Here is a 55,379-nt window from a genome sequence, read left to right as displayed (position 1 = left end):
TCACACCCGTATTTGAAATAGTCAAATTTGCATCTTCAATACCTTGTACAATCGCCGATTCTCCATAATAAGTGCCTGCAATTGTCGCTAGATTGGACGCCGTGTTGTTTAAATCCGTTTCGTATACAGTATCGAATGTAACCTGATTTGAAGGCGAATATGTGATTGTGCCTTTCAGGCTCTTCTTGGAATCAACTGTTCCACTAATAGAGGTGCTGTAAACGGTAGAACCACCAAAATAAAAGTCTTTTCCGCTATTGGCTTTTATCGTATTACCAGAAACAGTGAAGTTTCCAGTCATGAATCCTGTAACACCAGCAGAATAAGGTGGTGAATATAAGAACCAGAATTTATTATTTTTATCCACCAATCCAACTACATTCTGTTCTTGATTGGTCTTTCCAGTATAAATACCTGTGACTTCAGCCTTTGATACTGGTGGGTTGTTACCATCATTATTGGAAGATGAAGAATCACCCCCACCACCTCCACCACAAGCAGCCAAAGTGAAAGCTAAAAAACTCACCCCTAATACTTTTTTCATGCTTATACCCGATTTTTATAAAGTTCAGCCAAACTTTAACCAACTCAAGTATATAAATCAATCAGGGTAGCCTTAGCCACCCTGAGGGAAGTTTTGCAGATCCGCAAACAGATCATCTTCATCATCGCTTTGCGTATCATCTGAACCAGTACTGTCTTCAATCCCCATAAATGCCTCAAGGATCCGACACAGACGCTGAATGCCAACATGGCTGGGAGGACACTGCTTGTGATACGCATTCAATGCTTTGACTCTTGGAAAATCCAATTCATTACGCACATAGTCGTAATCCTTGCCCAATGTAACCACCAAATGCGTGTACAGCTCCTCCCAGTCTATTCCCCCGAATCAGTGGCCTGCTCGTCTTCACCTGTATAAACCAGACCAGAAGCCCCCATGACCGTCTCAAATACGGCGTTCACGTGACCAACATCGAGCAGTTCATCAGCAACAAATTCACGTGTAATGTCAGGATAGTTACGCTTTAAAGAGCCATGTGCAACATCTACCACTAAAGCAAAGTCACTTGGATCAAAGGTTTTAAGCTTTGGCATCAGCTTTTCAGCAGCACCTAATGACAACGGCGCAAAAATCCAAATCTGGCCATTAATTTTAAGCGGATTACCACGCGGGTTTTCGACCTGGTTAAATTGCATTTGGCATTACTCCGAAGTAGTCCATTTGAATACACGGCCTAAATCATCGGCCATTGGCTGGAATTCAAACTCAGGTAGATCGTAATCATCCTGTTTTGAACTGAACGCAAGCTTATTGCTGACACAGCGGAAGAATTCCATACCAAAGAATTTACCTTTGTAGTCACGGAACAGATCAACACTGAATTCAGGCGTATAACCCATATCCAAATTGCTTACGACACCTGACTTGGCACCTGCCACCGTCGCTGTGTATTTAAAGCTGATAAATACCGTTTTACCTACATCAGCAGTTGCGAAGGTATAAACACCTGTCGCTTCATCCACACTGTATTGACCTGCAACCGGTGCACTCGCCACACGCTTTAAAGGAACTGCTTTGGCATCAGTTACGCCTAAATCTTTCACGAATGTACCGCTGTTCGGAACGACTGGTGTTACTGACGCTGCAACGACTTCACCATTGATGGTTTGAGCGACTGCAGTAATACCACCTTCAGTGACCACGCCACCAAAGAAAATGGAATTCAACAATGCGCCGTTGATACGACCCATGGTTGCTTTACACTTAATTGAACCTTTACCGCGTGCGGCGTCTACGGCGAACTGACCACGGCCATAGAGTTCTTTTAAGTCATAGCTGATATCAACTGATGTTGACTGCACTACGCCCACTTCCACTGGTGTGCCATTGGTGATTGGATTACCGTGCACATCCTGTAATGGTGTGGCAAAGATTTTACCGGCACCAAATAAATATTGAGCCATATCGACCTCTTAAAAATGAGAAAACCGCCGTATTGGCGGTCATGTTATTTATGAATTGCTTTAGGTAGTGGTAAGGATCCGTATCGGAATAATGGCAATCCCTTGGTCATCGAGCATGTTTTCAACTGCTTCAAAAACTTCGATCGTGCCCTCGATCCAGCAATGCTCGACCAATCCCCCTAAGGTTTGGTATTCGCACATATCAGGATGATCAGGTGCAAGCTTGGCACGTACTTGATCAATCATCTGATTCAACTGGACCGACGGCGGTATAGATGGATCTGATTCATGAATGTAGACGTACACTTCCGCTTCAAGTTCAACCTTGGCATCCAAGCCTTTCACTGGTGCTTCGGTTTGATTGCCTTGCGTCACGAATAAGGCAGGACGGTCATCAGGTGCAACGTGATTGAAATGCTTTAAACGGCGACTGGTGGTTTTAATCCCCTCGATGCCTGACAAGCGATTAAACAATGCCTGGTAAATGGCTTCACTATTCACTGCTCAATCCCCTTTCAATTGCAGCATCAATATTCTTCGGCACGATCTTCGCCACTTCATCCAATGAATCACGCATAAAACGGCGCTCTTTCATATCGACTTTACGAGAATGGGCTTTGATCATGATTTGACGAGGTGTAATCGGCTGACCAAAGACTTTCTTGATTGTACGCAAATGCGCCTTAATGGCCATCGCACCTTTAAGCCCAAATTCATGAGCAAAGGCATACGGTACCAAGGCACCACCCGCACCGACTGTACCCTCGATCCAATCCTTATCCTCTTCCACCTTAGATGAAACAGATCCCCTTAAACGCCCAGACTGCACATTCAAGCGCTGACCTGTCAGCATGTCTTCTTGAATGGTGCGCTGAAGTTTAAGTGTGAGTGCATTTACCGTGCGCCGTATTTCAGCACGTACACGCTCATTGACCTCGTTAAAATCAACATCAGCATCAACACGGTAATCACTCATACATCACCTACTTTGCAGCAGCAGTTTCCTTTTTCGGTTCTGCTTTGGCTTCAGCAACCGCACGTTTAAAACCATGTGGTGCCAAGATGTGTGCAATGTCGGTATCCGACTCGATCACACCTTTTTCAACCTTGTATGTGATGCCTGCAATTTCAAGCGAAGTCGCTTTGAAATGATCAGGCGCTTGATACTTAAATGACATGCCTTGCTCCTAAACAACGAAAGCTCCAACGCCCAAACGATTGGGATTGGTACCCTCATTGCCAATTGGAATTGAATTTTTTAATGCCAGGTAACGCTGGCCATAAATGCTTTGGTTATAAAATGCATCGGTACCAGAACGTGAAAAGCTCACACTCTGACCTGCAATGGTCATACTCGAAGCATCTGAAAAGCTGTTACCTGACTTTGATTTGAGTGCAACCTTGAGAATATGTGCTGCATATAGACCCACAGCACGTTCTTTCAGATCACCAAATTCAAGTGACTTCACAACGAGATCCGCTTCCTCTAACGCATCTGCAATTTCTGCATCCGGTAGATTCATCAGCGCCGTGTCGTACTTAAACTTCAACTTAAAAGCTTGTGGGTCCATAGGTCACCTTATTCAGTGGCTTGAGCAAGTTTTTCTTGCAGTTGCTCAAGGGTTTCATCTTCAGTAAAGGTGATTTCAAGATCCGTCAGCGCTTTACGCACCTCATCAATCGTGAGCTCACCACCTTTGGATTTATCGCCCTTGCCTTTGCCATCATCAGGCTTGCCAGCTTGAGCACCTTTACCACGACCTGAAGCAGGTTTTGAATCACCAACTTCTGCAATTTCTTCAATGCTTAGCTCACCAGCATCAATCAAATGCTTAGCGAACTTGTTCTTTTGAAGTGCTTTGTGCTGATCGGCTTCCAGCAATACGGCGATACCTGTGGGCAAAGTCGCAATACCCGCAAAAACAAAAGCGGCATTAGAGCCGCTGTATGTGTATGAATATTTAGCCATGTGGTTTTAATCCTTATGCATGGTCAAGGTAACGAAGCGAATCAACACGCTTCAGCCAAACGCCCTGGTATTTGTAGTGACCAGGTACCAGTACATCTAAGCCTTTCGGTTGCGCCGTCAAGAACTCAACGCTGTTACCTTTGAACTGGATGCATGATGGATCACGGCGATAGATGATCGAACGGTCAGCACTTGCTGTACCTTTGCCATTACCACGACCTGAACCACGAATGGTTAAAGTTTTGCCCTGAGTAGTGAAGATGTTGTTTTCTTCAATGTACTTCAGGAATGTTTTACCACCTGAATCTGGCACGACACGTGTCGATAAGTGAGTGTACTGAGCTGATGCCATTAAGTAAGTGTCAGGCTCAATTGAAGAGTCACCATCAAACAAATCTGACGAATCAGCCAATGAGTTATTGAAGTCGGATAAAACCTCTTCAATGGTCGCCGTAGCCCAATCATGCTGACCTGTCACGATGGTCACGCCTGTTTGGTTTAAGAAGCCATTCACTTTTTCAAGCTGTCCACTGGCATTCGCTTTGGTGTAACCGTACCAGGCCACATTTGACATGTGTTTTTCAGCAGCCAAGTTTGCAGCCTGAACTTTGTCCGCTTCAAGCGTGAGGTTCATTTGCTGTGCAGTCGCTAATTCAACTACTGAATATTGGTAGCCAATCACACCTACTTTCACGGGTAGGCTTACAGTATCGTATTCAACTTCTGCAAGCGGAATATCATCACCAGTACCAGCATAGTCTTCGCCGATACCCACGCCTTTTTTACGAGACAGGATTTCACCACCACCATAAACCGCATTTACATTGGTCACTGGGATGAACTTGGCGTAGTCAAGGACCTGTGCAAGCTGTGGTGTAATTTCGTTTTGTTCTTCGATCTTGACGAAGAGCTGTGCCAATGCATCCATGTTGAACGCATCGCCAACCTGTGCCTGAATGGCATGTGAAATCGGCGTTAAACGCGCTTTCATTTTTGCTAATTTGCTCATGTTTAATTAAGCTCCACGAAGATTAAGAAGTGCTAAACCATCTGCGCCTGTCACGGTTTCCCATGCTGCACCTGGTAATTCGGTACCATCTATTGAAGATGAGGAAAGAGAACCTAACGGCGCTATAGTCGTACCGTTTGCAGTTTTCATGTAAACGGTTGCGGTAATGTCAGTGATTGGCGCTGTAGGCTTGACCCAGATCGCGCCTTCAAACATCACAGGGACCATATCAGCGGCTTTATAGGCTTCTTTGCCGGCAGTGGTTTTACCGGACTTACCTACGCCGTGGCGCACCACAACACCGAAACGTGTAGGTGTAGCACCTGCCACAGCCGTTACAGATTTGCCATCAGTCGTGCGGACAACTACATCACCGTCATTGACTAAAGTCAGACCTGAAAGCGGTAATGACAGTACAACTTCTTTGGCAGTTAAACGGCCACGCTGACCGACTACCGCATTTAATTGCTGAACCATGATTCAAGTTCTCCTTAAATTGTTTTGTATGCAGCAGACTTGTCATAACCCTTATTTTCTTTAGGGTCCTGATTATTGTTTTGCTGTTGTTGCTGTTGATGTAATACATCACCGACTGCATTGCCTGGTGTGGTCGACTTCACTGCTGACAGTGCACGGAATACCGTGTCGATCTGTTCAGGTTTAGCATCACCGACGGCGACACCACCGAGTACAGCGGTCACCAACGTGTCACCAGCCTTGGCAGCAATCACGTCACGTTTGATTTGTTCACATGAACAGCCTTCAGTTTTAATACCTGGCACCAATGCAACGGCGTCCGCAATGACAGAGGCGCGTTCTGCAACGACCTGATCAAGTTTTTCAGGTGTCATCTGGTTTTGCTCCAGATCACCAACTTTCTGCTTAAGCTGTGCATTTTCAGTCTGCAAGGTATCAACCACTGCTTGTACAGCTGGCAATTCATCACCGATGGCAAATTGTTTGTCACCGACTTTGAGTTTTGCTGCTTTCAAGTTTTCAAGCTGGTCTTCTTGTTGCTTTACAGCATCAGCTAGCGCTTGGTTGTCACCAATCTCAAAGCGAATACCGTTTACTTTAATTTCCATCTTTTTCCCCTTTGGGTTTGGTTTATGGTCACCGACGCGACAATCACCGCCACAGCGACCGTATTTCACCAGCGCCACGTGATTGCCTTTAAAATTAATAAACCGGGCTTGATACGGCGTACCGTCTGGTGCTGTACCTTGTTCAAGCACAAGATCAGCTCCATAGCCCAATGAAATTTCGACACGCTCATTGTTTTGAATGGCATTGATACTGTTCTGATCTTTGATGATCAGATCACCCAGCATGAATTCCCCCTCTTGGCGCACATTCTCACAATCGCCAATGTGGTAGTCCTTCCAGTTGGAAGCATTGATTTCATTTTTAGGTGGGTGATAGTCCGTCGCATCTACGCCGTCGAAGCTCTTGATCACTTCCGGTTTAAATAGATCCTCAGCTGCCACATAGACATTGATGACCTGATCCGCTGAATAGCCTTCCAAATTTGGAAATTCATAAGCGTAGTACTGACGGACTTGCGGTGCTTTGGCCAAGCGAACGTTGACGCATTTCAGATACCCTTCTTGAGTAAATGAGCGTGTACTTTCGCTTGGTGCAAAGTCACCAATTTTGAGTTGGTAAATGAGTTTCATAAATTGAGCTCAATAAAAAACCACCCTACGGTGGTCTGCTATGGTTTCTTTGGTGGATAAATGACAATTGGCGGTGTCTCTATATCAGGTGGAATTGGTCTTGGTTTAGGTTGATAGCCAGAACCTTTTATACAAGAGCAGATACAGCAGTTTTTACAGCACATAAATCAACTTTCTGTGGGCAATAAAAAACCCACCGAAGTGGGCTTACTTTATGAAATTGAAGCTTCAAAAATAGAATACGGCTCTCGTCTCAATTGGTATTGCTTATCTCCGATATAGGCTAATACCTCCCCCTCGGAATTCACGTATAACATATTGTTAATCGTCAGGTTAATACCATCTGTATTCTTAAATTCCTGTTTACGATATACAGACACTATATCCGTTTCATTGGTGTCTATATTTATTACAGATTGATCCTCAAGGTGTTCATAATCATTCATTTTTATTTTCCTTCCTAAATTTTGAACAATTATAAGACAAATCAATCAATCAAGATATCCTCATAATTCGGCAACGCCGTGCATCGGCATTTGATCTTCTGACCAGGATGCCCACCCTTAGGCGGTGTATCCCATCGAAAGGTTTTACCATGATGACTAGCACATAAAGGACGTACACGATCATCATTGGAATCTTGCCAATCGTATGTTTCCACACCCATGGATTCCTGACGCTTCTTGTTGATAGCGCCGTTGATCTTGCCCATCTGGTCGGCTGCAATCAGTCGCGCACGAAAGTCCGTACTATGACCGAGCTTTTTAATTTCCTGTGCCAAGTCCTCATTGGTCTGCCCAGTCTGCAAGGCATTTATCACCAAGGCTTCAAGCTTATCCGTGTACTGACTTGGAATAGATTTAATCAGTGAAACGTTTGCAGCAATCTGAGTATCAATCTCATCCTGAATATCAGCGCCACGGAAAAACGGCGTCAAATCCACACCAAGAATGGTCTTGGTATGACTAGCAATCTGCTTATCCACTTCCTTGCTGGTATCCATGACCACCTTAGTGGCCAAAGATACTGACACCTCCATGGTGTATTTGACCATCTTTTCACGTAACACCGTGAATAGATCTGTCACCCAGCTATCACCAATGTTTTGGCCAACGGTGGGTAAAACAAAATCCTTGGTTTGTTCCTGGCAATATTTGGATATTTCCAAAAGCTGACGTGTATAGAACAGTTCAACACGGCGATTGACCTTGACTGCCTTAGGCTTAGCCTTGCGACCTTTCTTGCGTTTTTTGATCTGCTGAAGCTGTGGTTTAAGGATCTGTATCATCGTTGTCATTTGGCTTCACCATCGTTTCCAATTCTTTGATGTGATTTTCATCAATGACTGAGTAAACACCGTCGATGACTAACTGACGTGCGATCTGAGGCTCAGTGATAATTGCCATGTTCAAATACTTCTCGTCGCGCTCTGCATTGGCTTTTTCGACCTCTGAACGGACTTTCGCATCCAATTGCCAGAGTGGATTGAACACCACATTCAGCTCAGGAAATTGACGCCCAAACGTAGACTGACAGATTACAGCGAGAAATTTCATCAAGATCGGCTTAAGGTTCCATTCCTGCTTAGTGGCAATTGAGTCGTAATAATTACGAGTGTCATGCTCACCAGTGGCATTCATTCCTGCAGGTGATTGACCAAACAGAATCGTATAAGGGATATCTGCCGCACCCGCCGTCTGTACCGAGAATTCACGCATCATGTCAGGCAAGCCGGCGAAGTTATACGTCTTAGAACTGTATTCTTCCTCAGCATCAAGAACCAGCATACCGTTCAGACTTTTCATTAAGCCTACGGACATAAAGCGCTCCATAACCCCTTTCATATCCTCTTTGATCTTATCGACCAAGTTAGGCGTTTGAATCACATCAATCTTCGATTCATGAATCAGGCTGGCAGATCCGCGCTTCACACTGGCATGGTCAAGCAGATCCTCATAGACTTCCTGCAGAATACTTTGGGGCTCTTCATTAACTACATCAGCATGGGCAATATGAATCAAGCGTGAATGGTGAATGCGCTTCTTAGCCTCATTCCCCATTTTCATGTCGTAAAATTCAGGCTGCTTCAATAGTCCACAGCATGCCGACGGTGGCAAATACGAGTTCTTATCTGGTGTGATGTATTTCTTTTTCACGACCGTGAAGAATTCCAAACGACCTTGGCCAAGCTTAGAAATATCTAAAGGTTGATCTAATGCAGCACCATCAGCCGTTCCAAGCAGGATATATACAACGCCGTAGAGGCGCGAAAGGATTAAGCCTGATAAAAGCACCTGATTTAAATGAAATGCCTTACACGCTTCTTCAAGGCGTTTTAAATCATCGCCTTGAATGCCTTCATAGAACCATCCAGCACGAAGCATGTCTGATGCAGGACGGTTGACAATACGGCGTGCGAGCCAGTTCTGGTAAACCGCTTCAAGCTGATCATCGTCAATATCTTTCCGTACAAATTTGCCACCAGCAGCCTTGTCACGTTCGGTACCAATATTCGATACCAAGTTTGTATATGCACCAGCATCACCAATGGCATTCATTGCCTGTTTTACTGCATCAGCTACAAGCGTTTTAATTTTACCGCCTGTATCCGACTTTTTATCTTTAGCCATAAATACCTCTAATCAAATACAGTCGGCTTTTTCGCAAGAGAATCATTAATCGCATCAATCGTTGGATCCCATTGGTCATCATGCTCATGGGTGAAATCAGCTTTTAAGCCCTCAATTTCTTCAATGTAGTTCAGCAACCATGGCGCACTTACAGGCAGAACAACACGACGATCCTCGACATAGAACACCACATCCATGGTCCGGGTCAGTTTGTCTGTATCACGTTGGATTGCCTTAATTGGTAATGTCGTTTCACGCGAAATGTTTTGGATCAACATCGTTCCAGATGCTTTGTCCTCAATGGCCATGTAACGAAGTTTGCCGATCTTGGTATTGCTTTCCTTGTGCTTATTGATGAAAGCCTTAGCTTCCTTAATCAGCTCAGGTGCTTCCCATTTGCCACGGCGCACATCAATGATGTAAAGCCGGTTGTCATACCCAAGGCCTGCACATAAGAAAACTGAGTAGTCGTTATGTTCTTTAATCTTCTGTGCTGTATCTGCCCAGATCGCACGCCATTTCAAAACTGGTAACTCAAGGTATCGATCAAACCATTCAGCCTTGACCAGATCTCCACCGAGCTTTTTCGGTGCCTGCTGATACTGACTGCTGAATGTATACCGAGATACCGTAGCGCCGTCTTTGTCTTGGCCACCTTTCTCCAGCTGCAGTAACGACAGTAAAGATTCTTTTAATGGCCAGTAGCTTTGACGGCCTTTTTCGTCACGTTCGACATCACGTGGTACCTTACGGCGTATATGCTCAGGCAATGTATTAATGTACTCATCATCAATCAGTGCCGGTATCGAGATCTGATGCCAATTGCCCGGGACGTTCCCAGTCATCACAAAGTTAGTCGGATCCTCAACATGTAAACGCTGCATGATCAGAATAATCGGAGTTGATGATCTCGCCTTACGTGAATTGACCGTGTTCAGGATTTTACGGTTCGCCTTGTTACGTGCCGTCTTACTGAATGCATCTTCAGGCTTGAGCGGATCGTCCAGGATAATCGCACCGGTAAATCCATTATCAGCCAATGTACCTGCACGGCGGCCCGTAACCTGACCACCCATTGAAGCAGAATAAACGTGACCTGCTTCATAGCCATCTACAGTTGTTTTCCAACTTGCCTTAGCATCGGTACTGGTTGAGATTTTAACGGGCCATAAACCCTGAAAATCGACTGATTTCACGATGTTTCGCGCCGTAGATGACACATCCTCTACAAGTGACTGTGAGAATGACAAATACAAGAATCGTGAACGCTGGTTTCGTGCAATTCCGCGTGCAATAAGATTAGTCAGTAATTCAGTCTTACCTGAACCAGGTGGAACGTTAATAACTAAATTTTCGATTCGTCCGGCAATGACTTCATCAATGGCCCAAGCTATGTATTCATGGTGCCAATTGACCGAAAACTTAAAGCCCATGCGAGGCAGAAAAAAACGGCGCGTAAAGAATAAATGTTCTTTCTCGCACCGCTCCTGCTCGATCTGCATTTCCAGCAAGCTAGTATTTACTTTCGAGTTCATCCATCACCTGCCTTACCAATTCTTTTGAGGCAGTTACATAGGTTGTATTTTCGTTCTGCAATGGACCACCATCTGGACCAGTTATTTCCTGCTTGGTTGTACGTGCGTCCGTTTCTTGATAAGCCAATTTCAACAGATTCTGTTTGGATACTTTATTTTTTCCAGCATCCTCATACATTTTCTGAATTTCTTTCAGTCGAAATGCTTGGTTTGCGATCGGGATATCAAAAATGTTCTTTCGAAAATCCTCACGTGTCTTATCAAACAGATCCTTTAATTTCTTGCTGAGATTGCGGCCTGCATACTTGGTCGGGTCGTAATTTTCACACTGCCGACGATCAATTTCGATGTTAAATCTTTGCATGACAGCATCTGCTACTTGTTGAGGTGTTTCAAAGCAAGCAAGAGACTGAACTATAAAGATTTTTACAGGCTCTTTTAGTGCCGCCATAATTACCCCTTTGTCATGCTACGTCATGCAAGATAGACAAAAAAAAGAGCCTTTCAGCTCTAACCAATCACACAGTTACCACAGCATGCAGCCATACTAGTCTCAGATACAAACGGCGCATTCTTGGCAATCTCTAGAAGTCTTTTAACAGACTCATCAGCACCCCATCGTTTTGTTTCACCAAAGAACACTTCAACATCATGGCCAGCCAGGTAATGCTTAGGCAGTCCGGTCATATCGCTACAAATGATCTCGCCATCTTCATCACGCTCTACACCAATGTGATACAACTCATGTTCAATCAAGCGGCAGAACTCACGATCCGAAGCCTGTTCACAGAATGTGGCATCCACAGTAATCAGATATTGAGGTACAAAGCCAAACCAGTCCCGCATCTGTTGTTCCTGGCGTGCTTTCTTCCATCCGCCCACGTTAAACATGACCTTTTCACATTGTCCCAATACCATACGTTTTTTCGCTACGGCGGCAGATGAAGCCCAGGCGAATGCAAGGAACTCCTCATTGTCATGCAGCAGCTCAGCAATATGGTCATGATCCGGGTTATGAAGTTCACCACCGAGAGTCAGCCAGTTATTCACGACCCATTCTTTAAGCTCTAAGGCAGGTGCCAAGCGAATAGCCTCCTCTGCCTCGGCCTGATCAATCAGATCCGTCGGTGGGAATGGTCTGAACTGTTCCATAAGATGCCTTTAAGTTTCTCAGCCACGCCGTAGCACGACCCATGTTGATATCTGCAGGTACAAACTGCTGAAACCGATAACCCATTTCTTCTGCATGGTCGTACCGGTCAACACTCCAGGCTTTTGTGGCTAATTTACCTTTTCGACCACCAGACCAAGGCCCACCAGCAATTTCAATTAATGTGAGATAGCCAACCAGGTGCAAATCGAAACGCCAGTGCTTAGTACTTTTAAAATGAAAGTATTCTTCGTACTTAATCTCCATACGATCAAGAATTTCTTTGAATCGATCGAATGCTTCTAAATACTTGTCAGATGCTTTTGGTAATGGTCTTGTACGTGATTTCTTTTTAGGTGGGATTTTTTGGGTGAAAAGTTTATAAGCCTTTTCATCCATACAAAGTGAACCGTAAATTATTAATGCGTTCTTTCAGCTTAATTATAATTTCATCGATTACTATCATTTGATGACGCGACAATCCAGATCTGCTGAGATTCTGATACTTAGACAGCTCAGTACTGCAAAATTCTAAGTCTTGTTTAGCTTGTACTTTGTCTGCCATAGCATCCACCAATAAGAAAAGAAAAACCCCACTCAGTTATTTAGTTGAGCAGGGTGTGTGCCGTAATACGTTCTGCAAAAATGCCACTGGAGTTGTGGCGAGGGTTTATTTATCCATTAAAAAACCACCCGAAGGTGGTTGTTATTCGGGAATTAAATTCCATTTTCAAATATGTGCTTCAACTTGGCAATAAAGTCGTTAGTATCTAGAAAGTAGTTGGGGTAAGCCCTCTTGATTGCCTTTAAATCACCAACCGATACCAAAACAACATCCATGTTTTCATCATCTTTATACTTTTTTTCTAAAGATGCGTACAACATTTCAGCTAGATCAATATCTGACTCCTTGAACTCTCTTATTCGTATCTTCCAACTATCCTCTAGATTTTGTAGTTCTAATAATTGGTACTTTTTAGAACTCCACTTCCCATCACTATCAATATTTCTCGCAGTTAGCGCAATGCCTTGCAACTTGTGAAAGACTTGTAGCTTTGACTCTAATTCCTTTGCTAATACAATTAATTCAGAAATGGTTTTTTCTTTATATTCATCAAGTACCGTAGTTTTTTCCTTGTGAGAAAACAACGCGCTAACAACTTTAAAAAATGTCTTAAAGTCTTCGCTTCCTTGCCCAGTTTTAAATGAAAGTCTTTCTACCATACCAAGCGTTTCAACCGCTGTGGCAAATGCATGCTGCAAAGCAGTTCTTATCTGAAGCTCAATACACAACCCGGCAGTATTATTAACCTCATCCCTCTTGTATTCAAAAACTTGATGAATACTTTTATAGCCATCTGGCTTTGGGTTGGTTATGTAGTCTTTTGCCGGCATTTTAGGGGTAAATAAAAATCTATTGTTCGGCTTAATCAAAACCTCGCTATGCAAAGCAAGCACATCCGCTATTGAGGGTAATACCACCCGAATACCCCCAATATCTTGCATTCTTGCAAGATTGTTTGATGGCATTCTCTCAAGCTTACTAATGATTGAAGGTAAGCGCTTAAGTCTTTGAGCGATAATTGCTTTACGCTTAACACAGATATCCCTAGTTCTAATATATTTTTGAAAAGCATCCAAGGGTTTAGCGTGATAAGACCGCCACTCAGAAAGAATCTCCAATGCCTCTGTTTTCTTTTCTTCGGGCGAAGTTTTATCTATTAAGGTTTTGCCTGCCTTAATTACTCTTGTTCTACTTAATATTGTGTTTTCTTCATGGCCCATAACAATACCTCCAAGCACTGTATAAGCATGATAGCATGTATTTTTCCTTAATTTTTAAAAATTAATAAATTATTGTTTATTAATGAGAATCTAAAAAATATCACCATTCTGTATGCTCAACATCAAATTAGTCTTATCTAGTATCTTCATAAACTCACGAGATGAGCTTTGGTACTTATTGATTAATAGTTTTCTGTGCTTCGTATGTATTCATATTTTTATCAGCAATAAATAAAAGAAAAACCCCGCCAAGTTTGTTATCTCAGCGGGGTTCTATGTGCCGTAATACGTTCGGCAAATGCCACCGAAGTGGCGAGGGTCTTAAACTTCTTTCAAGCAATCACGACACACTTTGATTTCTTCATTATCAACTGTGTAATCGATTTCAGTCGCACCATGTAGGCCGAATAAGCAGAATAGGAATTGGAGCATTTGATTCTCCTTTTGATCTCATGAGCAAAGCAAACCACCGGATGCCTCAGCGCAATATTTCCGGTAATGCGCTATCTATGACAGGTTTGCTTTCTTTTGAAATCTGGCACGCCATGTAGGACTCGAACCCACAACCATTGGTATAGAAAACCCATGCTCTTTCCAGTTGAGCTAATGGCGCAAATAAAAACCAACTAAGAAGTAATTCTTCCTAGTTGGCTTAGTAGTGTGTGCTTAATGGCTCATAACTGATTGTGTTAATGGGTCGCCAATCCAAAGTAGTACTCACCTTTTAAAACTAACAGGTGGCGGCATTAATTTAAAAACCACTAGAAATTAATGAAACCGCCATAATGCAAAAAGCCCACCTTTCGATGAGCTTTTAAATCAATCTAGTGCTTTAACGAACACTTCGATCACTATATCACAAATATCGCATACCCCGTATATACACGTCAAGCGCATTTTTCATTCAGTTCCTTTTTGGTGAATTTATCGAATTTAAAGTGCGGATAGCGGGATTTAATAAAAGCAAGGCCACACTTAATATCTTGCTGAATTTGTGCAATGTTGGTGTCGTTGCTTGAGGCAATATCGCGAATAGAGCTGCTCATCACGTAATGCCACCAAATAGTGCTTACCCATTCCTGCACGATTTCATCATCGATAGATTGCAAATCCAAGAACAACTTATGAATTGCGCGGGCTTCATTGTTGTCTAGTTGGCAGCATGTTCCTGTTCGGCGTACACGCAGTCGATCCACAAGACCATCATCACGCATATACATCGCAAGCATTTCTTCACGCTGCTTCTGGGTAATACGCTTAGTTGGCATCGACTTTACAACCATCACCATAGTTTCATTATCACCATTGATCCAAGCCCCAAGCTGACGTGCCCAATCCTCAAAGCTAAACTTAGTCCAATTTGTTGCCTGCATAATTGTCAGTGCTGCATTCATCCCAAATCCCCTACCATCTTCTCTATCTGCTGTATCGCTAAACCTGATTTCACTTGCTCTGTACTAAACCGTAATACTTGAAAACCCATCATTGTTGCGGCGTTATATTTTTCCATGTCCCCGATATACCCCTTGCCTCTGGTATGCCTACCACCACTCCAGATCCCACCTTCAACTTCAACCAAAATCTTTTTATCAATTAAATGAAAATCTGCTTTCCACTTACGCTCTGGGTGAAATTTAAATTCCTGCTCAAAATCTATTTTTAAAGCTTTTAACGCAGTGGCCAGTTTTACTTCACCTTCGCTTTGTACTTTTTCGCCTTTCACCGTAGGACGCTTGGAGCGCCCTTTCGGTCTGGTAGCTTTCACCATCTTTTTGTATTCAGCGATTGAGTAGCTGGTCATTCACCCCAAACCCTCAATACAACAGCGGCAATAGCCATGAAAATAAACATCAGCGCTTTGTTTAGATCCTTCATACGGCAATTTCACCCTTTACATTCATAATGTCTTTGGCATATGCAGTTGCACGGTAATGACTCTCTGATACACGCTCCAAATAACCACCTTTGACATGCTCCTGAAGCAGGCTGTAAATAGTGGTTCTATGGAAATCAAAAACAGCTTCTTGCACGTCCTTCACTGAAAATGGCGTAGTGGCATAACAAGCAAAAAGCATCAAACTTATCTGATCTTCAAAGCTAACTTTCCTATGGATTTTTGAATGATCATCAGAATCAATTTGCTTAATCTCGCCACCATTTTTCAAAAATTCTTCAATTGTTGTATTCACACCCCACCCCCTACTTGTTCCACAATCGTTTTAATAGCTTTGAGTGTTAATTCATGGTCATCACTCGGCACAACGAATAGGCTTGCAATCATTTGAACTTTCTTGGCGTACTTGCGAGCATCTTTGCGATATTCATTACGCTCACGATCTAAATTTTCATTAAAGGCAAGCAGCTCGGCATGTTCTTTTTGAAGCTGCTCAAGATTCATTTCTAGGTAATCACTCACACCCCACCCCCTGCGCTTTTCTTGTACTCACCACCAGCCTTCAATAAAGCCAATGGAAAACTTAAACCCGATTCCTGTAATTCACGAGCGCGGTTTTCAATCCAGGCTTTTTCCTCTGGCGACTGCTCAGGTAGATAGGATTTCGGGATGCCTTTCGCTATTGGCTTATTCTCAATAGCGACTGGTTTAATCCAAATTGCTTGCTGTTGCCCTTGTTCGGCATATTCCTTAACTACGTCCACATAGTTATCTTTAAACGCCTCGTACGCTAAATAAGAGGCTCTATCGACGTTCTTTGCCCACTGGATATCAGCAAACATTTCATAACAGCGGTCATACGCTTCTTTTTCAGCATTTGTGATTGCATGGTTGTTATCACCAAGCCATTTCACGATATTGCCCAGTGCTGCATGTTTCCCTTTGAATGAATCGACAAAACGCTGTTGCTCGGTACCAAAACCTGTAATCCCAAGACACCATTTGCGGAACATTGCCGGATCTGGACAAAAGCCGTTATCACGAACCATGCGAAGACCTAGATCAATCTCCTCTCTGGAGAGTCCTTCGATACAGATTTTCATTGCCTGACCAATTGCTTCAATCGGCATACCTTCAAATGTTTTTTCAAAAGAGCGAGGTGCAATTGCTTTGAAGATTCCAACCAGTTGACCTGTCTTGATTGGCTGAACCGCAGTTTGTTGATTAGTAACCATAGCTGTCATTGCCCTGCTCCTCTTTTGCGATCAACTGTTGAATTTCATCCCAGCGAGATGGTTTTGGGTTTTGTTGTCCAGGTGTGAATTGCTGCTTTGGTGCAAACAAACCTTGATAGTTGCCAGTGATTGAAGTCTTCAAAGACTCATTGCTGCCATCAAATCCCCATTTCTGGAAATCTTTGTAAATCGCATTTAGGGCATTTTTGGTCAGTTTGGTTTTTGCTGTTTGAGAGCGACTAGAAACGTATTGTTCCCAGAGAGAGAAATCACAGAGAAGTGAAAATCTTTCTGAAGTCAGTTTGATCACTTCGTCATAAGATAATTTACGAGCCTTGTCTTTGCGTTCAGCTTCGGCTTTTGCTTTTTGCTGTTTTACAAAGAAAGGGAAATTATAAAAGTTAGCCTCCAAAGGTTTTTTAGAGCGAAGCGACTTGTTTAATAGTTCTATAGATAGAGTTCTATAAGTTAGTTCTATTGTGTCTACAGTTTTTGTAGTACCTAGCACTACACTTTCTGTAGTACTGCACTCCATATTTTGTAGTGCTACATTTTCTGTAGTGGTACTACATTTTTTGTAGTGGTCTACCAGTGAAACCTCATTGATCTGGTACTCATTACCCTTGCGACTGTTCTCACTGACTAGGGTGATGACACCCAAATCAAGTAGCTCTTTAAGGCCTTTACGAACGGTCATGGCACTTAATTTTTTAGAGCCTTCGAGCTTTCCACCTTGCAACTGCGAATAGCTCACATGGTCGGTTATCTTGTCCTTAAAGCCGTTAATACGATCCTCAAGTTCTGCATAGACATTTTTTGCCGCATCACTTAAAAAAGGCCGCACCTCATATCGGTATAACCGACTGGACATGACATAGCCTTTTTCAAACTTGTCAGCCATTTTTTTACCTTTGGAGAATTGGACAATATTGTCCTCATGTTTTTTTAGGGCTGTCATGATTGGCCCCCTATGCGCAAGTACGCACCAATACGCTCACCTTCGCGTTTAAGTCCATCAAGCATATCGTCTAAGCCAAACTGGTTGGCGCGCTCAATAAGCTCACGAATGAGTTCTTTTTTTGCCAGATCAACATCTTCTGTTGAGTCGTGCACCGCGCATTCATGCTCTTCACATTCAATGCACTCAAACTCATACCCACTATCAACTAGTTCATCTGCAATTCTGTTTAGGTGGTGGGTGTGAGCTGTCCAGATGAAGTCACTTACATCTTCGATTGTTGTGCTCATGCGGCTACTCCTTGCTCTAACCACTTCGCAATGCGAGTAATTAATTTTTGAGTAAGTTTTACCTGTGTGAATACCTTTTCACCCGACTCAAATAAGCGAGGTGCAGAGGTCACAACATGAATAAGCTTTTGATCAACAGATTTTTGATAAGCCTGAATTTTTCCGTGCTGGTCGCGGTATACAACCTTGTGGTCAATAAGGTATTGAACCAACTGATTTTGACCAACCTTGAGAACCTTTGCAGATTCGCGGATGCCAAGTACATTGGTGCAGTCAGCAATGCGATCTAGGCCTTTGGCTTTCGGCTCCAGTACTGCAACATGTTGCTTAAGAGCAATGTTTTCCTGTTCGGCAGCTAGAGCCAACTGAATAAGATCCATGCGGCTTAGTTCGACTGGTTTTTGTGCCTTAAGCGCATCTTCCATTGCGGTCATGCGATCAAAGACTCGAGCTTGTAATTCATAGCTATATGACATGGCCATGAGGCAGGCTTCGCGTTTTGGGAAGTTGTAGATATGGCGTGTATTATTGTTGCCGTAGTTTTGCGTTCCGATAAATTTCGGAGCGTGCCCCTCACCCAAAACACTTGGTACTTTCCGCATAAAGTCGTCATGACGAAGTTCTTTATATGGCTTTTCGGCAGTAGCAACTTCTTTGCGATGAATGTTAATAAAATCAACAATCTCAGGTGATGACATTGTTACTTCGTTTATGTTAAAATTTCCTTGTGTTAACATATTCATGTTTACTTCCCTCTAAGTTAGTGAACAACTCAAAACGCTTGATTTCGCAGATCAGGCGTTTTGCTTTTTTGGGTTATCGATACAAGCTTGGATTTGTTTGTCCAGCTCAGCCAATGCGACATGCATCTGGTGAATCACCTTCGACATGTCTTTCACTTCACCTTCTGTAATTCGACCATCCGCCATGATTTCGCGGAAAAGGCTCATCACATCACCGCCCTTCATGCCAATGCACAGCACTTTGTCTGTTAGTGATAGATCGCGGCATTCAGGGATTTCAGGCAGATCAATTGCAATCTTTCCGTGTTCAGCGTTTAACTCCTGTAAAACACGAAAGTCGCCAGTCATAGCCATCATTTTTGATGCTTCAACCAGTGATAAATGGTGAGTTTCGGTATTTGGATTTACCTTGCTGTTAAGTACGGCTGCACTTTTCATTCCCATGCGCGGTGCTAATGCAGCAGCACCACCTGGATAATCGTGAACCGTGTTGTATGCAGCATCTAGAATGTTCATGTGATATTCCTTCGAACGTATTTTTGTTTAATTAACTGCGCCATAATTTGTTTAAGCAGTTAGTGGTAGTTTTTTACGGCTAGGCGATGTGTGTGTTTCAACATTTAAAAAACGCTGATAACCAACTGGAACACCATTACTTCGCCACAAAGAAATGGTCCCTTTGGACCATCCGAGCAAATTTGCTAACTCGATGTCTGATTTGCAGCCATACCGCTCACGCAGGTCATCGACTGTAAATTGGTAAACGCTCATAACTTTAAACCTAAATCAATTAAAGTTTAATCTATTAAACAATAAAGTTTAAGACTCTGTCAAACAAAATGTTTAATATTCCAAACATCACTAAACAGGGATTTTCACCACATGGCTGAGACCGTAGCGGATCGCATTAGTAAGCGAATGAAAGAGCTGAAAATTAAGCAGGTCGATCTGATTAATAAAAAGGTTGCAAGCAAAGGAACTATTTCCTTATGGCTTTCTGGTAGCTCTATTCCAAGTGGTGAGCGATTGGTTAAATTGTCTAATGAGTTGCAAGTAGATGCTGCTTGGATTCTTACAGGGCAAGGTGGGATGAGTGATCGGCTTGATAACAGTGTTGACTTAAATCCAATTGCTACAGTAATTTACGCTCCTGTATTATCGTGGGTACAGGCGGGGGATTTTACTGACATGGAGTCAATAAGTAATTTAGCGGAGTGTGAAAAGCTGCCACTAGTGCCAGGTGCAGGCAAAAGAAGTTTCTATCTTGAGGTGAAAGGCCTGAGCAATGCACCTTATTTTGAGGAAGGTGAGAAAATCTGCATTGATCCTGACTACCATTTAGAGGATATTCAGACTGGTGAAATGATTGTGGTGAAGTGCAATGACACTGCAACCTTTAAGGCTTTGATTTCAGAGTCTAATGGTTATTATTTAAAACCTCTTAACCCGAATTGGTCTGAGCAGGTTATTCCGCTTAATGAAGATTGCGTGCTGGTTGGAAAGTATGTCGGCTCATTTAAGCCAGCCAAGAAGTTTAATTTATTCTAATTAAAGATAATTCACAGCCCGCTTCGGCGGGTTTTTTATTGCCTAAAATTCAGGTATTCAAACTCACAATAAAAATAATGTTTAATTGTTTAAACTTTTCTATTGACACAAAAGTTTAATTGTTTAAACTAAATCTCACAAACAAAGAAAAGCCCCAGCGTTGCACTAACAACCTGGAGCGTGACCCACACCCTAAACTGTGAGTGAAATTATTATGAACACAAAACTAACCCCACACAATAGCTTCAAGGTAACTCTGTTTACTGCTGCTTTAACAGTAAGCGCTTTAGCAGTCGCTTTTCATACGGATTTAAATGTTGGACAACCTGCTCCAGCGCAAAACATGCAGTCTGAATACGGCATTGTTTCACTAAAAATGCATGACCAAAGTCGTGGTGAAGCAATCTTGAATCTTGATGGCTTTCGTTTGGAAATCACTTCGTTTGAAGTTGCAGCACATCCAGACGACTACGGTGTGCCAGGTTCCGAGTTCACCAATGTAGAAGTAATAGAACTTGGTGAAATCAAGGTATTCGATGCTAATGGCAATCCATATAACGACTTCACTGATCATCAAGATCACCGCGAAATCAATTCAATGATCGCCGGCTACATCATGAAGCATCGTTTGGTGGAGGTGCAGTCATGATCTTAAATTCTGCTGATCAAATCTTTGAAGCACTCCTGAATGGCCAATCGGTCTACTGGTGTGAATGTGGCTCTGATGACTGGTCTCCTTTAAATGATCGAACTCAAATTAATTTTGTGGACCTTTATACCGGCTTCCTGCAATTCAAAGCAGATGAACTACCTGTCATTCCAATGCCGGTAGAATTTGGCTCAACTCATCGTTATTTCTCTGAATACATCAAGACCTTTGAAGGACTTGAAATCTATCGAGTGGGTAAAACCCGGGCGAGCTATTTTGCCCTACGTGTCAAAAGCTCTGGAACCATTGCTGACTATTTCTGCAATACGCAGATCTATTCCATTCAGCCTAATGGCTCATTGAAGAAGATGGATAAATCTCTTACTCCGCAATGGGTTCTGGATGGATTAGAAAATGCGCGTGTTGCTATGCGTAAGAACAAGCGTCATCAAGCTTTAGAAAGTACGGGCTTCTTTGCATCTGAAGACTATAAAAACTTTAAACGTAATAACCGTTCTGCAGGAGTACGTTGAGATGGCGATTAATATTATTCCGGCGAATCAAGCGCTGCTAGTTCAGGCAATTATTGTTTATCTGTATGCAGATCCAGGCTTGGGTAAAACATCTATCGGCTTTACTGGTGATAAGGCTATTTCATTCGACTTTGACAAAGGTTCTCACCGTACTGGTGAATTGCGTCGCGGTGCTGTAGTTCAGGCTCACCAGTGGTCTGATGTTGCAAACCTAACAATGGCCGATCTCGAACCATATAACACCATTGTGATCGATACCGTTGGTGCAATGCTTGAAAGCATCAAAACACATTTAATGCTGAATGCGACCAATAAACAAAAAGATGGATCGTTAAAGCTTAAAGCCCAAGGCTTGGCCAACAACATCTTTAAGCAATACGTGAACACTCTGATCGCTTCAGGGAAGGATGTGGTGTTTATTGCCCATGCCTCTGAAGATCAAAGCGGTGACCAGGTAATTTATCGCCCTGATCTGGGTGGTAAAAACCGTAATGAGCTATATCGCATTGCTGACATCATGGGCTATTTGACCACAGTCACTACTGGTGAAGGTAAGAATGCCCGGGTAATTAGCTTTAAGCCTTGCCCTACCCATCACGCTAAAAATGCAGGTGGTTTAGGTGGTGAGACTGGCGAAGTATGGGTGCCGGATCTAAAGACCAATCCTACGTTTCTGGCAGACCTTATCAAACAGGCGAAGGACCATATTAATACCCTGACACCAGATCAATTGGCCGCAATCAAGGCTCAAGAAGATCTAGAAAACTGGGTACAAAGCTGTGGTGAGGCCCAGTATGCGAGTGATCTAAATCAGCTCACTCAGTCTCTTGAAGACACTCATCTGTATTACAAGAATATGCGTGCTGAATTAGTCCGTCGTGCCCTAGAAATGAAGTGCACGTTCGATAAGCAACGTAATGCCTGGGTAGATCCACCAGAGTTCAATGGTATTTCTGATGAGCAGCTTGCAGATCTACAGGGCTTTATCGATACCTGTGGCCTTGATGCAAAAACAGTGTGTGAACACTTAGGGCTTGATGCTCTCAACCAGATAGAAGCTTCCAAATTTGAAGCCGTAAAAAATGAAATAGAACGAGTAGCTAAGGGAGCAATGACAGCATGAAAATTTTAAATAGCAAAGAAGCTTTTGAGGCAATGATGGCTGGCCGAAATATCATGTGCCGCGCTGCTGGTGAGTTAATGGATTTTGATGACCTGTCTCAGTTCCCTGCCACGATTTTCGCTATGTCAGGCTATGAGTTCTGCATCAAGGTTGAAACCATGGAGCTGGCTGGTATTACGTTTACCAAGCCTTTAACTCTTGATGATGTCGTGGAAGATCAGGAAATCTTTATTATTCATCCTGACCATATCTCACAGATTAAATACAGCAAACAGTGCATGGAGTATTTCAAAGCTGTCGACAATGGTTTTGCTCAGGCGGATAAAGAAAATGCCGAATTACAATTGGTTGCAATGGGTGAACTATTTGGTCGAATGATTGTCTATCCTCCAACTATAGACAATACAGGCAAACCCAAAAAGAGACGCTCAACCAAAGCTAAGAATGAGACTGAACAGGCTGGTATACCAGCTGGCCCAGGTGATGCTGTACCAGATATTGAAAAACAGCCTGAGCCAGAGCTGATTCAGCCTATTGAAGCCATAGAGCAAGAAGCCACTATTAATACTGAAACTCCAGTTATAGAAATTGAAGCGGATTCAGTTGAAACCGACCGGGTAAAGCTTGTTGAAAAGTTCACTGCACAAATTGATCAGTTTACTAAGGAGGATGACGTTCTTTCATTCCGTCACGTATTTCTGGCCAATGGACACTTAGATCAAAAAGATCAACAGCACTTGTGCAAGCTTACGGAAGATAAATTGCTTGAGCTGGATCCAGAGCAATACACGCCGAAGGTTGAACCTGAACCAATCGCAGATGAAGTCATTGAAGTCGTGCAACCTAGTTTGATTGATCAAATTGAAAACACTGCACGCAAACAAGCAGCAGTGGAAAGTGCTGAGCATGGTAGTGCCTCTATCGATCTGTTCTACAAAAAGAAGAAGCAGGTTTTGATCAATCGAATCTATGACATGGATTCAGTTGAAACTTTAGAACGACTGGCACCAGCAATACCTGCAGCTAAATTACTTCCAGCTGATCATCAGGAACTACTTAGCCTGTATGCACAGCGCAAAGATGCCTTGATTCAAGCTGCTGAAACTGGGGAGGCTTCATGAGTTGCTCCTACTCTTCAATGACCCGCGTACTGCTCGTGCAGTACAAAGGTCGGGTTAGAACTTACCGCAACATCAACCTATTCGGTATTGATGATTGCCTTAGAAATTTTGCGAACACTTGGGGATACAGATGATCTTCAGAATTAAAAAGAAACATGAAGTCGGTTTCAAGCTTTGGTTAGAAAAATTGGGCTATACCAAAAATGAGCTTACAGATGGTAGTTCTACATTTTCAGGCAAAGGCACACGCAAGACGTTGAGTTATGTGCTTTTAAAGAAAGATTTAACAGGTAATGCAGCATGCCAGGTGCTATTTCATGAATATGAAGAGCATCTGGATAACCCTGATTATTTAGATGTGAAGGTGGCGTGATGGAAAAGAATAAATTGTGGTGCGTAGGAATCTGCCCTGAAGATGATAGTCCGCATGAGCAGTCACCTGCCGTATCAAAAGAAATTGCTGAACGTGCTTTGGCTCGTTACAGAGCAATGACTAAGGCTGAAGGCAATCAGTTCATGATCGAATCATTTTATGAATACTTTCAGGTTCAAGAGTGGGAAGGCACAGCTGAAGAACACCAGGAACAAATGTTTTATACAGAAGACTGGTTTAAAGAGCCGATGTACCAGTGCTTTGACCTGCCAACAGCATGCAAAGTTTTTAAATATGGTGAGATTGTTGAATGCTACAAAAAAGGCTCATCACCACTTACTACATCAAATTTTGAAGAAGCCAAGCGCTTCTATGAGGCGGCGTGATGGATATTCAAATTGACTTAAGACGTGGTGATTTTGAAGGGATGCACCCAAAAGCAAAACTGTTTAATTTTGATGCTGAAAAGATGGTTTATTTTGGGGATAACTCAGAAAGCATTAATAGTCAATGGACGACTTGGTGCGCATGTATTGGAATGTTGCACTTGGATGGTAAGGAAGCCCAAGCAGTGCCGGAAGGGTTTGTTTTGGTGTCAAAGGATACGCTGAATAAAGCACTCAATCCCAATGATTATGATGAAGCTGTTTGTTCTGCAAATGAGCTTTTAGCAGTAATCGAAGCACAGGAGCCAGCGAATGACTAAGCAAACTTGTTTTTACAAAATTGAAGATGCTGAAACCTTGGCAAAAATTGATGCCTTCATGGATAAACGCGATGCCTTTTATGAGCAAGTCACAAAGCTCTGTAAGCACTATGGTTTTGAGATGCACCAAACACATGACAGCATTCAAAATGGTCTTCGTTTCTTCAATATGTCAGCAGACCCAAAGGCTGAAATTGATAAAACAAAATGGAAAACATCAAAGCATAAAAGTGGTTATTTAGCTATTTTGCCTCGCGCTACTGCCAAGGAGCACAAGGCTGAATATGATGCCATGAAGCCAAGGTCCATGACCTACGACGAGCTGAATAAGATTATTCTGGCTGAAGAAGTTTTGCCTTGGGGATCTGGTTATGGCTTGTCTTGGAAAAAGGGCGAATATTTTAAGTTCGAAACATCGCTAAAGGTTGCGCCAGTAGCTATTGAGATTCTGGGTAGTGAGTATCGAAAAGCTGATGTGGAGGATGAAGCCAATGACTGAAATTCAATTAACCAAACTTCAATTGGCGAACTATGTTTGTGATGAGCTGCATAAAGAAATGCCATTTGATCTCATTTTTAATCAGGGTGAATTCGTGCCATTTATGGAAATCATTGATGCTTCAAATCTTGATGTTGGATTCCCAGTAAAGAACATCGGCGACAAGATTCATGTCGGCGTAACAAAGGGAAATTCAAACGGTATATATGAGGCATTGAGCAGTTATATAAAGGAGCACGACCATCCAAGTTCTGATATTGATCGGTTTATTGCAAGCGGTGAATTTGATAAGGCTTTTAAAGATGTGTTTGGGTTGCCGGAATCAGTAAAACAAAGTTTGAAGGAGATTTCATAATGGGAGCAGCTATGAAAATTGATGATCCGGTTGATATCAGTTTTATGTTACTCATGAAGTATCGTAAACCTGTAATCAAACTTGAAGAGCTCTTGCCTGATTACTTGCCTCATCTTACAATTGAACAGGCAAATAAGCGCGCAAATAAATGCACTCTTCCATTTCCTGCATTCAAGTCCGATGGACGTAACTCACCTTTTTATGTTCATTTAAGTGATGTGGCTTTCTGGCTCGAATCAATACAAAAAGAGTCTAAGAAAGACTGGGTGGCAATGAACCATTGATTGCTAAATTATTGATTAATTGCCGCATGGTTGCACCCATTTTGCACCTTGCACCATGCGGTTATTTAATAAAATACTGATAAATAATAATTTTTATAATGTATTTATGATTAATCTATCCCACCTGCCATCGGGGCGACAATCAAATTGTTGGACAGTTGATATGGACCAATATACATATAAATTCATCACTTTTTTGATGGGCATAGTATACTGCATCTGCCTTATTCGCTCATCTTTTCAATTAATTTACCACACCATGAATAAAACTTTTGCTGATTGTTTTTCTGTTAAGTCATTGTCTGTACTTGCACTTTCTCTGGGTCTTGCCGGCTGTGGCAATGGCTCATGGTGGTCAAAAGATGATGAACCGACACTTGAAGTTGAACATATTCATAAAGCAATTCCGAGTCGGGTAAATCAGCGTGAGTCCTGGGCACAAGATATTTACGACATCACCGAACAGTTGGGTATTCCTCAAACCAAGGAAAATGTCTGCACGATTGTGGCCGTGGTCGATCAGGAATCCAATTTTGTGGCAGACCCTACAGTACCAGGTCTGGGAGAAAAAGCGGTTAAAGAAGTTCAGGATCGTCTTGAAGAAAAATTCAAAGATAAACTCGGACAAGCAATCGGTGGAACAGTTGCGGGATATTTCCAGGAAGTACTCAAGAACCATCCAAGCCCAGAAGATAACTATTTAAGCCAGATGCGCCGGGTAAAAACCGAACGCGAACTGGATGAGTTATATCGTGAAATATTTGACTATATGTCGAAGCATTACCATGTCAGCGCACTGACCGGTGCTGCAAAACTGGTCGGCCAGAACATTGGCGAGAAAATGAATCCGATTACCACTTTGGGTTCAATGCAAGTGCATATTAGTTATGTCAAGGAATATAAACGTCAAGGTGGCAACATCGCAGCCTTACGCTCCGATGTCTATACGCAATATGGCGGCCTATATTACGGGATTCATCGTCTGATGATGTATCCTGCAGATTATGACAAACCGATCTACCGTTTTGCAGACTATAACTCGGGCATGTATTCCAGCCGAAATGCCGCTTTTCAGAGCATGCTCAATGATTTAACTGAAGCTGAACTCGATCTGGATGGCGATTTATTACTCTATAACAAAGATGGCGCGATCCGTTCGCAGAAGAGTCAATCCGAGCGTGAGCTGATCAGTGTATTTGCGAAAAATAATTTTATTATTACCGAACGTCAAATCCGCGCCGATTTAAAGAAAGAAAAAGAGAAAGATTTTGAAGATACCATGACCTATCGTGGGATCAGCAAGCTCTATCAGGAAAAAACAGGCAAAGATCCGATGTATGCAATCATGCCGGAAGTGGTCATTTCTGGACCAAAACTGAGTCGTGATTACAATACCAACTGGTTTGCCACCCGTGTCGATGGTCGATATCAAACATGCATGCGCAAAATCAAACACCTAAAACTCTAGCCTTATTTGATTTTGATGGCACCCTGTATACAGACGACAGTTTTACCGGGTTCATTTTCTATGCCTTGAAAAAACGGCATATTTTAAGACGCGGCATTCGTCTCCTGCCCTGGATTCAGGCCTATTATCTGAAGCTGTACCCTGCCCATGCGATGCGTCCAAAATTGTATGGCAACATGTTTAAGGACAGCGATGCAGAAGAAATTTTACAACTGGCGCAGGACTATGCCCAGCAGCTGGTCTTTAAGTTTAATCCAAAACTGTTGCAGCAACTTCGGCAACATCAGCAACTGGGTCATGAGATCGCGCTGGTTTCAGCATCACTGGATTTATACTTGAAACCGGTCTGTACCTATTTAAATATCGATTTACTGTGTAGCGAAGTTGAAATCAAAGCTGGAAAAATAACAGGATTTTATCAGACTCCAGATTGTAGTAATGCGCAGAAGAAACTGAGAATTTTAGAAAAATATCGTCTGGAAGATTATGCTGAAATTTATGCCTATGGTAACAGCGAAGAAGATCAGGAAATGCTGAGTTTGGCACATCAACGCTATCTGGAAGGACAAGATCAGCAATTGCCAAAAATTAATCTACCATCCGATTCAATGACATATTAGGGCTTTAAAATTTCCGCTTTATTGATACGCCATAATAATCTTTAACAAGCACTTAAATGACAGATGAGTTGTCGCTCAATGATACTTTTAAGGCAGATCTGATGACTGAATCATCCAGACTTTTTTGTTTAAATATAAGCTTCATCCATAAAAAAACCACCTCAAATAAGGTGGTTTTTAGCTTTAAGAAATATTATTTCTTAAACGGAAATGCATATTTCACAATACGTTTGATTACGCTGCCATACTGTTTTACCAGACTGGCATTGTTGTAGTTCAAACCATATTTTTCACACACCGCCTGAACTTTTGGCGCCATTTGGCGGTAACGACGGGCAGGCACATCAGGATACAGATGATGTTCGATCTGGTGACTTAAATGACCCGTCAAGATATGGAATGCTTCAGAACCGGTCAGGTTAGATGAACCACGAATCTGGCGCATATACCAGTGACCACGGCTCTCATTTTGCAGTACCGATTTCGGGAACACCTCTACATCTTTGGTAAAGTGGCCACAGAAAATAATACTGAACGTCCAGATATTACGCAGACCATTGGCCACCATATTACCCGTCAAAACTGGCAAAGCAGCAGGACCTGCAATCAATGGAAAGAACACATAATCTTTAAACAATTGTTTACCGATTTTGTTCTGCATTGGGCGCCATTCTTCTTTGGTCTGCTCTTTGCTTTTGCGACCTTTGAAATATTTACCCAATTCAAGGTTCTGAATGGCCACGCCCCACTGGAACAGCAAACAGAATGGCACCGCATAAATCGGTTGTAATAAATAACCCGGTTTCCAGCGCTGTTCTGGGAACAGACGCAATAGACCATAACCGATATCATCATCCATACCTTTAATATTGGTATAAGTATGATGTTTAAAGTTATGGGTTTGACGCCAGTTATCCGAAGTACCTACGATATCCCATTCATAGGTCTGACCATTCATTTTAGGATCATTCATCCAGTCATACTGACCATGCATGACATTGTGACCCAGTTCCATGTTTTCCATGATTTTGGCAAAGCCTAATAGACCTGTGCCTAGCAACCATGCTGGTGGGAACCAGCCTGCAAACAATAGCGCACGACCGGCAATTGATGAATAACGGATGGTTGAATAGACACGACGGATATATTTCGCGTCTTTTTCACCTAAATCATCCAGCACTTCTTGCTTGATCGCATCAAGTTCACGTGCAAGTTCATCGAGTTCTACTTGTGATAATTCACGGTTTTTAGGATTTTTAAAATATTGAAATTTTACTGGCATATTCATAGGATAAAACTCGCTTATAGGTCGATGACTAGATCAGTCTGCGCTGAGTTAACACAAATTTTGAGCAGATTACCTGGCTCAGTATTTCGTGCGCCGTTTACCAAATTCTTGGTCGAACCTTCCACTTTATTGCAGGCGCATTTATTACAAATGCCCATACGGCAACCATGTGTCGGTTTGATATTTTGTTGTTCCAGACTCACCAAAATGGACTGGCCTTTTGGAATACTGACAATTTTTTTCGACTGAGTCAGGGTGACATTAATAAAGCCGATATCGGATTGATCCGCCAGACTCATGCTAAAGGCTTCACCCTTAAACTCTTTGGCTGAAGCAAACAGCTGCTCTGCAGTCGATACAAAACCTGACGGGCCGCAGCAATAGACCGTGCTATTTTCCAGATTTTGCAAATCTGTCAGATAAGTTTCATTCAGACGAGCTGCCGCAGCTTGTTCTTGCGTGGCATAAACATGAAATGAGAAATTTGCATGTTTCTGAGTAAGTTCTTCGAAACGTGCTTTAAATGCTGCATCTTGATGTTTTTTAACCCAGTACCACAAGCTCACTGGTGTTGATAATTCACCCTTTTTGCTCAGGCTTTCCAGCATGCTCAGCATTGGGGTAATCCCGCTGCCTGCTGCAAGCAAGATCAGTGGACTCGCCTGCTGAGGCACAGTCATATCGCCATAAGGCTGACCAAATTCGATGACATCACCCACTTGCGCCTGCTCTGCAAACCAGGTGCTGACTTTACCGGCATGGACTTTTTTCACAGTCAATAACACATGCTGGGCATCTACATGGGTCAAACTATAGCTACGTTCATAACGGATGCCCTTCACCACCACATAGACCGGATGGTGTTGCCCCGCTTTACCAAACTTAAATAAACGATTCACTTGAATTTTCAGACTCAGCATATCCTGTGCAGCATTTTCCTTGTGCACAATCTTGCCCAATGGCTGATTCAACGACCATATCGGATTGAGTTTCTGAATCCAGAAATTAATCGCATGCTGATCGACGACACTGTCAGACAGTGCATTCAACGGCATTTTAAGTTTTTGGAGTACATGCATCGTTATCGACATCATCTTGAGGTTTTGAATTATTATACACATGTATATATATTTGTATATACATGTGTATTGTTTCCATTCATTTCACAAGCCTGTCGTGCTCGGTTATAATCAAACGATTCATGCATGAACCTATTGATGAACGAGCCTTCAATGAAAATAAGCAGTGACGCATCTCTACTACAATCGAAAAGCATTGATGAGCCGATTATCGTACGGAGTGTCGGTCGCAAGGCCACCATTACCAAAGAAGAACTGTTTCAGGCAGCATTAAACCTGATTGGTCCACAAAAAAGTATTGCATCGTTGAGCCTGCGCGAAGTCGCACGTGAGGCCGGTATTGCGCCAAACAGTTTCTATCGTCATTTTAAAGATATTGATGAGCTGGCCATTGAGCTGATTGATCGTGCCGGGATTGTATTACGTCAGATTCTGCATGAAGCACGCTTAAAAGCCTCCCGACAAAGCAGTATTATTCGTAGTTCGGTCGAAATTTTTATTGCTCAGCTGGATGCAGATGAAGGCAATTTAAGCCTGTTATTGCGTGAAGGTTATACCGGTTCAAAATCGTATAAACAGGCTGTAGAACGCCAGTTAAATTATTTTCAGCAGGAATTGCAGGATGATTTGATTCGTCTGGAACGCCTGAATAATAGAAAGTTATTACATGCCGATATTGCCGCCAAAGCCATTACTCAACTGGTGTTTAACATGGGGGCCAATGTCATTGACATGCCGGCTGAAGACCGCCAGGAAATTGCCGAACAGACCATGCTCATGATTCGGATGATTCTGGAAGGCGCTCGCCATCTGGAAGATTCGCAGCTGCGTTAATTTTCCGATTTGCGTAAAATGATATAAAAAGAGACGTACTAGACGGATTACTGTCCCAAAGTTAAAGTGATTAGCTTTAAGTTACGCGCGTGTGGCAGGGATGCCACACACTACCTATCACGACAGGACGTCGTGTATGGGTAATAAGAGACTTTTGCCTACTTTGGGGCTTTCCAAAGTAGGGTTGCGCCTGCACAAATCCATTTAAACTTTTAAAGGAAAGATGAGGCTGCGCAATATCCAAGTATAAATATCAGATATTTAAAAACACTATCGAATTGCTTTTATTACTCCATACAATTCAAACTATAGCCTAGTTAAAATTGTGGAACAGTAGTGGTACCAGTCGTCTCTTTTTTATGACGATTACAACAGTATAAGTTGAGCTTTGACCGCCTTTGCAGTCTCTTCCGGATACTCAAGCGGAAACATATGTCCGCCCTCGACCACTGAATAATCGATCCGATAAATCTTGTGCATGCCTTGCGGCAAACCCTGCTGATAAAACTGGCTCTGCTCTGCAGTCATCAGATGAATCGGCACTTCAGGTGGTCGTCTTGGCGTACGCCACCACCATGCCGGTACAGTCCGGAAAATCTCCGCTTCTACCTGTTTTGGAATGCTCAAAGTCACCCCACCGCGTTCAGGTTCTGGCTGAATGCCACTCTCGATATAATCAGCAAAACATTGCTCATCAAAATTACTAAATAAGCGGTTTGATCTGAGTGCATCAACTGCGGCCTGTTTCGATGGCCAGTGATCCTTGCGTTTTAGCGTAATTCCTGCAGGTGTATAGCGATCGATACTTTTCAGATTCAGCTTTTTAACCAGTTCAAACATGGCGCTGTTTTTTCCAATAATAAATGGCGGATCCATAATTAACAGTTTGGAAAACAGTTCCGGACGTCGATACGCTGCCATCAAAGTCACCAGACCACCAAAGGAATGTCCGAGACCCACCACCTGCTGCTGAGGAAATTGCTGCTCGATATCTGCAATGACTTCATCGACCAGATAGTGCCAGTCTGGCGTAATCGGATATTGCGACTTCATGCCAATCAAGGGAATCGCTTTGACCTCATATTCAGGCTGGAAACAGTCCAGAAATTTCTGATAGGTTGCCGCAGGGATGCCATTGGCATGGGTAAAATGTAGGGCTTGTTTCATTATTTTCCAAACGCAGCGCGTATTCCTCCTGAAATCATCGGATGAGCTTACTGATCTGAAAAGTCATGTGATAGTGCCAAAACGCCCAAAGCATAACCTTGAAGTCAGCTCTTCTTATTTTATTAAACGAATTTAAGATTTATTTCTGCGATACCGTCAAATGCTGCATGGGTAGAAAAGTCGCGCCGCAACTGGTCTTATTCCCCGCGATAAGCATTGCTCGTCCTTTGACAGTAACAGATAAATCGCTGGAGATTGCGGTGACCATGGTCTGGCATTTGGGACAATAATGCTTCATGCCATTTAAATGTACGGCGATGCCATTCATAATCAAAGACGGCTCACTTCCCACCACAATACCACCGTGAGTGGTTTTGGCACCGAGACCAATAAAGGCTTTGGACATACTTTTTAGTTCTTGTTATTCAGTAGGCTGATTTTAAACACAAGAAAAATGACAGGCCAGTATTCCCCGACCAAAACAATATAAAAGCCGAATTTCGGCCATAAAAAAAAGCAGCCCGAAAGCTGCATTTTTTAATTGCTTAAAACTTAAGGCTTGACGACTACCATCACCTGGATTGCTTCCGGGGTCACAGATAAACCATCCAGTAGGCTGAGACCTTCTTTCTGCAACTTCTGTAAACGTGAAATTTCATCTTCACGGATACTTGGATTAAACTGTTTCAGATAGGTCAGACGGTCAATTTCATATTGCCATTTATTGCCATACACTTCTTTGGCTTGCTGCTTGAAGTTTGGCAATGCACTGCGTGCCAATTCAAGTGCTTGCTGATAACGTGCCTCAATCACATCACGACGTGCTTTCACTACTTGGCGGCAGCTGTTGCCATCTAAATGATGCAGATACGGTTTTAAAATTTCAGGCGCAATTTTTTGTGAAAGATCCTGACCTTTCTCGCTTAATAACACACGAACCAATTGTTGCGGCAGGCTTGATGGCAAGTTCAATGCTTTCGGTGCAACCACATCGACCTTGAACCAGACTTCCAGCAATACCGAACCTTGTGGCAGTGCCGCAGATTTTAATACCGCAACGTTGGTGCTACCAAAGCCTTGAGTATTGATCATTTCCATCACACTTTCAGTGAATGGATGTTCCAGGGTCAGGTATTGCGCATCTTCGCGGATTTGTGCCTGATCACGATAGAAAGTGGCAGTGATGCCTTCTTCATCCAGCGTCAAACCTTGAACCTGCATTTGATCTGTTGGCTTGATGATCACGGTACCGTTACTTTGCTCGTCAAAGTCAATATTCGTGGACGCCATAAAGCGTTTCATGAAGATCGGCAAAGTAGTATTGTCATCATAGTCTTCAAGTGCGTTGACAATTTCCTGTGCTACCACCGGACGGCAAGAGTTGTACTCTAGCAAACGGTCACGGCCTTCCTGCAATTCAGCTTCCAGCGCTTCACGTTGCACGCTGACTTCTTCCAGCAGGTCTTCAAACGCTTGACCTTTGTCTGCCAATAGACAGTCTTTCAAGCGAACAATAAAGTTTTCTTGCAAGGTTTGTGCAGTTGGGGAAATATTGCCGAAAATATTCAAGGCTTCGTTATACCAGCGGAACATACGTTCTTGCGCAGTTCCCACCAGATAAGGCACATGAATCTGAATCCGGTTTTCCTGACCGATACGATCTAAACGGCCAATACGCTGCTCTAAAACGTCCGGGTTGGCAGGAAGATCGAACAGAATTAAATCAGATGCAAACTGGAAGTTACGCCCTTCTGAACCAATTTCCGAACAAAGTAAAATCTGCGCGCCATACGAATCTTCAGCAAAATAAGCGGCAGCCTGATCACGTTCTAGCAGACTCATGCCTTCATGGAACATCGCGGTACGAATACCGGCATGTAAGCGAAGTACATTTTCCAGCGCTTCAACCACTGGCCCGCTACGCGCAATCAGTAAGACTTTCTTGTGTTTAAGATCGGTACGTAAACGCTCCATCAGCCACATCACGCGTGGATCGGCTTCCATCCATGCACCATCGAGCTGGGCTTCTTCAGGCCACATTTGCTCACGCAACTTACCATCTTTCGACCAGTGTTCCGGTGCTGGTAATGGTGCCGGCTGACAGTCACGACCCGGGAAGCCCTGAATGGCTTCACGCGTATTACGAAACAGGATACGACCGGTACCATGACGGTCTAAAAGTTCGTGAATGGCACGGAAACGCTGCTCAGGATGATCTTCAATTGAATGACCCAACAAGGCCTCAATCGCAGTCAAATGTTCTGCTTCAAGTGGCAGATTTGACATCAACACTTCTGCAATTTTAGCGGTGTGCTGATATTGCGCTTCTTCATCCAGGAAACGATCCAGCGAGTTAAAGCGCTGCGGATCGAGTAAACGCAGGCGTGCAAAGTGACTTTCTACCCCGAGCTGTTCCGGTGTTGCCGTCAATAACAATACGCCCGGCGTATGTTCAGCCAGTTCTTCGACCAGATCATAACGGTCATTACCGCCATCTTCTTCGCTCCACATCAAATGATGTGCTTCATCGACCACCAGCAAGTCGAAACCGGCTTCGAGCGCCTGTTCACGCAGATCTTCATGGTCGACCATCAAATCGACAGAGGCAATAATTTTTTGTTCGGTCAGGAATGGGTTTTGTTCAGGATCATGCTCTTTGATTGATGCAGTACGGGTCAAATCAAATAACGAGAACTCAAGATTGAAACGACGGCGCATCTCAATCATCCACTGATATTGCAGCGAATCTGGTACTAAAATCAGGATGCGTTCAGAACGGCCAGTTTTCAGCTGTTGATGGATAATCAAACCCGCTTCGATAGTTTTACCCAGACCGACTTCATCGGCCAGTAATACACGCGGAGCAAAACGCTGACCGACTTCATGCGCAATATACAACTGGTGTGGAATCAGGCCGACACGTGAACCGACCAGACCACGCAGTGGACTGCTTTGCATATTGGCCTGCATCAGCAGCGCTTCAATACGCAGGTCATACCATTCTTTATAATCGACCTGACTGGCCAATAAACGGTCTAGAGGCTTGGACAACTGGATGGTGGCACCAATGCGGGTTTCATTCAGCGATTTACGTTCTTCAGTCCCATCTTCCAGGGTACGAATGACGTGATAACGCACCACGCCATTGCGGTCTTCCACGGATTCTACAATCCATTTGGTCCCTTCCTGATCCTGTAATTCATCTTTCACATTAAATACGATACGAGATAAGGGTGCATTGCTACGTGCATAGACGCGAGTTTCATCGCTTTTCGGGAATAAAATGCTAACCGACCGCTCATCAACATCAATAAGAACGCCTAAACCGAGTTCTGTTTCAGTATCTGATAACCAACGTTGACCAATAGCAAATTGCTGCAATTTTTCCACCTTTATCTTAAGTACAAGATTATGAATATTAGGCTCAATCACGAAACGTCATTGGAGCAAAATTTCACACCTTCAAGCAATGTATTTTGACATAAAGCCCACTAAAAAGTGAGCATAATTCACGCCGATTCAAGAAGTATTTCCTAGAACGGCGCCGGACAATAAAATTCGACCAGCTGATCTGTTTGAGGATGATAAAAACTCAAACGTTCAGCATGTAAATGTAGACGCGAGCTGAGCTGTTGCTGTTCGGCTGTGGCATATAAGGTATCGCCGATAATCGGATGCCCCAGATATTGCATATGCACACGCAACTGATGTGAACGGCCGGTAATTGGCGTAAGTTTCATCCGGGTCACGGCTTGTCCCTGAATATTAAAGTGTTCGATCGCCTGCCAATGCGTGATGGCCGGCTTGTTATGTGCGGGATCTGCGATATGTAAGGGCGGACGGCTTGGGTCATATACCACGGGCACCTCAATGCTACCTTCACCTTCGAGTGTACCGGCGACCACGGCCTGATAGGTTTTGTCGGTCTGGCGTTCCTGAAACTGGCGGGAAATGGTTTTTTGTCCCCATTTTGTGAGACCAAACACGAGAATGCCGGAAGTATCGCGATCCAGTCGATGGATCAGTAAGGTTTTTGGTTCTATTTTTAATAATCGGTTAATCAGGCAATCTTGTAAATCTTCTGTTTTACCGGGAACTGTGAGTAAACCTGCAGGTTTGTGGATGACCATAAAATCGTCATCACGATGTATCAGATGTTCGGTTAGAAAATTACTCAAAGTTCAATCCCAGGCTGATCGCGAAAAACAAGGCGGCCATGATAGAAAGCTTCGCCCATAATTACAATGCGCTTTTATGTAAATGCTGATGAAATTTCCGATTTAGGTATAAAAATGCTCAATCGCAGCGTATCAACCTGAGGATTGTAAAATGAAGCCTGCCAATTCATGCAAAGATGCATGCTGTCGTACATCTTCATAACGAATATTGGCACCATGTGCACGCCATACACCGACCAAACTCACCACGGCTACAGAGTCCAATCCATAATTTCTTAAATCGACATAGGGATCAATCTCCAGAGCATCTATGTCTAGCTGTTCTGCCACAGCCAACATAATACCTTTGGTTGATAATACATAGTCTGAGGGCGCACTTAAATCCCACAACCGGGTCAGACTATAAGTATTTAAGTGATGCACACCTTGACTGGAAATATTTTCGACCCACTGAATATGCTGTTCCTGATTGGCCAATAAGATCGCGTCATCGACCACACCAATTTGATCTGTCACACTCATCAAATGCGGTAAGATTTGCTTGAGCATCGGTGTGACCTGCCCTGTAAAAATCAGTTGTGGATGCGTGGAGGCATATTCACCAAGCTGTTGCATACCCTGCATCAGGTCATCACCATATAAATCGACAATGGGAATATCCAGTGCTTTGGCTTTATTGGTCAATTGAATCAAATTCGCCATGAGTCCACTTTCTTGTATGCCCTGTTGCATACGCAAGTTTTGTAATCCAACTAAGACCAAAACCGATTGGTTCGATGCAAGCTGCCATTTGGCTTGAGATGGGGCAAGTTGGATTTTTTTGGGTATTGGGTACAGCATGGGAGACTCTTTGGCTTCAGACAGTCGGCTTTTTCGTAACTGTATATGCTAACTCAGATTGAGGGTTACTCAATACTTTAAAAGTCAACAGGGCTATATTTAAAAAATTAAAAGCAAAAATGCTTGTATCTATATTCAGATACATTCAGTCATTATATACAAACTGATTAAATGAATTTTAAACTAAACCTTTCATTTTATATTGTCATGTTATTATGGTCTTTAATAAAAATAATAACCAAATAATAATGAGAGCATTAATAACAGTCGGCTGTAAAACCGATCATGGGGGAATCATTACTTTTGGCGACCCTTCCTTTCTGGTGGAAGGAAAAGCTGTGCATTTGGATGGAATGGTACATTATTGTCCTAAATGTAATGTCCTAGCGAAAGCTCTTGCTTCTAACCGAGGCTTTATAGTCGTCCTGGGTAGAAGCATTGTTGCGGCAGGAGACACATCAACTTGTGGTTCAAAATTTCTAAAAACTTCTGATTTGGCTGTCATAAGTAATGGTATTATCTCAAGTAAAATTGATCAATTAATATCAGATACAGCTACTAAATACATTGAAGAAAAAGAAGAAAAGATCATTAATAATATTTATTGGAGTTATGGAGATAACCTTATTCTTCTAAAAAGAAAATCTAGATTTTTTGATGACTTGAATTTGCATATAGAAACTTCAGGTTATGCACAAGGAGATACTATTGATATAGAAATAAAACCAGAATCTTCTGAGATAAACTCATTTCATCCATTTACGATTTCACTTGATATTGATGCTGAAGGTAAGGGAGTGCTTAAAAATATTTTTAAAGGAAAAACTATATTAATTGATACGGAATATTAAATATGGTGAGTATAACTGCAAGGGCTGGTGGTCGGTCTTCGACCATACAAGCAAAAAGACCTTTATTTTCCGAATTATGGAAATATTATCCGGTAAAAATGTCAGCAAGTGATGTGTATTCTATGGTGGGAGGTCAAGCTATGGCTTTATATCAAGAAAATCCTACAGGATACGCAAATGCTTGTGCTTTAAGATTAAGTAGATCTTTCAACTACGGCGGAATGCCAATTAAACAGTCAACCAGAGGTTATAAAGTCAGAGGCGCTGATCATAAACCTTATTTACTTAGGGTTCGCGAGATGATCAGCTTTGTTGAACAAAATTTAGGAACTGCAGATCTCTCCTTCAAGCCTCAAAATAACCAGGATTTATCATCACAATTAAAAGGGAAAAAAGGAATTATTATTTTTAAAGTCTCTGGTTGGGGAGATGCTTCTGGACATGTCACTTTATGGAATGGAAATGATTGTGGAGATAGTTGCTACTTTATTCATGATACACCGAGCCTAAGAACCACAGATATTCTGTTTTGGAATTTAAGATAATGAAAATAATTGCTGTACTTTTTAGTTGTCTAGTGATAAGTGCATGTTATGCAAAAGACTTAATTCCATCCATATCAAATGCGGATGAGCTCAATATCAAAAATTTTGGCTTTAGTTATTGTCTGACGAGGGCTCAGGATCAATCCCTCAGTTCTGAGGCTGCTCTAGCGATGGGCGGGTATTTCCAACAGGGTGCATATGAAGAACCCGCGTATAAAAATTTGAAAGAATATATAAACCAATCTATGAAAGCAAAAACTGAGGTATATAAAAATCAAGCAAGGCCAGCCATATTAATGAGCTGTTTAGAGCTGTATAACTCGACAGAATATAATGAAATGGTTAAACAACAGCATCACTATCTTATCCGATAGTTATTTTTAACTTAGACTTGAGAAGATAAGTACATTCTCAAGCGTATAATGTCTAGCTCTGCTGCGCCAAAAACTTCTTAATCGCCACCTGCGCAATCTCTGCATCTTCAAATGATTTCACACCTGATACACCCATCGCACCCACCAGTTGCCCTTGATACAGAATCGGTTCGCCACCTTCCAGCATTCCCGAGAAACTTTCCATAGTCAGAAAGCCCATCTGCCCGCCTTTGATAATATCTTCAAACAGCTTGGATGGACGACGACTCATCGCCGAGCATCTGGCTTTTTCAATGGCCAGATTTGCAGTCATCGGTGCTGCACCATCCATACGTTTCATCGCAAGCAAATTGCCCGTTTCATCGACTACGGCAATACTGACATTGAAGCTGTTCTGAATTGCGTATTGATGGGCGTGATCCAATAGAAATTCCGCATCACTTAGAGTCAAATAGTGTTTGGTTTGCATGAATGAATATCCATAATTTTAGCATTTAATCTCCCCTAACCCTGAGCCAGATATGGCACAAGGAAAAGAGGGGAAATTTATTATTTGTACAGATAAAATTCCCTCCTTTGAAAAGGTGAAAAGCACCGCTTCGCAAGAGGGAGGATTTTAAAAAAATTAAAATTTAAGCGTTCATCTCAGCAAAAGTCTCGATCGCAGCCTGAATGGTAAATTCAATATCTTCATCGCTGTGTGCAGCCGAGAAGAAGCCAGCTTCGAATGCAGAAGGTGCTAAATTCACCCCCCGATTCAACATGCCATGGAAAAATTTACGAAAAGCATCGATATCACATTTCAACATCGAATCAAAGCTGGTGATGTCTTCCTGATCGGTGAAGTACAGACCAAACATCCCACCGACCTGTTGGGTTTTAAAGGGTACGCCTGCCTCGTCTGCTGCTGCTTGTAAACCTGCAAGAAGTTTTGACAACTGCGCAGATAGGTTTTCATAGAAACCTTCAGCACGAAGATGCTTGAACATCTCAATCCCGGCACGCATTGCCAATGGATTACCCGACAATGTTCCTGCTTGATACACTTTACCCAGTGGCGCAATGCATTCCATCACTTCACGTTTACCGCCAAAGGCACCGACTGGCAGACCTGCACCAATAATTTTACCCAATGTGGTTAAATCCGGAGTTACGCCATAATGTGCCTGCGCACCGCCTAAGCCAACACGGAAACCGGTCATCACTTCATCGATGATAAAGACTGAACCATGCTCATTACAAACATCACGAATCGCTTGCAGAAAACCGTCAATTGGTTTCACCAGATTCATGTTGCCAGCTACAGGCTCCACAATCACGCCGGCAATTTCAGCACCAAACTTGGCAAAGCATTCTTTTAAAGTCGCAATGTCATTGTATGGAAGCGTGATGGTATGCTTGGCAAAATCAGCTGGAACACCCGCAGACGTTGCTTCGCCCTCACCTTTAGTTAACAAGCCCGAACCTGCTTTTACAAGAAGCGAGTCTGAGTGACCGTGATAACAGCCTTCAAATTTTACAATCTTGTCACGGCCGGTATAACCGCGCGCTAAACGAATCGCTGTCATGGTGGCTTCCGTGCCCGAGTTGGTCATACGTACCAATTCAATCGACGGCATGATCTCGCAAATAATATCGGCAAGCGTGGTTTCATGAACTGTTGGCGCACCAAAACTTAAACCATCTACTGCGGCCTGTTGAACGGCTTGAATAATTGCAGGATGGGCGTGACCCAGAATCATCGGTCCCCATGAACCGACATAGTCCACATAACGTTTTCCGTCTACATCATACAAATATGCGCCTTGGGCTTTTTCGATAAAGACCGGTGTACCACCGACGCCGTTAAATGCGCGTACAGGTGAGTTGACGCCACCCGGAATATGTTTATTGGCTTGTTTGAACAATTGTTCTTGCTTTGGAGATAAGCTCATGAAGGCACTCGACTCAAAATTAAATCAATCAAAAAATTTTATGCTGTAGCTTGAAAAAGCGCAGACCATTCATCTAAACGTTCAGGAATGGCATTCATCGGTAAGCCCAATATATCACTAATCACGGCGCAATAATCCGCACCTGACTCAATGACTTCTTTGGAATTTTCAACCGTTAAACCGCCAATGGCACATAAAGGCACGTTCAATTTCTCTTTGGCCAGTTTTAAGGTTTCCAAGCCAATATTACCGGCTTCAGGTTTACTGTCGGTGGCATAGATGGCACCAAATGCCACATAGTTTGCACCATCGGCAATGGCCCGTTCAGCCAGCTCAAGCGAGTTATTACAGCTACGACCAATCAAGACATTTTTCGGCAAGCGTGCAACTGCCTCGACAATAGACCCGTCATCCTGACCCAAATGCACACCCACCCCGTATTTAACGGCCATTTCAAGATCATCATTAATCACAAAAAGCACACCATATTCAGCACACATGGCTTTCATATACTCGATTTCGTAAATTTGATCTTGTTTGGCGACTTTTTTACGGCGATATTGCAATACTGCAATGCCGCCATTGGCCATTGCGCCTTCCAGTTTTGCCAATAAAAGTTCTACGGGATCATCATTGGTAATTAAATATAAACCGCGCATCTTGCTCGCCACTTGCTAGGATGGCTCTATTATAGGCATAACTCGGTTTAATTGCCGCAGTCCTGCTGTTTCCGCGACCGGGTAGCAACAGATTTGCAGTTTTTTAGCGCAATTTTCCAGTTAAATCTAAAATATCACCATTTTCAGGGATATACCGACTATAAAATATGGGTTTTAATCGCTTTATAACAAAAATAATAAAGTGTTAATGCTTACGCCCTCCGACAAACGCTTTTAGGATTTTGCAGATAACTTGGTGGAGAAGTTGCAAAATTCTAAGAGCGGTTTTTTTTGCCTTTAAATTTTCAATATTGTTAAGCCTCTTTAAGATTAAACTCAAAAAGATTAAAAAATACCCAATTTCAGGGATGGCCCAATTAGCGCGAAAAGACTTAAATAGCGTTAGACACAGAAAATAACCAGAAGAATAAATACCTGTGTTGGTGACACCCGATCCTTTCTAGTTTTGAATAATACGTTTGTGGGGAGACGTTTCAAAGCTAGAAAGGATCATTTTCTTTATGTATGATCCGCATGACTTGTTCTATGAATATTTACGCAATAATGGCAACGAAGTCAGTAAATTTATTTAAAAAATAGAGATATAAAAAAAGCCCGGAGAAGGTCGCTCCAGGCTTGGAAAACTGTTTTATTCAGTAAACTATAACTTTTGATCAAATTCCATCAAACTGAATAAGCAATAACACAATTAATAGAATAATAAATGGCGACTTGCAAGTCTTTTATCGAAAGATCATGTTCCCTAGCCACACAATCCGATGAAAGTTACCTGAGTTTAACTTGAAATCTTATCGTATTTGCGATCAAGCAGACTGAGACGACCACGCAGGACATCCGCAAACATACGCCAGTCTGAAATAAAGCTATACACCGGCTGTTTAAAACTGGCCGGTTTATTGCGTTCAAAGATAAAATGGCCAATCCAGGCACAGGCATAACCCGAAAGCAAACCATAAGCAAAATATCGTGGTTTGCCTTGACGAATGGCTTGAGTAAAACAATATAGGCCCATACTGCTACCTGCGACATGTAAACGGCGACTGACCATATGCCGGTGTTCGGTCAAATAAAAGCGGTAAAACTCATGATAATTGCCAATCGGCATCTGGGGTTGATGCGCGATCACATGGGTATTCTCTGGCTGTACTTGTACATTCATTTCTCATCGTCCTGATGTTTTCTTTTACCTTAGCGTATATTTTGGCCAATTAACAGTCTCTTGATTTGCTCGAATATTCTTAGATATTTTCCAAGCAAAGCCGCAATTCCTCTCGCTTTGCAACCCTATTAACAGCTCAAAGCCAATATTTAAATTCCTGTTCAATATTTTTATATGCAGGTCAAGTCTTACATGCATTTTGATTTTGGTTACAATCTGCCACGCATACATCTAAAAATATAATTGCGGCGATTGCCCGCCGAATTTTCAGCATCTCATTAAAGCGAAAAATATCAGTACATGCTGGCGTGTACTAAACAGATAGGAAAATCATTATGGTTGAAGTTGAACTCAAGTTCCAGATTCCTGCGGCACGACGCACTGCGCTGCTCAAGGCACTTGATCCGAAAAAGTCTCAACAGATCCAGCTTCAAGCCAAATATTATGATACTGCCGACCGTCAACTGGCCCAGCACGGGGTAGCACTACGTCAGCGTCTGGAAGGTACACGCTGGGTGCAAACCCTGAAAGCTGCCGGTAAAAGCCATATTGAACGCTTTGAACATAATCATGATCTGGGGGAATTAACTGAATCTCCTGAACTGGATTTAAGTATTTATACCCAGTCCTCAGAAGCACAGGCGATTCTGAGCCATGCGCTCGGCAATCAGTCTGATCAGCTACAACTGCAATTCGAAACCGATATTGCCCGCACCTTGCGTGTAATTGAATACCAAGACACACAAATCGAAGTCAGTCTGGATATTGGGCAGATCCGTACCCGAGATGCTGAACAAGAGGTACATGAAGTCGAGTTTGAGCTAAAAAGTGGGTTGATACACAATTTATTGGCGTTCAGTTTTGAATGGGTCAAGAAATATCAGCTCTGGCTCGATGTACGCAGCAAGGCAGAAATCGGTAATTTATTGGCCACCTCACAACGCGTGAGCCCGGCCACCTTCGCCAAAGAGTTCCAGATCAGTAAAAAAGACAGCGCTGGTAAAACCCTATGCAGTCTGATTGCGCAGCAGATGCAACATTTATTGCCAAATATCGCCGCGATTTCAGCTCAGGTTGCACAGCAGGAACATATTCAGCAGGCTCAACTGGCACTGGATCAGCTATATCTCACTTTGCTGCTGTTTAAAGACTGGCATCCGCAGCTTTCGGACAAATGGGCACATCAAATGGCTGCCTTTAAGCAGCAGTTCGAGCATTTACAACATTTGCAGCATATGCAAAACAGCTTGGCCAGCTTCCTGCAAAATCCGACCACTGCGGAAAATCTGAGTAAAGATATTCTGTATGCTCAGGAAAAACTGGGCAATCTAGTCAAATCAACGCAAAATGTGCATCATTATCTGGAGTTATTGACTTTTAGTTTAACTGAAGATGAACATGCTGCTCTGGATTTAAAAACTGCTGCACAAACCACGCTGCAACAACAGTATAAAGTGCTGCAAGAACAGATGAACCAGACTGAAATTAACAATTTTGAAAGTCTGGATCAATTAGCAAGCCGGATTCAGGAACTCAAATTCAGCTTCCCGATTTTAACCACAATCTATGACGTCAAAAACTTGCAGAAGTACAGCAAAGCGCTGAATGATGCACAACTTGCAGCCGGTGAATATCAAACCTTGGCCTCTTCGGCAGTGTATATTCAGCAAACTGAACTGGAAGCGAGTGACTGGTTTGTATTAGGCTGGCTGACTGCTAAACAGGAAGTCTATGCCCAGAAACTGCTTGAGGCGACAGAACAGTTCCTGGTGAGCCGTAAATTCCTCAAATAAATATCTTTAAGAACATTTCAAAGCACGCTCCCTCTACGGCGTGCTTTTTTTGTTGCAGAAGCACATCACACTGTGGCTAATCTTTGAGCTATATTGATCTGTATAACCTACATCGAGAAGGAATGACCCGATGGCAGAAATAGAGCTTAAATTCCAGATTCCGTCACAGTCACGTGCACAATTTGAACAGGACTTCCAGAAGCTTCAGCCGACTCGGCATCGTTTATGTGCGCGTTACTTCGATACTGAAGCACAACAACTCCAACAACATCAAATCGCCTTGCGACAACGTCTAGAAGACCAGCAATGGGTACAAACCCTGAAATCACCTACTGAGCAGCAATTTGAACGTTTTGAACTTGAACATACATTAAAAAGCCCACCTGAAAGCTGTGATTTTCAGTTATATCGCAAACACAAACCGGCAAAAAAGATTCTGAAACAGGCGCTTGGCGATTTGGATATACCGCTTATTCTGCAATTTGAAACAGATGTCGCGCGTTATGTGCTGACCGAAACACATCAAAATAGCCAGATTGAGATTGCCTTTGATGTAGGGGAAATTCGCCATAAGGATCAAGCCATTGATATTTATGAAGTCGAATTTGAGCTTAAATCCGGTCAATTGAATGAGTTAATTGATTTCATTCAGCCTTGGGTACAACATTATGCTTTATGGCTAGATACCCGGAGCAAATCGGAACGCGGTTATGCCCTATTACAGGGTGAAGAAAGTCTGCCTGTGCAGCATCAGCTGCCATTAGAACTTGAGCAGAAAGATCAGATTGCTACTATTTTAAAGAAAATCGTAGCCAACTGTCTGGCTCATCTTTTTCCGAATGCAACTGCGATTGCCGCTAATCATTATAACAGCGATCATGTGCATCAGGTACGTGTCGCGATCCGGCGCTTACGCAGTGCCTTTAAAATTTTTCAGTCCGTGACCGAGCATGTGCAGCCTGAATGGCAGGAACAGCTGCGGGACATTTTCCAGCAACTCGGTTCTACCCGAGATCGCGATGCCCTTGCAGAAAGTCTGATTCCGCAACTGGAAAAAGCCGGCTCACCCTTATTAAAATTACCACCACATCGACAAAAACAGCCAGATATTAGCGCGCTGTTCAGACATTCAGCTACAGTGGACTTGATACTGCAACTACTCAGCTTTAGTCAGGAAAAAACGCATAGCAAAGCCAAATCTTCGCATAAAATTTTGTGTAAAGGTTTGAGCAAGTTACATCAGCAAATTTGTCAGGATGCCGAAAACTATCAGGAACTGGATATTGAATCGCGGCATCGCACGCGTAAACGGGTGAAACGCTTGCGCTATAACGTAGAATTTTTACAGAGCTTATTTCCTGAAAAGGATGTAAAAACTTATCTGAAAGCCCTAAAACCCTTACAGGAAAGCTTGGGGCATTATAACGACCTGTTTGTGGCAGACGAACTGTTTAGACCGTATGTCAAGCAAAATAGCAAAGCCTGGTTTGTGCTAGGCTGGCTGACTGCTGAACAAGAACGTTTATCTGCCGAGGCAGCTGTTCGCTTACAACAGTTTGCTGAAAATACCAAACCCTTCTGGTAAAACCGGGCTAGCGATATTTACCAAACACTTTCCAGGTATTATTATCGGCCAGAGGGTCATTATAACTATCACTGCGTTGCTTACGTGGTTTATCACGGGCATCGATCAGTTCAAAATGTGGCTCGACACTCAGCACGATACCATTCACATAAAAACGGGTGCGTGTATATTCACTTTGACCATGCTGAAACACATAAGTACGTAAGTCTACAAATTCGCGGTGTGCCACCAAAGCCGCGGTATCGTCACTGTCGAGCCAGTGTCGCATGGCTGCAACCTGCTCAGGTTCAAACTGCCCGCATTTTTCAATCAGGCTGGCCACCCCACGGAAAGTTTTAGATTCTTTGGCCCGGGTTTTATTTAGCCTGATGCGGTCAACATGAAAATAAAACAGCGGCAAGTTTAAATGACTGGGAAGATGGATAGCATCCAGGGTTTCATCGTCCATGAAAGGTTGAAACAGATCCTGCGCCCTTTCAATCAGACCAAGCCACTGGGTGTAATATTCTTCGACCTGCGATTTGGTTCCATAATAAATCGGCAGACCTTCGACATTGGCCAGATTTGCCGGTGGCCAGATATTCTGGCGCAATAAGGCAATATCACTTTTCAGACTTTGTACTGCAATCGCATCCTGCATGGCATTCACTTTTATATGCTTAGGCTATTTTTAGATTAAGGCAAAGGTTTAGTTTCTGCAAGGCTTTGCCTATAATTAGCCATTAAGATTTTATGATGGTCAGGAAAAATTCATGGTTCAAAAGATTGAAGCAACCGATGTAACCGAAGAAGAAGCGTTAAATGCGGCATTCTTTGAACGTGCTGATGAATTTATTCAACAAGCCAACGAGTTTTGTCGTGTAGAAAAAGGCTCGCAGGAAAAACCGAGTGATAAGCGCGGTCAAGTCAGTGCAGCCATGTTATTTGGTACTGCCCGTTTCAATACCTGGGTGGCAGCGAATAACTTTAAAGATGGCAACGAAATGCGCGATGCCAAAGATCAGGTGATGTCTTATATTATGCAGCAATTCCAAATGATGCTGGAAGATAACTATGATGAATACTGTGAACAGTTCGAAAACTATTTGCGTTTCCGTCACAATGAAGAGTTTCATGCCAACAAGCATAACCATGATCACAAGCACGATCATTGATTAAAATACGAAAAGCCCCTCGGGGCTTTTTTATTTGCTGTAATTTATCATCTTGACTTCGAACTGATTTTAGCCCCATATAAATTGAATAATAAATACACTAAAACAAGACATCCTATGCAGCAGCTTCCCTTTCCCATCATTGACCCACATATTCACCAATGGGATCCGTACAACACCCCACACGCAGCAGCATTTGCCGTAAAACTGTTTGGCAAATATCCTAAATTACTGGACAAAATGGTGCGGCTGCTCAAACCTAAAGATGTGATTGAGACCATTGGCCTGACCGAGCATCTGACCGCCCCTTATCTGCCTGCGAACTACAACAAAGATCTAGGGCATTATGAAGTCGAACAAATTGTGCATGTTGAAGCCAGCTGGCATGATCAGAAAGGTACAGGCGTGGTGGATGAAACCCGTTTTGTGGCCGGACTTCCTTTTGATCAGCATAATATCCAGCTCGGTGGCATTGTCGCTACGGCGGATCCGCGGCAGAAAAACTTTAAACAGTTGATTGAATTGCATCGCGAAGCTTCTCCCAAATTTCGCGGGATTCGTAAAATGGCTGCGGTACATCCAGACAAAGGGATTCATGCCTGGACCGATGAGCCACATCTCTACCGTAATAAAAACTTCCTGAAAGGATTTGAAGAACTGGCCAAGCAAGACTTAAGTTTTGATGCCTGGGTCTATTCGAGCCAGATTGCGGATGTGACTGCACTGGCCAAAGCCTTTCCTAAAACACCCATCGCACTAGATCACCTCGGTACGCCTGCCGGCTTATTTGGCAAGGTGGGCAAAGCTACAGGCAAGACTGAACAAGAACGCGCCCAGATATTTTCAAGTTGGCAAGATCAACTGGCTGAACTGTCCGAGTGCAAAAATGTATCGACTAAAATGTCTGGCCTGTTTATGCCCGTTTTAGGTCATGATTTTCATCAGCAGAAACGGCTGGCAACTAAACAGGAATTATTGGAACATGCAGCTCCCCTGATTCAGCATGCCTTAGATTGCTTTGGTTCTGAACGCCTGATGTTTGCTTCCAACTTTCCAATGGACAGTGTCAGCAGCTCACTCGTGAATATCATTGATGCTTTTAGCGATATTGTGCAGGACTATGATGAAAACGCGTTAAAGCCAGTTTTTTATGAGAATGCGAAAGCATTTTATAAATTATAAGAAGCGTCTGGATTTTTAAAGAAAGAAGGAAAATACATATGCTCTGGGAGGAAATAATCGCGAGTCCCCGATCAGATAGGCTTTTCTATACTTGCTGAGCAATCTTTTCTAGTTTAATCGCATCATATTATTACCAACATATTATTCACTTCGCTTTTAATAAAGATATCGCTGTTGGAGCAATATTAGTATCAGCTGGGATTTTCCTGTTCTTTTTGCCACTTTCTGGTGGAACTTACCCAGTGCTGTGCTATCTGGCGTTTTAGGTAGAATCCTGCTTACCAGAAAAGCAACTTAAATTAGAGCTTTTAATTATATTGAAGAATAAAAAATCCCCTTAAGTAAGAGGATTTTTTATTTATTAACACTATGATGTTTTAACTTGCTTACCGTACTGATCAGCCATCACTTCGACCAACTGATCCAGCTTGATGTATTTTTTAATCACGGCATCAATATCGGCTTTCGTCAGTTGGGCAATCGCCTGATCACGTTTTTCACGGTAAATCAGCTTACGATCTTTTTCCAGTTGAGGAACCAACATACTGTGAATACGGCGATCATCTTCCAGTGCATTGACACGTTTTTTCAAAATACTGGCTTTGGCCGCTTCCACTTCCTGTTCAGTTACACCACGTGTTAGCAGCTCATTGAGTACCTGATGCACCGTTTGAGAAACCTGTGCAGATTTACCTGCGGTATAATTGGCACCCAGTGCCAAAGCACCTGAATCGGCCCATTCATTAAACTGAACATGGGCACTAAAACCGTAGACCAGCGCATTTTTTTCACGTAATTCCTGAGCCAAACGGGAAGACAGTTGAGAGTCACCCAGAATATGACGAAAGACTTGTAAAGCAGGTACATCTGCATGGTCTGCCCCCACCGGGAAGGTCAGCAATGCCTGATAACTACCGAACTCACGTTGTTCAGACAAGGCATGAATTTTTTGGGCTGGATAGCTTCGATATTCTGATTTCAGGCGTTCATAAGGCTGTGCCGCTTTCCAGTCCGCAAAACTATTTTTCAGCATTTTCTGTATAGATTTTGGCTGAAATTCCCCAGTCACTGCAATGTGTGCATGATGCGTTTTAAAGAATTGCTGATACAAAGCGACCACTTGCTCACGAGTGGCTGCTTTAAACTGCCTGGTGGCCAGTTCAGGTTCAAAATGGAAACGAATGTCACCGGGTTGATAAACTTCGATGGTTCGCGCCATGGTGAGGCTCGACACTGTATCTGGCTCGGTATAAGGACGATCCAGACTGGATAAGGTCTGACCCTTGATCAAATCAAACTGGCTTTGCTCAAATGCAGGGTTTTTTAGTACATCAACCACATATTGGAAAAACTCTGCAAACTTCTCTTTTTTGGCACTGATCTGTATGTTCAGGCCATTACTCGATGGGCTGGCAGTCGCTGAACCGCCTACTTCGATAATTTTGTCAGCAATCTGCTGCAAGCTCTGGCTTTCCGATGAGCGCAGCATTAAATACGCGGTCAGATCCAGAATCTCGCCTTTATTCATCAGGCTTTGCGCAGTCCCAAAATCCAGAGAAATTGTGGCATACACCTTGTCATCGCGAATATTGGTTGGGAATAGCGCGTATTTAATGCCATTTTTTAACTTACCACGCTGAATCTGCTTGTCCTTGGCAGATAAATACTGCTTGGATTGCGCTACATACTGCTTCACTTCCGCCTGATAAACACTGACATCCTTTAAAGGCTCTTCTGTCTCAGCCTGTTGGTCCAGTGTTTTTTTCGGTGCTTCCGTCTGTGTCACTTCCTGCGCTTTTTTCTGATCTTCAGGTGTTGGCAGGATATTGCCAGAAATACGATATTCAGGTTTTAGAAAGCCTTTATAGACCTGATTGACCTGACTCACATTCAGGTTTTCAATCGCATTCAGATCTTTAAAATACTGGCTCCAGTCACCCGAATAAGCCACGGCATAATCACTTAAACGTGAACCTAATGCAGTCGCGCTATTTTTAATATTATCAGCCTGATTGCGGGTCAGGTTTTTAACTCGGTTTAATTCGGCCTCGGTAAATGGCTGGCTTTGCTCTACGCCTTGAATCAAACTTTGTTCCACAGTTTTTGGCTGATGATTGGGTGCATAGATCGCGCCCATAAACACCAGATTAAAGTCTTTATCTAACCAGGTGCTAGATTGCACCATGGTCGACTTTCCACTTTCCACCATGCTCTGATATAAATGCCCGCTCGGTTGCAAGGTATAGAGCGTCGGTGAAACAGCCAAAGCAGTCTTGATCTTTTCATCCGGGCCATTCAGATAAATATTGAATTTGGCCAGATCACTGCCCTTTTGCACAGTAAATTCACGCTGTTGAATCTGCTCAGGTTTTAAAGCCGGAACTTTCACTTGCGCCGGTACACTTCGCGATTGAATCGGACTGAAATGGCTATCAATCTGCTTTAATACTTCCGCCTTATCAAACTTGCCTGAAATGACCATAAAGGCATTATTCGGTGCATACCAGCTCCGGTAAAACTGGTTCAATTCCTGCATATTGATGGATTGCAGCTCATTCAGATCACCAATCGGTAAACGGCCCAAATACTGATTGCCATAAGCCGACTTAAACACCTGATCCATGAGTACTGAAAATGGCTGATCCAGACGAATTTCACGTTCGCGCTTTACAATATCAATTTCGGTTGGTACATATTTTTCCTGAAGAACCAGCTGATCCATACGCTCAGCTTCAAGAAAAATCACTTCACTGAGCGCCGTTTTTTCAGGACGAATGACATTGGTATATTTGGTTGAATAATAATCGGTACTGGCATTGGTCATTAAGGTATATTGATCGAGCCGACGCTGAAATTCATCACCTTTGACATTTTTAGTGCCTTTAAAAGCCAAGTGTTCCAGCAGATGCGCCAGACCACCTTTTCCTTTAGGATCATTCAGTGAACCGGTCAAATACACCGTATTCATAAAAATTTTATTTTCTTTATCATTCGGTGCCAGGATAATTCGTAAACCATTATCAAGACGATACTCCTCCACATTCTGTTCAGTTTTCACCAAAACAGGTTGTGCAAAACTCAGCGCACTACAACCCGACAACAAAATCGCCAAGCTTAAATTCTTATAACGTACCAACATTATTCATCCAGATTTTCAATGTAAATTTTTATTCGCGCTCATTTTAGAGAATGATTCTTATTCTGAATAGTCTTTTCTAAATTGAATCATTAAAATAACATGCCGCCTTGCCTGACGACATGCATATCTATGTAATCAGAGATTAAAGATAAAGTTCAGCCTGCATATATAATTTGCCATAACCCGAAATTTCAATTCGTTCCTGATCTTGCAAGGCACAATAAAGTACACCACCGCGCGCTGATGCCTGATAAGCGACCAGTTCATTTTTACCCAGTTTGTCTGCCCAAAGTGGCGCAATTCCGGTGTGAATAGACCCTGTGACCGGGTCTTCATTGATTCCGTTACTCGGTGCAAAATAACGTGAAATACAATCATATTGTGTATCTTGCGAGGTAATCGCGACATCTAAAAAGCTATTCTGAGCAGTAATCGCGGTACGCTTGCCATTTAATTGTTTTAATAATTCAAAATCAGGTGATTCATCTAGCACATCCTGTACTGACTCATATTCGACAATATAACCTTGTGCATTCAGATAAACCTGCTTAAACGGTTTGCTCAATGCCTGTCTTAAGGCTTCAGGATATTCTGTGACGGCTACTGCGCGGCGAATTGGAAAGTTCATTCTGATCTTGCCATCTGTATCCTGATCAACCACAAAGATCCCCAGATCTTTCACATGAAACTGGATCGTTTTTGCCGTACCAAATTGATTGAATAATACAAAGCTGCTGGCCAAGGTTGCATGACCACAAAAATCCACCTCCTTGGTCGGGGTAAACCAGCGAATAGCATAATTTTCTGCATCAATTATTTTCACAAAAGCTGTTTCAGACAGATTATTTTCCAAGGCGATATTTTGCATCAGTTCATCTTCGAGCCAGTCCTCCAGCACAATCACCGCAGCTGGATTTCCTTTAAACAGTTCCGTGGTAAACGCATCGACCTGGTACATTTTCATTTTCTGAAGTCCTCAATATCACAATCTCTAGTTTAAAAGCTTTTTTGCAAGAGTGAACTTGAATATGCTAATAATCTAACTAATCTAGCCACTTAAATACACCAATATAGTGAATGATGCGGTATGACCAACCCCCATCTTCAAAGTATTCTCCTAGAAAAATCCTATCGGCTAGGTAGGCTGAGCCTACATGATGTACCTGAAAAATTGGCACCATCTGGCCTAAGGTTATTTAAATTCTCTGGTTTTGATATTTCTCTGGGCAAGGCTGTGCTGCATGGATACTCTGCGAGCTGATTCCCGGGCCGCATAACCAGCAAATGCATGATCTGTTTATTGGCAAGATGATTGCTGCCTATGCCGATGATCAGATCTTCCGCGACAGTCACTGACATTATCATGTAGTGAGTGAAGAATGGAAAAGTACTCATCATGTGACTGGTGGACAATTTTATAGCATTGGCAAGGCGGTAAGCGTTGATGATTCGGACGTATAATTTTTTAAATGGGACATAAACAAAAATTATCCCGGATGAGCAGATAATATCTGCAAGCCCAGAGCATCTGAAATTATGCTACTTTATTCTCAATCTTCATTTGGTCTAATGCGCTATGATGCCTTTTAAAATTCACTGTATTGATGTCCAGAACTCGCTGCAAAATTATATCTGGTTGCTGGAACATACGGCTTCTCATCAGGTCGCAGTCATTGACCCGACCGAAGCAGGATTGGTGCAAGATTATTGTGCCGAACACGGTTTAATCTTAAGTCAAATCTGGTTAACGCACTGGCATAAAGACCATATTGGCGGTGTGCCCGGCTTAATTCAGGGACAAAATCTGCCTGTTTATGGCCCGCGTGCAGAACTCAGTAAAATTCCGTTTATCACGCATCCACTTGAGCATGAAGAACAGTTCAGCTTTCATGGGGCAGATGTTCAAGTGATCGCAGTACCAGGCCATACATTAGGCCATATCGTTTACTTCATTGATGCGATTGATGTGCTGTTCTGTGGCGATACTTTATTTGCCATGGGCTGTGGCCGGGTTTTTGAAGGTACTTATTCACAGATGTATCATTCACTGTCACGTCTGGCAGCCTTACCGCCGCGTACGCAGGTCTATTGCACACATGAATACACCCTCTCGAATGCCCAGTTTGCCAAACATGTCGAACCGGACAATCAGGCAATTCTGGAACGCTTCGAGCATATCGAACGCTTGCGTATGTTAGGCCAGTGCACGCTGCCAAGCAGCATTGAAGATGAATTACAAACCAATCCTTTCCTGCGTGCGGATAGTGTGGAAGAGTTTCAGCGCTTGAGAACCCTGAAGGATCAGTTCTAGAGTTAAAGATCCATATTAAAGAATCTGGTGACTTTGCGCATAAGCATCCAGTTCGTCTTGAGTGACGACACGCACTGCCTGCATTTCGTCAACACGTACCAGCAGCAAACCAGCTAAGGCCGGTTGATAACGACGTGCACTACCAAACGGCGTATAGGCTACTTTCGATTGCACTGTAAAATTCAACCAGTCCTCATGTCCCAGCATCACAGCAACCGGATCTAAGCCCTGTTGCTGCATCCATTCAATTTTCTGATTCACATTGTGTTCAATCGTCAGCTCAGTCATGGCAATCGTATTTAATTCAAGAATTACATTTTTGATAGTATAGGGCATGCATCTCAAACGATAGCTCAGAAAACCAGCAGCTGCTAATGATCCGATTAAATAATCAATGCAAGCTTAATATGCCGATGCTTCGGCATTCCCTTATTCTTACATTTTATGGCGTTGATAAAGTTCAAATTTAGATCAATAGCAAAATAAGCCTTTGAAATTAAAGTATAATTAAGTTTATTTACATGCTATAAAAACTTAATATTTAGTTACAACCTATTCAATATGATAAAAATCATTTACTTAAGTCATAAACTGCTTCTTTAGCGAGCATACGATGTTCACTAAACATTCAAATTAGATTAAATTAATTAAATATGGGAATTTGCCCTTTAAAACAAAATTTCTCACCCTTATTTAAGATAGAACAATGATGAAGGAGTGATCTCGTGAAAAAAGTGGTTAAAGCTAAAAATCTGATTGCATTTCGACTATGGTTAGAAAAATTAGGATATTCCGTACGCACCCTGGCTGATGATCGTGGTTTCAGTTTCAGTTTCAAAAAAGAATACGGTCTGGTCACCTGTGATCTGGCCGGCAATGCACTCGCGATCCAGCTGGGTGAGGAATTTGAAGATCATTTAAAAGCCTGATGCAGGTTATTTTCAATCAAAAAAATAAATAAATTATTCCACTGATTCAGCAACTCTATTCTCCAATCTTTAGCCCGTTTCGACGGGCTTTTCTTTTTATCTTGATTAAATAAATTTCAGGCAATAAAAAAGCAAGGCATCAGCCTTGCTTTAATATGATGGTGGGGACGGAGAGACTCGAACTCTCACACCTCGCGGCGCTGGAACCTAAATCCAGTGCGTCTACCAATTTCGCC

The 55,379-nt window shown here is 42.7% G+C and carries 68 protein-coding genes, 1 tRNA gene and 2 pseudogenes (1 of these 71 running past the window's edge); 24 read left to right on the top strand and 47 right to left on the bottom strand.

The genetic code is table 11. From position 1 onward, the window contains the following. The 31 genes from FTT73_RS10730 to FTT73_RS10580 all read right to left on the bottom strand — a co-directional run. Window positions 1-544 carry the 5' portion of a hypothetical protein gene (locus tag FTT73_RS10730; RefSeq protein ID WP_180191408.1) on the bottom strand. It extends 227 nt beyond the left edge of the window, so only the first 544 of its 771 coding nucleotides appear in the window; the start codon lies at window positions 542-544; its stop codon lies off the left edge, out of view. Between the two features lie 72 nt (window positions 545-616). After that, the gene (locus FTT73_RS10725; protein WP_180191426.1) at window positions 617-853 is read right to left on the bottom strand and encodes a hypothetical protein; all 237 of its coding nucleotides are present in this window, start codon (window positions 851-853) and stop codon (window positions 617-619) included. 26 nt (window positions 854-879) lie between these two features. Continuing rightward, the gene (locus tag FTT73_RS10720) at window positions 880-1,200 is read right to left on the bottom strand and encodes a hypothetical protein (protein ID WP_180191407.1); all 321 of its coding nucleotides are present in this window, start codon (window positions 1,198-1,200) and stop codon (window positions 880-882) included. A gap of 6 nt (window positions 1,201-1,206) precedes the next feature. Next, window positions 1,207-1,968, bottom strand: a complete 762-nt coding sequence (locus FTT73_RS10715; protein WP_180191406.1) for a hypothetical protein — start codon at window positions 1,966-1,968, stop codon at window positions 1,207-1,209. A 60-nt stretch (window positions 1,969-2,028) separates the two neighbouring features. Next, window positions 2,029-2,469 (bottom strand): hypothetical protein, encoded by a 441-nt coding sequence (locus FTT73_RS10710; RefSeq protein ID WP_180191405.1) that lies wholly within the window; start codon window positions 2,467-2,469, stop codon window positions 2,029-2,031. Next, window positions 2,462-2,944: a hypothetical protein gene (locus FTT73_RS10705; RefSeq protein ID WP_180191404.1), complete on the bottom strand. Its 483-nt coding sequence runs from the start codon at window positions 2,942-2,944 to the stop codon at window positions 2,462-2,464. The genes FTT73_RS10710 and FTT73_RS10705 overlap by 8 nt, the downstream gene beginning before the upstream one ends. 7 nt (window positions 2,945-2,951) lie before the next feature. Next, the gene (locus FTT73_RS10700; RefSeq protein WP_164543071.1) at window positions 2,952-3,146 is read right to left on the bottom strand and encodes a hypothetical protein; all 195 of its coding nucleotides are present in this window, start codon (window positions 3,144-3,146) and stop codon (window positions 2,952-2,954) included. A 9-nt stretch (window positions 3,147-3,155) separates the two neighbouring features. Beyond that, a complete protein-coding gene (locus FTT73_RS10695) occupies window positions 3,156-3,539 on the bottom strand; it encodes a DUF4054 domain-containing protein (RefSeq protein ID WP_180191403.1) in 384 nt (127 codons plus the stop codon). An 8-nt stretch (window positions 3,540-3,547) separates the two neighbouring features. Further along, entirely contained in the window at window positions 3,548-3,937 is a 390-nt protein-coding gene (locus FTT73_RS10690; protein WP_180191402.1) for a hypothetical protein, read from the bottom strand. Between the two features lie 13 nt (window positions 3,938-3,950). Next, window positions 3,951-4,946: a DUF2184 domain-containing protein gene (locus tag FTT73_RS10685; RefSeq protein WP_180191401.1), complete on the bottom strand. Its 996-nt coding sequence runs from the start codon at window positions 4,944-4,946 to the stop codon at window positions 3,951-3,953. A gap of 6 nt (window positions 4,947-4,952) precedes the next feature. Continuing rightward, the gene (locus tag FTT73_RS10680; RefSeq protein ID WP_180191400.1) at window positions 4,953-5,423 is read right to left on the bottom strand and encodes a hypothetical protein; all 471 of its coding nucleotides are present in this window, start codon (window positions 5,421-5,423) and stop codon (window positions 4,953-4,955) included. Window positions 5,424-5,437: 14 nt separating this feature from the next. After that, a complete protein-coding gene (locus FTT73_RS10675; protein ID WP_180191399.1) occupies window positions 5,438-6,622 on the bottom strand; it encodes a DUF2213 domain-containing protein in 1,185 nt (394 codons plus the stop codon). Window positions 6,623-6,834: 212 nt separating this feature from the next. Next, window positions 6,835-7,068 (bottom strand): hypothetical protein, encoded by a 234-nt coding sequence (locus tag FTT73_RS10670; protein ID WP_180100917.1) that lies wholly within the window; start codon window positions 7,066-7,068, stop codon window positions 6,835-6,837. Between the two features lie 41 nt (window positions 7,069-7,109). Then, complete coding sequence (locus tag FTT73_RS10665) at window positions 7,110-7,919, bottom strand: phage minor head protein (protein ID WP_180191398.1); 810 nt, start codon at window positions 7,917-7,919, stop codon at window positions 7,110-7,112. Beyond that, window positions 7,894-9,180, bottom strand: coding sequence for a DUF1073 domain-containing protein (locus tag FTT73_RS10660; protein ID WP_180191425.1), 1,287 nt, complete (start codon window positions 9,178-9,180; stop codon window positions 7,894-7,896). The genes FTT73_RS10665 and FTT73_RS10660 overlap by 26 nt, the downstream gene beginning before the upstream one ends. Before the next feature lie 80 nt (window positions 9,181-9,260). Continuing rightward, on the bottom strand, window positions 9,261-10,787 hold the full coding sequence (gene terL, locus FTT73_RS10655; protein WP_180191397.1) for a phage terminase large subunit: 1,527 nt from the start codon (window positions 10,785-10,787) through the stop codon (window positions 9,261-9,263). Then, window positions 10,765-11,238: a DUF2280 domain-containing protein gene (locus FTT73_RS10650; protein ID WP_005266700.1), complete on the bottom strand. Its 474-nt coding sequence runs from the start codon at window positions 11,236-11,238 to the stop codon at window positions 10,765-10,767. The genes terL and FTT73_RS10650 overlap by 23 nt, the downstream gene beginning before the upstream one ends. A gap of 59 nt (window positions 11,239-11,297) precedes the next feature. Continuing rightward, window positions 11,298-11,939, bottom strand: coding sequence for a putative metallopeptidase (locus tag FTT73_RS10645; RefSeq protein ID WP_180191396.1), 642 nt, complete (start codon window positions 11,937-11,939; stop codon window positions 11,298-11,300). After that, complete coding sequence (locus FTT73_RS10640; protein ID WP_180191395.1) at window positions 11,899-12,336, bottom strand: hypothetical protein; 438 nt, start codon at window positions 12,334-12,336, stop codon at window positions 11,899-11,901. Before FTT73_RS10640 ends, FTT73_RS10645 begins: the two co-directional genes overlap by 41 nt. A 318-nt stretch (window positions 12,337-12,654) precedes the next feature. Beyond that, complete coding sequence (locus FTT73_RS10635; protein WP_058952521.1) at window positions 12,655-13,722, bottom strand: RelA/SpoT domain-containing protein; 1,068 nt, start codon at window positions 13,720-13,722, stop codon at window positions 12,655-12,657. 536 nt (window positions 13,723-14,258) lie between these two features. Beyond that, window positions 14,259-14,335: transfer RNA gene (locus FTT73_RS10630), tRNA-Arg, on the bottom strand. 274 nt (window positions 14,336-14,609) lie between these two features. Beyond that, entirely contained in the window at window positions 14,610-15,116 is a 507-nt protein-coding gene (locus tag FTT73_RS10625) for a hypothetical protein (RefSeq protein ID WP_180191394.1), read from the bottom strand. Next, window positions 15,113-15,523 carry a DUF559 domain-containing protein gene (locus FTT73_RS10620; RefSeq protein ID WP_180191393.1) on the bottom strand — a complete coding sequence of 137 codons (411 nt, stop codon included), beginning with the start codon at window positions 15,521-15,523 and terminating at the stop codon, window positions 15,113-15,115. The genes FTT73_RS10625 and FTT73_RS10620 overlap by 4 nt, the downstream gene beginning before the upstream one ends. A 70-nt stretch (window positions 15,524-15,593) precedes the next feature. Beyond that, the gene (locus FTT73_RS10615; protein ID WP_180100926.1) at window positions 15,594-15,911 is read right to left on the bottom strand and encodes a hypothetical protein; all 318 of its coding nucleotides are present in this window, start codon (window positions 15,909-15,911) and stop codon (window positions 15,594-15,596) included. Then, window positions 15,908-16,138, bottom strand: coding sequence for a hypothetical protein (locus FTT73_RS10610; RefSeq protein WP_180100927.1), 231 nt, complete (start codon window positions 16,136-16,138; stop codon window positions 15,908-15,910). Before FTT73_RS10610 ends, FTT73_RS10615 begins: the two co-directional genes overlap by 4 nt. Continuing rightward, on the bottom strand, window positions 16,135-16,860 hold the full coding sequence (locus tag FTT73_RS10605) for a hypothetical protein (RefSeq protein WP_180191392.1): 726 nt from the start codon (window positions 16,858-16,860) through the stop codon (window positions 16,135-16,137). The genes FTT73_RS10610 and FTT73_RS10605 overlap by 4 nt, the downstream gene beginning before the upstream one ends. After that, a complete protein-coding gene (locus FTT73_RS10600) occupies window positions 16,841-17,809 on the bottom strand; it encodes a hypothetical protein (protein WP_180191391.1) in 969 nt (322 codons plus the stop codon). The genes FTT73_RS10605 and FTT73_RS10600 overlap by 20 nt, the downstream gene beginning before the upstream one ends. Then, window positions 17,806-18,099: a hypothetical protein gene (locus FTT73_RS10595; protein WP_180191390.1), complete on the bottom strand. Its 294-nt coding sequence runs from the start codon at window positions 18,097-18,099 to the stop codon at window positions 17,806-17,808. The genes FTT73_RS10600 and FTT73_RS10595 overlap by 4 nt, the downstream gene beginning before the upstream one ends. Beyond that, window positions 18,096-18,842 (bottom strand): phage antirepressor KilAC domain-containing protein, encoded by a 747-nt coding sequence (locus FTT73_RS10590; RefSeq protein WP_180191389.1) that lies wholly within the window; start codon window positions 18,840-18,842, stop codon window positions 18,096-18,098. Before FTT73_RS10590 ends, FTT73_RS10595 begins: the two co-directional genes overlap by 4 nt. A 51-nt stretch (window positions 18,843-18,893) precedes the next feature. After that, window positions 18,894-19,358: a phage regulatory CII family protein gene (locus FTT73_RS10585; RefSeq protein WP_004784444.1), complete on the bottom strand. Its 465-nt coding sequence runs from the start codon at window positions 19,356-19,358 to the stop codon at window positions 18,894-18,896. 51 nt (window positions 19,359-19,409) lie between these two features. Then, window positions 19,410-19,613, bottom strand: a complete 204-nt coding sequence (locus FTT73_RS10580; protein ID WP_180191388.1) for a helix-turn-helix domain-containing protein — start codon at window positions 19,611-19,613, stop codon at window positions 19,410-19,412. 111 nt (window positions 19,614-19,724) lie between these two features. On the opposite strand from FTT73_RS10580, the gene FTT73_RS10575 reads away from it, so the two are divergent. From FTT73_RS10575 to FTT73_RS10525, 11 genes are all read left to right on the top strand, one after another. Beyond that, window positions 19,725-20,390, top strand: coding sequence for a S24 family peptidase (locus tag FTT73_RS10575; protein ID WP_180191387.1), 666 nt, complete (start codon window positions 19,725-19,727; stop codon window positions 20,388-20,390). 214 nt (window positions 20,391-20,604) lie between these two features. Then, window positions 20,605-21,039, top strand: a complete 435-nt coding sequence (locus FTT73_RS10570; RefSeq protein ID WP_180191386.1) for a hypothetical protein — start codon at window positions 20,605-20,607, stop codon at window positions 21,037-21,039. Beyond that, a complete protein-coding gene (locus FTT73_RS10565) occupies window positions 21,036-21,572 on the top strand; it encodes a hypothetical protein (RefSeq protein ID WP_180191385.1) in 537 nt (178 codons plus the stop codon). Before FTT73_RS10570 ends, FTT73_RS10565 begins: the two co-directional genes overlap by 4 nt. Before the next feature lies 1 nt (window position 21,573). Next, window positions 21,574-22,695, top strand: a complete 1,122-nt coding sequence (locus tag FTT73_RS10560) for an ATP-binding protein (RefSeq protein ID WP_074382938.1) — start codon at window positions 21,574-21,576, stop codon at window positions 22,693-22,695. After that, window positions 22,692-23,816 carry a hypothetical protein gene (locus tag FTT73_RS10555; protein WP_180191384.1) on the top strand — a complete coding sequence of 375 codons (1,125 nt, stop codon included), beginning with the start codon at window positions 22,692-22,694 and terminating at the stop codon, window positions 23,814-23,816. The genes FTT73_RS10560 and FTT73_RS10555 overlap by 4 nt, the downstream gene beginning before the upstream one ends. 130 nt (window positions 23,817-23,946) lie before the next feature. Continuing rightward, complete coding sequence (locus FTT73_RS10550) at window positions 23,947-24,189, top strand: hypothetical protein (RefSeq protein ID WP_180075172.1); 243 nt, start codon at window positions 23,947-23,949, stop codon at window positions 24,187-24,189. Beyond that, window positions 24,189-24,575 (top strand): hypothetical protein, encoded by a 387-nt coding sequence (locus FTT73_RS10545; protein ID WP_180191383.1) that lies wholly within the window; start codon window positions 24,189-24,191, stop codon window positions 24,573-24,575. Before FTT73_RS10550 ends, FTT73_RS10545 begins: the two co-directional genes overlap by 1 nt. Beyond that, window positions 24,575-24,895 (top strand): hypothetical protein, encoded by a 321-nt coding sequence (locus FTT73_RS16375; protein WP_257232875.1) that lies wholly within the window; start codon window positions 24,575-24,577, stop codon window positions 24,893-24,895. Before FTT73_RS10545 ends, FTT73_RS16375 begins: the two co-directional genes overlap by 1 nt. Continuing rightward, on the top strand, window positions 24,888-25,394 hold the full coding sequence (locus tag FTT73_RS10535; protein ID WP_180096496.1) for a hypothetical protein: 507 nt from the start codon (window positions 24,888-24,890) through the stop codon (window positions 25,392-25,394). Before FTT73_RS16375 ends, FTT73_RS10535 begins: the two co-directional genes overlap by 8 nt. After that, complete coding sequence (locus tag FTT73_RS10530; RefSeq protein WP_180191382.1) at window positions 25,387-25,749, top strand: hypothetical protein; 363 nt, start codon at window positions 25,387-25,389, stop codon at window positions 25,747-25,749. Before FTT73_RS10535 ends, FTT73_RS10530 begins: the two co-directional genes overlap by 8 nt. Next, entirely contained in the window at window positions 25,749-26,033 is a 285-nt protein-coding gene (locus FTT73_RS10525) for a pyocin activator PrtN family protein (RefSeq protein WP_005104467.1), read from the top strand. Before FTT73_RS10530 ends, FTT73_RS10525 begins: the two co-directional genes overlap by 1 nt. Before the next feature lie 113 nt (window positions 26,034-26,146). On the opposite strand, the pseudogene FTT73_RS16595 reads toward FTT73_RS10525, so the two are convergent. Further along, window positions 26,147-26,212, bottom strand: a pseudogene (locus FTT73_RS16595) (hypothetical protein); the annotation flags it as partial. A gap of 80 nt (window positions 26,213-26,292) precedes the next feature. On the opposite strand from FTT73_RS16595, the gene FTT73_RS10520 reads away from it, so the two are divergent. Beyond that, window positions 26,293-27,501: a DUF1615 family protein gene (locus FTT73_RS10520; RefSeq protein WP_180077367.1), complete on the top strand. Its 1,209-nt coding sequence runs from the start codon at window positions 26,293-26,295 to the stop codon at window positions 27,499-27,501. Further along, on the top strand, window positions 27,468-28,121 hold the full coding sequence (locus FTT73_RS10515) for an HAD family hydrolase (protein ID WP_005096629.1): 654 nt from the start codon (window positions 27,468-27,470) through the stop codon (window positions 28,119-28,121). The genes FTT73_RS10520 and FTT73_RS10515 overlap by 34 nt, the downstream gene beginning before the upstream one ends. A gap of 193 nt (window positions 28,122-28,314) precedes the next feature. Here the strand turns inward: FTT73_RS10515 and FTT73_RS10510 are convergent, their stop codons facing one another. Both FTT73_RS10510 and FTT73_RS10505 read right to left on the bottom strand, forming a co-directional pair. After that, window positions 28,315-29,409, bottom strand: a complete 1,095-nt coding sequence (locus FTT73_RS10510; RefSeq protein ID WP_005096627.1) for an acyl-CoA desaturase — start codon at window positions 29,407-29,409, stop codon at window positions 28,315-28,317. A 14-nt stretch (window positions 29,410-29,423) separates the two neighbouring features. After that, complete coding sequence (locus FTT73_RS10505) at window positions 29,424-30,488, bottom strand: flavin reductase family protein (RefSeq protein ID WP_218944606.1); 1,065 nt, start codon at window positions 30,486-30,488, stop codon at window positions 29,424-29,426. 153 nt (window positions 30,489-30,641) lie between these two features. Here FTT73_RS10505 and fabR point away from each other — a divergent pair, with 153 nt between their 5' ends. Continuing rightward, complete coding sequence (gene fabR / locus FTT73_RS10500; RefSeq protein WP_005096625.1) at window positions 30,642-31,322, top strand: HTH-type transcriptional repressor FabR; 681 nt, start codon at window positions 30,642-30,644, stop codon at window positions 31,320-31,322. A gap of 366 nt (window positions 31,323-31,688) precedes the next feature. On the opposite strand, the gene FTT73_RS10495 is transcribed toward fabR, so the two are convergent. The 5 genes from FTT73_RS10495 to FTT73_RS10475 form a co-directional block, all read right to left on the bottom strand. After that, window positions 31,689-32,489: an alpha/beta fold hydrolase gene (locus FTT73_RS10495; protein WP_180077365.1), complete on the bottom strand. Its 801-nt coding sequence runs from the start codon at window positions 32,487-32,489 to the stop codon at window positions 31,689-31,691. 139 nt (window positions 32,490-32,628) lie between these two features. Beyond that, window positions 32,629-32,895, bottom strand: coding sequence for a PAAR domain-containing protein (locus tag FTT73_RS10490; RefSeq protein ID WP_005096621.1), 267 nt, complete (start codon window positions 32,893-32,895; stop codon window positions 32,629-32,631). A 146-nt stretch (window positions 32,896-33,041) separates the two neighbouring features. After that, window positions 33,042-35,879 (bottom strand): RNA polymerase-associated protein RapA, encoded by a 2,838-nt coding sequence (gene rapA, locus FTT73_RS10485; protein ID WP_100328729.1) that lies wholly within the window; start codon window positions 35,877-35,879, stop codon window positions 33,042-33,044. Window positions 35,880-36,022: 143 nt separating this feature from the next. Continuing rightward, window positions 36,023-36,667 (bottom strand): RluA family pseudouridine synthase, encoded by a 645-nt coding sequence (locus FTT73_RS10480; protein ID WP_180077359.1) that lies wholly within the window; start codon window positions 36,665-36,667, stop codon window positions 36,023-36,025. Window positions 36,668-36,799: 132 nt separating this feature from the next. Beyond that, window positions 36,800-37,507 (bottom strand): phosphopantetheine-binding protein, encoded by a 708-nt coding sequence (locus tag FTT73_RS10475; RefSeq protein ID WP_180077357.1) that lies wholly within the window; start codon window positions 37,505-37,507, stop codon window positions 36,800-36,802. Window positions 37,508-37,755: 248 nt separating this feature from the next. Here FTT73_RS10475 and FTT73_RS10470 point away from each other — a divergent pair, with 248 nt between their 5' ends. Genes FTT73_RS10470 through FTT73_RS10460 form a run of 3 tightly spaced genes read left to right on the top strand, consistent with a single transcriptional unit; the run spans window position 37,756 to window position 39,277 of the window. After that, window positions 37,756-38,358, top strand: a complete 603-nt coding sequence (locus tag FTT73_RS10470) for a PAAR domain-containing protein (protein ID WP_159138062.1) — start codon at window positions 37,756-37,758, stop codon at window positions 38,356-38,358. Between the two features lie 2 nt (window positions 38,359-38,360). Next, entirely contained in the window at window positions 38,361-38,903 is a 543-nt protein-coding gene (locus FTT73_RS10465; RefSeq protein ID WP_005171502.1) for a type VI secretion system amidase effector protein Tae4, read from the top strand. Beyond that, window positions 38,903-39,277, top strand: a complete 375-nt coding sequence (locus FTT73_RS10460) for a hypothetical protein (protein ID WP_005171505.1) — start codon at window positions 38,903-38,905, stop codon at window positions 39,275-39,277. Before FTT73_RS10465 ends, FTT73_RS10460 begins: the two co-directional genes overlap by 1 nt. 52 nt (window positions 39,278-39,329) lie before the next feature. Here the strand turns inward: FTT73_RS10460 and FTT73_RS10455 are convergent, their stop codons facing one another. The 4 genes from FTT73_RS10455 to FTT73_RS10440 all read right to left on the bottom strand — a co-directional run bounded on the left by FTT73_RS10455 (window position 39,330) and on the right by FTT73_RS10440 (window position 43,050). Beyond that, on the bottom strand, window positions 39,330-39,746 hold the full coding sequence (locus FTT73_RS10455) for a heme-binding protein (RefSeq protein ID WP_005096613.1): 417 nt from the start codon (window positions 39,744-39,746) through the stop codon (window positions 39,330-39,332). A 163-nt stretch (window positions 39,747-39,909) separates the two neighbouring features. Next, window positions 39,910-41,211: a glutamate-1-semialdehyde 2,1-aminomutase gene (gene hemL / locus FTT73_RS10450; RefSeq protein ID WP_180077355.1), complete on the bottom strand. Its 1,302-nt coding sequence runs from the start codon at window positions 41,209-41,211 to the stop codon at window positions 39,910-39,912. A gap of 38 nt (window positions 41,212-41,249) precedes the next feature. Then, window positions 41,250-41,870 carry a thiamine phosphate synthase gene (gene thiE, locus FTT73_RS10445; RefSeq protein WP_179999552.1) on the bottom strand — a complete coding sequence of 207 codons (621 nt, stop codon included), beginning with the start codon at window positions 41,868-41,870 and terminating at the stop codon, window positions 41,250-41,252. A gap of 796 nt (window positions 41,871-42,666) precedes the next feature. Next, window positions 42,667-43,050 carry a DUF962 domain-containing protein gene (locus FTT73_RS10440; RefSeq protein ID WP_180077353.1) on the bottom strand — a complete coding sequence of 128 codons (384 nt, stop codon included), beginning with the start codon at window positions 43,048-43,050 and terminating at the stop codon, window positions 42,667-42,669. A 335-nt stretch (window positions 43,051-43,385) separates the two neighbouring features. Here FTT73_RS10440 and FTT73_RS10435 point away from each other — a divergent pair, with 335 nt between their 5' ends. Both FTT73_RS10435 and FTT73_RS10430 read left to right on the top strand, forming a co-directional pair. Next, entirely contained in the window at window positions 43,386-44,843 is a 1,458-nt protein-coding gene (locus FTT73_RS10435; protein ID WP_180077351.1) for a CYTH domain-containing protein, read from the top strand. Window positions 44,844-44,973: 130 nt separating this feature from the next. Beyond that, window positions 44,974-46,428 carry a CYTH and CHAD domain-containing protein gene (locus tag FTT73_RS10430; protein ID WP_180077349.1) on the top strand — a complete coding sequence of 485 codons (1,455 nt, stop codon included), beginning with the start codon at window positions 44,974-44,976 and terminating at the stop codon, window positions 46,426-46,428. Between the two features lie 7 nt (window positions 46,429-46,435). Here FTT73_RS10430 and FTT73_RS10425 read toward each other — a convergent pair whose 3' ends face one another. Beyond that, a complete protein-coding gene (locus FTT73_RS10425) occupies window positions 46,436-47,068 on the bottom strand; it encodes a hypothetical protein (protein WP_100329818.1) in 633 nt (210 codons plus the stop codon). A 112-nt stretch (window positions 47,069-47,180) separates the two neighbouring features. On the opposite strand from FTT73_RS10425, the gene FTT73_RS10420 reads away from it, so the two are divergent. Continuing rightward, the gene (locus FTT73_RS10420; RefSeq protein WP_005096603.1) at window positions 47,181-47,582 is read left to right on the top strand and encodes a DUF3144 domain-containing protein; all 402 of its coding nucleotides are present in this window, start codon (window positions 47,181-47,183) and stop codon (window positions 47,580-47,582) included. A gap of 117 nt (window positions 47,583-47,699) precedes the next feature. Next, window positions 47,700-48,764, top strand: coding sequence for an amidohydrolase (locus tag FTT73_RS10415; protein WP_180077347.1), 1,065 nt, complete (start codon window positions 47,700-47,702; stop codon window positions 48,762-48,764). Between the two features lie 367 nt (window positions 48,765-49,131). Here FTT73_RS10415 and FTT73_RS10410 read toward each other — a convergent pair whose 3' ends face one another. Together FTT73_RS10410 and FTT73_RS10405 are read right to left on the bottom strand one after the other, a co-directional pair. Next, entirely contained in the window at window positions 49,132-51,903 is a 2,772-nt protein-coding gene (locus FTT73_RS10410; protein ID WP_180191381.1) for a pitrilysin family protein, read from the bottom strand. 142 nt (window positions 51,904-52,045) lie between these two features. Further along, window positions 52,046-52,867, bottom strand: a complete 822-nt coding sequence (locus tag FTT73_RS10405; protein WP_005096600.1) for a PhzF family phenazine biosynthesis protein — start codon at window positions 52,865-52,867, stop codon at window positions 52,046-52,048. Between the two features lie 153 nt (window positions 52,868-53,020). Between FTT73_RS10405 and FTT73_RS16370 the strand changes: the two are divergent. Both FTT73_RS16370 and gloB read left to right on the top strand, forming a co-directional pair. Further along, window positions 53,021-53,364, top strand: a pseudogene (locus tag FTT73_RS16370) (flavin reductase); the annotation flags it as partial. Between the two features lie 115 nt (window positions 53,365-53,479). Beyond that, window positions 53,480-54,214: a hydroxyacylglutathione hydrolase gene (gloB, locus tag FTT73_RS10400; RefSeq protein WP_005096598.1), complete on the top strand. Its 735-nt coding sequence runs from the start codon at window positions 53,480-53,482 to the stop codon at window positions 54,212-54,214. Window positions 54,215-54,229: 15 nt separating this feature from the next. Here the strand turns inward: gloB and FTT73_RS10395 are convergent, their stop codons facing one another. Continuing rightward, entirely contained in the window at window positions 54,230-54,502 is a 273-nt protein-coding gene (locus tag FTT73_RS10395; RefSeq protein WP_074383176.1) for a hypothetical protein, read from the bottom strand. A 437-nt stretch (window positions 54,503-54,939) separates the two neighbouring features. Between FTT73_RS10395 and FTT73_RS10390 the strand changes: the two genes are divergently transcribed. Beyond that, complete coding sequence (locus tag FTT73_RS10390; protein ID WP_005096596.1) at window positions 54,940-55,143, top strand: hypothetical protein; 204 nt, start codon at window positions 54,940-54,942, stop codon at window positions 55,141-55,143. Window positions 55,144-55,379: the final 236 nt, after the last annotated feature.

It is taken from the genome of Acinetobacter sp. YH01006, assembly GCF_013420445.1.
In the GTDB taxonomy this organism is placed as follows: Bacteria; Pseudomonadota; Gammaproteobacteria; order Pseudomonadales; family Moraxellaceae; genus Acinetobacter; species Acinetobacter pseudolwoffii.
The sequence above is the reverse complement of the archived record's forward strand: the minus strand, read 5'-3'. Positions and strand labels throughout refer to the sequence as shown.

Excerpts from the sequence above, each read along its gene's own strand:
- FTT73_RS10720 (WP_180191407.1), bottom strand. The coding sequence starts at position 1,200 with ATGCAATTTAACCAGGTCGAAAACCCGCGTGGTAATCCGCTTAAAATT.
- FTT73_RS10715 (WP_180191406.1), bottom strand. The coding sequence starts at position 1,968 with ATGGCTCAATATTTATTTGGTGCCGGTAAAATCTTTGCCACACCATTA.
- FTT73_RS10705 (WP_180191404.1), bottom strand. The coding sequence starts at position 2,944 with ATGAGTGATTACCGTGTTGATGCTGATGTTGATTTTAACGAGGTCAAT.
- FTT73_RS10700 (WP_164543071.1), bottom strand. The coding sequence starts at position 3,146 with ATGTCATTTAAGTATCAAGCGCCTGATCATTTCAAAGCGACTTCGCTT.
- FTT73_RS10695 (WP_180191403.1), bottom strand. The coding sequence starts at position 3,539 with ATGGACCCACAAGCTTTTAAGTTGAAGTTTAAGTACGACACGGCGCTG.
- FTT73_RS10690 (WP_180191402.1), bottom strand. The coding sequence starts at position 3,937 with ATGGCTAAATATTCATACACATACAGCGGCTCTAATGCCGCTTTTGTT.
- FTT73_RS10685 (WP_180191401.1), bottom strand. The coding sequence starts at position 4,946 with ATGAGCAAATTAGCAAAAATGAAAGCGCGTTTAACGCCGATTTCACAT.
- FTT73_RS10680 (WP_180191400.1), bottom strand. The coding sequence starts at position 5,423 with ATGGTTCAGCAATTAAATGCGGTAGTCGGTCAGCGTGGCCGTTTAACT.
- FTT73_RS10675 (WP_180191399.1), bottom strand. The coding sequence starts at position 6,622 with ATGAAACTCATTTACCAACTCAAAATTGGTGACTTTGCACCAAGCGAA.
- FTT73_RS10670 (WP_180100917.1), bottom strand. The coding sequence starts at position 7,068 with ATGAATGATTATGAACACCTTGAGGATCAATCTGTAATAAATATAGAC.
- FTT73_RS10665 (WP_180191398.1), bottom strand. The coding sequence starts at position 7,919 with ATGACAACGATGATACAGATCCTTAAACCACAGCTTCAGCAGATCAAA.
- FTT73_RS10660 (WP_180191425.1), bottom strand. The coding sequence starts at position 9,180 with ATGAATGCCATTGGTGATGCTGGTGCATATACAAACTTGGTATCGAAT.
- terL (WP_180191397.1), bottom strand. The coding sequence starts at position 10,787 with ATGAACTCGAAAGTAAATACTAGCTTGCTGGAAATGCAGATCGAGCAG.
- FTT73_RS10650 (WP_005266700.1), bottom strand. The coding sequence starts at position 11,238 with ATGGCGGCACTAAAAGAGCCTGTAAAAATCTTTATAGTTCAGTCTCTT.
- FTT73_RS10645 (WP_180191396.1), bottom strand. The coding sequence starts at position 11,939 with ATGGAACAGTTCAGACCATTCCCACCGACGGATCTGATTGATCAGGCC.
- FTT73_RS10640 (WP_180191395.1), bottom strand. The coding sequence starts at position 12,336 with ATGGATGAAAAGGCTTATAAACTTTTCACCCAAAAAATCCCACCTAAA.
- FTT73_RS10635 (WP_058952521.1), bottom strand. The coding sequence starts at position 13,722 with ATGGGCCATGAAGAAAACACAATATTAAGTAGAACAAGAGTAATTAAG.
- FTT73_RS10625 (WP_180191394.1), bottom strand. The coding sequence starts at position 15,116 with ATGAATGCAGCACTGACAATTATGCAGGCAACAAATTGGACTAAGTTT.
- FTT73_RS10620 (WP_180191393.1), bottom strand. The coding sequence starts at position 15,523 with ATGACCAGCTACTCAATCGCTGAATACAAAAAGATGGTGAAAGCTACC.
- FTT73_RS10605 (WP_180191392.1), bottom strand. The coding sequence starts at position 16,860 with ATGACAGCTATGGTTACTAATCAACAAACTGCGGTTCAGCCAATCAAG.
- FTT73_RS10600 (WP_180191391.1), bottom strand. The coding sequence starts at position 17,809 with ATGACAGCCCTAAAAAAACATGAGGACAATATTGTCCAATTCTCCAAA.
- FTT73_RS10595 (WP_180191390.1), bottom strand. The coding sequence starts at position 18,099 with ATGAGCACAACAATCGAAGATGTAAGTGACTTCATCTGGACAGCTCAC.
- FTT73_RS10590 (WP_180191389.1), bottom strand. The coding sequence starts at position 18,842 with ATGAATATGTTAACACAAGGAAATTTTAACATAAACGAAGTAACAATG.
- FTT73_RS10585 (WP_004784444.1), bottom strand. The coding sequence starts at position 19,358 with ATGAACATTCTAGATGCTGCATACAACACGGTTCACGATTATCCAGGT.
- FTT73_RS10580 (WP_180191388.1), bottom strand. The coding sequence starts at position 19,613 with ATGAGCGTTTACCAATTTACAGTCGATGACCTGCGTGAGCGGTATGGC.
- FTT73_RS10575 (WP_180191387.1), top strand. The coding sequence starts at position 19,725 with ATGGCTGAGACCGTAGCGGATCGCATTAGTAAGCGAATGAAAGAGCTG.
- FTT73_RS10570 (WP_180191386.1), top strand. The coding sequence starts at position 20,605 with ATGAACACAAAACTAACCCCACACAATAGCTTCAAGGTAACTCTGTTT.
- FTT73_RS10565 (WP_180191385.1), top strand. The coding sequence starts at position 21,036 with ATGATCTTAAATTCTGCTGATCAAATCTTTGAAGCACTCCTGAATGGC.
- FTT73_RS10560 (WP_074382938.1), top strand. The coding sequence starts at position 21,574 with ATGGCGATTAATATTATTCCGGCGAATCAAGCGCTGCTAGTTCAGGCA.
- FTT73_RS10555 (WP_180191384.1), top strand. The coding sequence starts at position 22,692 with ATGAAAATTTTAAATAGCAAAGAAGCTTTTGAGGCAATGATGGCTGGC.
- FTT73_RS10550 (WP_180075172.1), top strand. The coding sequence starts at position 23,947 with ATGATCTTCAGAATTAAAAAGAAACATGAAGTCGGTTTCAAGCTTTGG.
- FTT73_RS10545 (WP_180191383.1), top strand. The coding sequence starts at position 24,189 with ATGGAAAAGAATAAATTGTGGTGCGTAGGAATCTGCCCTGAAGATGAT.
- FTT73_RS16375 (WP_257232875.1), top strand. The coding sequence starts at position 24,575 with ATGGATATTCAAATTGACTTAAGACGTGGTGATTTTGAAGGGATGCAC.
- FTT73_RS10535 (WP_180096496.1), top strand. The coding sequence starts at position 24,888 with ATGACTAAGCAAACTTGTTTTTACAAAATTGAAGATGCTGAAACCTTG.
- FTT73_RS10530 (WP_180191382.1), top strand. The coding sequence starts at position 25,387 with ATGACTGAAATTCAATTAACCAAACTTCAATTGGCGAACTATGTTTGT.
- FTT73_RS10525 (WP_005104467.1), top strand. The coding sequence starts at position 25,749 with ATGGGAGCAGCTATGAAAATTGATGATCCGGTTGATATCAGTTTTATG.
- FTT73_RS10520 (WP_180077367.1), top strand. The coding sequence starts at position 26,293 with ATGAATAAAACTTTTGCTGATTGTTTTTCTGTTAAGTCATTGTCTGTA.
- FTT73_RS10515 (WP_005096629.1), top strand. The coding sequence starts at position 27,468 with ATGCATGCGCAAAATCAAACACCTAAAACTCTAGCCTTATTTGATTTT.
- FTT73_RS10510 (WP_005096627.1), bottom strand. The coding sequence starts at position 29,409 with ATGAATATGCCAGTAAAATTTCAATATTTTAAAAATCCTAAAAACCGT.
- FTT73_RS10505 (WP_218944606.1), bottom strand. The coding sequence starts at position 30,488 with ATGCATGTACTCCAAAAACTTAAAATGCCGTTGAATGCACTGTCTGAC.
- fabR (WP_005096625.1), top strand. The coding sequence starts at position 30,642 with ATGAAAATAAGCAGTGACGCATCTCTACTACAATCGAAAAGCATTGAT.
- FTT73_RS10495 (WP_180077365.1), bottom strand. The coding sequence starts at position 32,489 with ATGAAACAAGCCCTACATTTTACCCATGCCAATGGCATCCCTGCGGCA.
- FTT73_RS10490 (WP_005096621.1), bottom strand. The coding sequence starts at position 32,895 with ATGTCCAAAGCCTTTATTGGTCTCGGTGCCAAAACCACTCACGGTGGT.
- FTT73_RS10475 (WP_180077357.1), bottom strand. The coding sequence starts at position 37,507 with ATGCTGTACCCAATACCCAAAAAAATCCAACTTGCCCCATCTCAAGCC.
- FTT73_RS10470 (WP_159138062.1), top strand. The coding sequence starts at position 37,756 with ATGAGAGCATTAATAACAGTCGGCTGTAAAACCGATCATGGGGGAATC.
- FTT73_RS10465 (WP_005171502.1), top strand. The coding sequence starts at position 38,361 with ATGGTGAGTATAACTGCAAGGGCTGGTGGTCGGTCTTCGACCATACAA.
- FTT73_RS10460 (WP_005171505.1), top strand. The coding sequence starts at position 38,903 with ATGAAAATAATTGCTGTACTTTTTAGTTGTCTAGTGATAAGTGCATGT.
- FTT73_RS10455 (WP_005096613.1), bottom strand. The coding sequence starts at position 39,746 with ATGCAAACCAAACACTATTTGACTCTAAGTGATGCGGAATTTCTATTG.
- hemL (WP_180077355.1), bottom strand. The coding sequence starts at position 41,211 with ATGAGCTTATCTCCAAAGCAAGAACAATTGTTCAAACAAGCCAATAAA.
- thiE (WP_179999552.1), bottom strand. The coding sequence starts at position 41,870 with ATGCGCGGTTTATATTTAATTACCAATGATGATCCCGTAGAACTTTTA.
- FTT73_RS10440 (WP_180077353.1), bottom strand. The coding sequence starts at position 43,050 with ATGAATGTACAAGTACAGCCAGAGAATACCCATGTGATCGCGCATCAA.
- FTT73_RS10435 (WP_180077351.1), top strand. The coding sequence starts at position 43,386 with ATGGTTGAAGTTGAACTCAAGTTCCAGATTCCTGCGGCACGACGCACT.
- FTT73_RS10430 (WP_180077349.1), top strand. The coding sequence starts at position 44,974 with ATGGCAGAAATAGAGCTTAAATTCCAGATTCCGTCACAGTCACGTGCA.
- FTT73_RS10425 (WP_100329818.1), bottom strand. The coding sequence starts at position 47,068 with ATGCAGGATGCGATTGCAGTACAAAGTCTGAAAAGTGATATTGCCTTA.
- FTT73_RS10420 (WP_005096603.1), top strand. The coding sequence starts at position 47,181 with ATGGTTCAAAAGATTGAAGCAACCGATGTAACCGAAGAAGAAGCGTTA.
- FTT73_RS10415 (WP_180077347.1), top strand. The coding sequence starts at position 47,700 with ATGCAGCAGCTTCCCTTTCCCATCATTGACCCACATATTCACCAATGG.
- FTT73_RS10410 (WP_180191381.1), bottom strand. The coding sequence starts at position 51,903 with ATGTTGGTACGTTATAAGAATTTAAGCTTGGCGATTTTGTTGTCGGGT.
- FTT73_RS10405 (WP_005096600.1), bottom strand. The coding sequence starts at position 52,867 with ATGAAAATGTACCAGGTCGATGCGTTTACCACGGAACTGTTTAAAGGA.
- gloB (WP_005096598.1), top strand. The coding sequence starts at position 53,480 with ATGATGCCTTTTAAAATTCACTGTATTGATGTCCAGAACTCGCTGCAA.
- FTT73_RS10395 (WP_074383176.1), bottom strand. The coding sequence starts at position 54,502 with ATGACTGAGCTGACGATTGAACACAATGTGAATCAGAAAATTGAATGG.